Source organism: Pseudomonas sp. AC229 (assembly GCF_979254655.1).
This window is the reverse complement of record NZ_CEEDHK010000005.1, coordinates 173,015-230,685: the sequence shown is the minus strand read 5'-3', so window position 1 is coordinate 230,685 and position 57,671 is coordinate 173,015. Positions and strand designations below refer to the sequence as shown.

The window sequence follows — 57,671 nt, the reverse complement described above, 5'->3', positions numbered from 1 at the left end:
AATACTCTTTAGGAACTCGAAAATCATGAGTCAATCAATCAATCTGCCATTAGTTCTCTCTGGTGAACGTAGCCGTTTAGATCCTCTCGGGGTAACTCGCAGCGGCCCAGCACTGGTAATAACAGCGGCACTCAGCGGACTATGCTCGGTGGCCTCAGCGGACTCAGCGCCGTTGTGCACAGCGCCGACCTCAGGTGGCGTGATGTTCATTACGCCAGATTGCGTCGACCCCGAGTTTGATCGTCCGGTGATAGATAGCCGCGAGGCTCTGACCAGCCCTGTGCCGACACAACGGGTGTCCGGCCATTTCGCCGGTACAGAGGTTAAATTCAGCTTTTACTTCCCACCTAAGGCCCAGTGGCAGGGACGCTTTTTCCATAAGGTTTACCCGTTGGGAGATGGCAACGTTGCCGATGAGGTCATCAAATTTGATGCCGACAGCGGTGCCTATACGGTGGATACAGTTTCGTCCTCAGGCTATCGAGCCAACGCCGCTGCCGCCAAATTCTCCAAGGTCGTCGCTGGGCAATACTATGGCGTGTCCCCTGCCCAGATTCATGGCTATATCTATGGTGGCAGCGGTGGTTCCTACCTGACGATTGCCGCAGCGGAAAACTCTTCGGGGATATGGGATGGCGCTGTCCCCTTTGTCATAGGCGTGCCTACTTCTATTCCAACCAATTTTTTCGTGCGCGCTTTTGCGCGGCTGGTACTTGCAGATAAAGCCCCACAGATAGCCGACGCAATGCGACCAGGAGGCAGCGGCAAGCCCTTTGCCGGTCTTAACGCCACCGAGGCCCAGGTGCTGGCCGAGGTGGCGGCGATGGGAGTACCCATGCGTGGCTGGGCTAACTACGCCTACATCCTGGGGCTGGACGACCCGCAAGGCTTGCTGGGCTTCGCAAGTTCCGTGAAAGATATGGACCCCAGCTACGCGGATGACTTCTGGAGTAAGCCGGGCTATCTCGGCACGGAGAAGTCCACGCTGGGTGACCTGGTACGCAATGCAAAAGTTGATCGCGTGGTGACGGTTCAACGCATTGATCGAGACTCAACCGGCAAGCCAACACGGTTGCACCTGGCCGGTTTGGCGCAGGTAAAAAACAGCTCAGCAATGGACTTTGCCCTTGAAGGGAGCGGTGACTTTGCTACGCGAAAATTGCTCGGTTCCTTCGACAGTGAGCGAGGCGTTTTTACCCTCGATGCGCAAAAACCTGGGGTGACGCTTAACACCCTGCACGATGGCGCGCGGATTCATGTCGACAATCGCTGGGCAATTGCCTTGACCTCCTACCACCGCCATCAAGTTCCAAGCGTTGGCGCGTTTGCGGTGTGGGATCAATTTCGCCAGGCAGATGGCTCACCCCGTTACCCGCAGCGCGGCTTAGAGGTGGGGCCAACAATCAGTACCAATGTTAGCGGTGGGGGAAATCACAGCGGCAATATCCACAGCAAGATGATCGTGATCGCCAACGCACTGGACGTGGACGCCTACCCTTGGGATGCAGACTGGTACGACCAGCGCCTAAAGAAAAGCCTCGGTGAGCGCTACGACGCGAACGTACGGGTCTGGGTAAACGACAACGCAGATCACCTGGATGGCAGCGTTGTCGCATCGGGCGCCGTGGACAATCAATCGGTGCGCCTGATCGATTACAACGGCATCCTCCAGCAAGCCGTCAGGGATGTCAGCGCCTGGGTGGAAAACGACACCGCCCCGCCCCGCTCCACCCGCTATCAGCTCAGCAATGGTCAAGTGTCATTACCCGCCGACTCCTCTGCGCGGCAAGGGATTCAGCCTACGGTGAAGCTCACGTCACAGAGTGGCGAACTAATTAAGGCGCGCGTTGGAGAGCCCGTTACGCTTCTGGGCGACATTGCAGTACCACCCGCTGCCGGCAAAGTGGTGAAAGTGGAATGGAGCGAGACCGGAAGCGACGATTTCGTTGAATCGCCACTTGCTCATCAGCCTTCTGAAACCCTCGCGGTACATAAAACGCTGGGGTACTCCAAACTTGGTACCTACTACCCCGTACTACGCGTGTTTTCTCAGCGCGAGGGAGACGCCAAGACGGCGTTCGCGAGGGTGGGGAATCTGGCAAGAGTTCGCGTGGTAGTTGAGTAGCACGCTGGCAACGCATGTTGGTCGGCTTCGATCTTGAGCGTGAGCTTGCCAAGATGAGGACGTGAGAAATGAGCGTGCCGTCAACACGAAACACTAACCGAAGCAGCAGCTCCTACGAGGTGATCTACTCGCAGTACCTGCCTCCGTATTTGGGATATCTCCAAGGGCTGTCTCCAGCCTTTGGAGAGCAGGACAGTTGAGAGGAATGCCCTACCGCTGATCGATTTGAGCGGGCAAGGCAAAACACCTCAGTTTTGTCTATTAATCCCCAAATCCCTTCTGCCCACGCGGCGAATCGCCGCTGTGAGCAGTGCGATCTTGCACACAAGGCTGGGCTTTACTCACTACACGATTCCTGTGAGATAGAAGACAGCAATCACAAAAGCGACCGCCAGCGTTTTGATCAAGGTGATAGCGAATATGCCGCCATAAGCCTGCCGGTGCGAAAGGCCGGTGACCGCCAGCAGGGTTATCACGGCGCCGTTGTGGGGTAGCGTGTCCATCCCACCACTGGCCATAGATGCCACTCGATGTAGAACCTCAAGTGGAATGCCAGCAGCATTCGCCGCCGCAATGAAATGGTCTGCCATCGCAGCCAGTGCGATGCTCATCCCTCCCGATGCTGAGCCCGTGATACCCGCCAATAGAGTGACGCTGACGGCTTCGTTGACTAGCGGATTGGGGATGGATTGCAGCGCATGAGATAGCAGTATGAAACCAGGAAGAGCCGCGATAACCGCACCAAATCCATACTCAGAGGCTGTATTTAGCGAGGCCAGCATCGCACCGGATACGGCAGTCTTGCTGCCTTCGGCGAGTTTCTCTTTGATGGTGCGGTAACCGAAAACACCGACGAGAATAATGCCGGATAGGAGCGCGGCCTCGACCGCCCAAATGGCGGTGATCTTAGCCACGTCGGTTTGAATCGGTGCAGTCAACCCAGGCAATGTCAGGCTGTGGGTAGCGCCGTACCACTGGGGAATCCAGCGGGTAAAAAAGAAGTTCAATACACCGACCAATACCAGCGGCGAAAGCGCGATCAACGGGTGAACTAGCGAGATATCTTGCGCGGTGTCCGGCTCATTACGCAGGTCGGCTTCGGCACCGTAGCCTTCGCCAGCGCGTTGAGTCCGACGTCGCCAGAGTTCAAGAAAAGTCAGGCCAACAATGATCACAAAGATCGAACCTATCAAGCCTAGCCAAGGGGCGGCCCAGGCTGTGGTCTTGAAGAAGCTAGAGGGAATGATGTTTTGGATTTGTGGCGTGCCGGGCAATGCATCCATGGTGAACGAGAACGCGCCGAGGGCGATGGTCGCCGGCATTAGCCGTTTGGGAATTCCTATTTGGCGGAACATCTCGGCGGCGAACGGATAAACCGCGAACACCACTACGAATAGCGACACACCACCATAGGTAAGCAATGCACACGCGGCCACGATGACCGGAATCGCCTGTTTGCGCCCAAGCAGTCGGATTGCCGCAGCGACAATCGAGCGAGAAAAGCCGGACATTTCAATCAGCTTCCCGAACAAGGCGCCAAGCAAAAACACCGGAAAGTAGAGTTTGATAAAGCCGACCATCTTGTCCATGAACAGGCCGGTAAATGCCGGCGCTACAGCACTCGGATCAGTCAGCAAAACCGCGCCAAGCGCGGCGATGGGAGCAAAGAGAATAACGCTGTAGCCACGGTAAGCGGCGAGCATCAACAGTCCAAGCGCCGCGAGGGCTATCAGGATACTCATGCAATCTCCAGGAGCCGGCTCAGAGGCCAGCGATTGTTGTTGTTATGAATTCGGCCTTGTAGACCGTGGGTGTGACAAGCAGTACTGAATCGGTCGGCGTACATTGTTATGCCGTCATTCGGCGCTCAGTACTCGAAGGGTTTAGGGTTTGAGCGCATGGCGTAACTGGTGTCCGCGCCGGCTCAGCAAGCGCTCTTTGCGCGCATCGTCCCAACGGTAGAACCCCTCGCCGCTGCGCAGGCCAGTTTTGCCCTGAGCAACTTTTTCCTTGAGCAACTCAATCACATCGCTACCTTGTGCCAACTGCGGCATGAGGTGGGTGGAAATGTCGACAAAGGTATCCAGGCCGGCCATATCGGCTGCCTCCAGCGGACCTACCATTGCGTAGCGCCGCCCCAATGAGGCACGCATCACTCGGTCCACGGTCTCGGCATCGGCGATACCACTCTGGACAATGTGCAGGGCTTCTCTCAGCAGAGCGAACTGCAGGCGGTTGCCAATAAACCCGGGGGCCGCTTTCTCTAGCACGACGGCTTCCAGGTCCATGGCGTCGAACATCACACGCAGTGTTTCGACATGACGAGGGTCGGTGGCGGTTCCTGGCACCAGCTCCACCAATGGGATGAAGTGCGGCGGATTCCAAAAATGCGCAATAAACAGACGTTCAGGGTGCTGTAACCCCTCAGCCAGGCTGTCCGGTGGAAAGCCACTGGTGTTGCTGGCGAACACGCAGTCGGACCGGACGATACCCTCCAGTTCTCGGTAGAGGGACTGCTTCAGTGGCAGGCGCTCGGGTACCGCCTCAATCAGCAGATCAACATCGGCCAGTGCCGTAAGCGTACTGACCGGTATTAGGCGCGAAAGGATCTCGACCGTGTCGGTTTCGTCAAACTGGCCGGCAGCCGACAGTTCGCGAAGAATCGCACCGGCTACCGCCGGAATTTCCGCCAGCCGTTCTGGCTGAGGGTCGTAAAGCCGAACCTCGAGCCCATGACGAGCAAGGTGCAGTGCGATGCCAACGCCCATGAGGCCAGAACCCATAACTGCAGTCGATGCATAGAACGTAGTGAAGGCAGTGGTCATATTGTTTATTCCTTAGTCCCGCGCCAAAGTCAGCGCTACTCCCTGACCGCTGCCGATGCACAGCGAGGTCAGACCTTTCGTTCGAATCAGACAGATCATCTCGGGCTACTGGGTGTTCAGGCTCGGCAAGCGGATGCCATTCGCAATAGGGGCGTCGTCCAGTTCACGTCTACGCGGTTGCTTCCCAAATAGGGCGTTCTCGCTAAGGTAGAAGGCAATTCTTTGGTGAAACTACCGGTGTTCCAGCAATAGGCGAGCACCGAAGCCGTCGATGCCACCATTGTGAAAACCAACCGCATGGCTAAGGCAGCCACTGCGCTTAATCTAGGCAATGAGGTTTGGGGGGAAATGCAGAGGCTGAAGCTATTGGTGAGCAGATAGGTCCCGTGCTCACGCCTAGCCATCGCTTCTGCACAGGTGCTTACGTCCTTATCGGAACCGACCATTACCTATCCACGCTTTTGTATTTTTGAGGAGGCGGAATTTGTATTGCCGGAGTGTGGCGTTAAGACATTTATTTGTTAATTTTATTTTTTCAATAGATTCATTTGCTTAATCAATTAATTATTACCGCTAGCAATTGGGTATTTCCTGCCACCACCACGATGGATTTTTAAGCAGCTAAGGTCGCTCAACTTTCTGAGGCCATACTTTATGGGGAGGAGGAACAGGGGACGTCAAAGTTTGGTAACGCTAGCTTTAACCTGATGCGAGATTGACCGCATGAACACTTCATTGTTGTTTCGGGTAAGGCGTTACTCACACTGGTTTTCTATTCCAGTAACTCATACGACGCTAGCTCACATGAGTCAGACGATTTAGTACCCTCCCTCCCCGACGCTTCCTTGCCCGATGCGGTCGGGTTGGGAGGTATACGGCCATAGATAGCTCACATTTTGTTCTCACACCAGCTTGGGTCGATGGTTACCCTCAGCTTTCTGCTCGATAGAGAGCGTTCGTGGGTGGCGGCAATCGCCTCTATAGATTGCAATTCGGCATCTCTGGAATCCAGTTCGAGGCAGCCTGTATCCGCTAGTCGAGCGGCTAACGTTTTTCAAAAAAATATAAGTAGCAGACTGCTCACAAGCCAAACTATCATAAGCATGCTTATGTATTTTTTGGTGAGAGCAATGACGACCCAACCGACCCTAGGCTTTGTTCTGCATGACGTCGCACGCCTGATGCGCAAGCGCTTTGAACAGCGCACAAGACAGATCAATCTGACCCGCTCGCAGTGGCAGGTTCTGTCCAAACTGACAATGAATGAAGGCATCCACCAGAAAGGCCTGGCCGACCTGCTGGAAATCGAGTCGATCACCTTGGTACGCCTGCTCGACAAAATGCAGGAGCGCGGTTTGATTGAGCGGCGCCCGCATCCCACCGACCGACGCATGACCCTGCTTTACCTCACCCCACAGTCCCATCCCCTTTTGCAGGTTATGCGCCGTTTTGGTGAGCAAACTCGGGCGGAAGCGATGGCTTCTTTCTCCGAATCCGAAACCCAACTGCTCCAGCAATTTCTCGCGCGCATGCGTGAGAACCTTATCGATGCCTGTGGCCAGCCGGTGGATCAGGAGGAGCTAAGCGATGTCTGAAGCCCACGCAAAAATCCAGGCCGAGAGCGCACCGCAGATGCACCCGCAAACACACGGCGCCAACAGCCAACAACCACTCACCACAGAGCCCGTCAATGGCATACCGGAGCAAAGCGAGCCGCCAAAAGCGAAGCAGCGCCTGCGCCGTGGTTTGTTTCTCTTGCTGCCCCTAGCGTTGCTGGCCTGTGGCGCGCTGTATGTGTTGGGCGGCCAGGTGGTTTCCACCGACAACGCTTACATTCAGGCTGACCGCGTCGGCGTTTCCACCGATGTGGCGGGGATTGTCGAAGCGGTGGAAGTCACCGATAACCAGTTGGTAACCAAGGGCCAGGTACTGTTTCGTCTGCGCCCAGAGCCATTTCAAATCGCCCTGGATAGCGCCAAGGCGCAACTAGGTGAAGTGCGCAACCAAGTGATGAACCTCAAAGCCACCTACGCCCAGGCCCAGGCAGAGATCACCCAAGCGCAATCGGAAATCCCGTACTACGAAATCAATCTGGCGCGCCTCAACAAGCTGGTGAGCGTGTCCGCGGTATCTAAAACCCAGTACGACGATGCCCACCACAACCTGCAAACCACCCAGCAAAAAGTCGCAGTCGCTAAAGCCCAGGCGCAAGCCACCCTGGCGCAACTGGGCGGCAATATCGACCTGCCCGTAGAGCAGCAACCGACCTACATGCAGGCCCAAGCGCGCGTCGATGAAGCCGCACGCAACTTGAAGAACTCCGTGGTGGTGGCGCCCTTCGCTGGCATTGTTACCAATGTCGACTCGCTAGCTGCGGGTGCTTATCTGCAACCACCGCAGTCGGGCTTTAGCCTGATTTCCACAGAACATATGTGGGTAGCGGCCTCGCCCAAAGAAACCGAACTCACCCATATGCAAGCGGGCCAGCCGGTGGATATCAGCGTCGACACTTACCCTGGCGTCACCTGGCACGGCACCGTGGAAAGTATCAGCCCCGCATCGGGTTCCAGCTTCTCTCTGCTGCCGGCACAGAACACCACCGGTAACTGGGTAAAGGTGGTACAGCGCATTCCCGTGCGCATCCGCATCGACGACGCTGCGGGCAAACCGCCCTTGCGCCATGGTATGAGCGTGGAAGCTGATATCGACACCGGCCACGCCCGTGGTTTACCCGAACTGTTCAGCGGCGTATTCGCCAGCAAAGCCCAAGCCCATGAGTGACAGCAATTCGGTGATGCCACCGTCCACAGAGCGGCTCATGGTCACCGCTTGTGTGATCCTGGCGGTGGTCATGCAGGCGTTGGACACCACCATTGCCAACGTCGCCCTGCCCTATATGCAAGGCAGCGTGTCGGCCAGCGCCGACCAGATAAACTGGGTGTTGACCTCATACATTGTGGCCGCGGCCATCATGACCCCGCCCTCCGCCTTCCTGGCTAGGCGCTTTGGCCGCAAGACAGTTTTGCTCTGGGCCATAGTCGGCTTTGTACTGTCGTCGGTGCTGTGTGGTATTGCCCAGTCACTGGGCGAAATCATTGCTTTTCGCTTGATGCAGGGCTTGGCCGGCGCAGCACTGGTGCCGCTTTCACAGGGCATTCTGCTGGATATCTATTCGCTAAAAGAGCGCGGTTCGGCCATGGCCTGGTTTGGTGTTTCGGTAATGGTCGGCCCAGTGCTCGGCCCCATGCTGGGCGGTTGGCTGACGGAAAACTTCACTTGGCGCTGGGTGTTCTTTATTAACTTGCCCATCGGCCTTTTGGCGCTGCTGGGCATTATTCGTTATGTCGCGGAAACACCCGTGGACAAGAATTCACGCATGGACTGGATGGGTTTCGGCTCACTAAGCGTGGCGATCATGGCGCTGCAATTGTTCCTCGACCGGGGTGAGCAATTGGGTTGGTTTTCATCCCTGGAAATTATTCTCGAGGCCGTGGTGGCGGCGTCCGCTAGTTACATTTTCCTAGTGCACTCATTCACCGCAAAAAATCCGTTTATCAGCCTGAAGTTATTCAAAGACCGCAACTTCAGCCTGAGCGTGGTGTTTATCTTCATTATTGGCATCACCTACCTAGCCTCCCTGGCGCTAATGACCCCCTACCTGCAGAAGCTAATGGGCTACCCCGTGCTGCAAGCGGGGATGGCCATGGGGCCACGTGGCCTGGGCACCATGCTAACCATGTACCTAGCTGGCCATTTGATTGGCAAAGTCGATACCCGCTGGCTGCTGTTTTGGGGGCTGGCGCTGTCGGCCGGTTCCATGTGGTTAATGACCGGTTGGACGCCCGATGTATCGATGCAAACCATCGTAATGGTCGGCTTTATACAGGGCACCAGTCTCGGCCTATTGTTTGTGCCACTGACGACCGTCGCCTTCGCCACTCTGCCGACTTCACTGCGGGCGGACGGCACGGGGCTGTATAGCCTGTCGCGCAATGTCGGCTCTGCCGTAGGCATCTCTATCGTCACAACACTGTTGGTGCAAAACACCCAGGTTAACCATGCCGAAATTGGGGCCCATGTCACCGCCTTTAACCGCCTGTTTGATGCCTGGCCCGTGAGCAGCGTGCTCAACCCAATGACAGCCAGCGGCAGAGCGATGCTCGACGGCATGATCAGTACCCAAGCGAGCTGGATAGCCTATATCGACGATTTCAAATTGCTGATGCTGCTGTCACTGGCGGTGATGCCGTTGCTATTGGTGATTAAGCCTCCACAAACCATGCCCCAGAATGACCATGGTCCGATACTTGAGTAGCTAACCTCCACCCAAACGCGGCGAGGCACTTCTGCCAGCGGGACGGTGTGCAGAGACGGCTAGCGCCGCCCCGTAGCTTTCTCAATATCGCTCAAAAATCGCAGCGATCCCTTGCCCGCCGCCAATGCACATAGTGACTAAGGCGTAGCGTCCCTTAACGCGTTGTAGCTCGTGCAGCGCCTTCACCGTGATGATCGCCCCAGTCGCGCCGATGGGGTGTCCCATCGCAATACCCGAACCGTTAGGGTTGACCTTCTGCGGGTCTAACCCCAGCTCCTTGGTTACCGCGCAGGCCTGAGCTGCAAAGGCTTCGTTCGCCTCGATCACATCCATGTCGTCAATCTTCAATCCCGCACGCTGCAGTGCGATTCGAATCGCAGGTACCGGGCCGATGCCCATGAACAGCGGGTCAACGCCCGCGCGCCCATACGACACCAATCGCCCTAGCGGCTTGAGTTCACGCTGAGCAGCAGCATCGGCGCTCATCAGCAACAAGGCGGCAGCGCCATCATTAAGGCCAGAGGCATTTCCCGCCGTCACGCCGCCTTCTGGATCAAATGCGGGTCGAAGTTTTTGCAGGTCCGCGAGCTGCAAACCCGCCCGCACATGCTCATCTTCAAGAAACAAAACATCGCCAGATTTTCGCTTAAGCGGCACCGGCACGATTTGCTCATTAAAACGTCCCTCTGCAATGGCGTGTGCTGCGCGTCTATGAGACTCGAGTGCTAAGGCGTCCTGATCCTTGCGCTCGATCTCATAGAGCCCCGCCACCTTCTCGGCAGTAACGCCCATGTGCACAGAGTGGAAAGGATCAGTCAGTGCGCCAACCATCATATCCACCAGTGTGGTATCGCCCATTCGGGCTCCAAACCGTGTGCCCGCCGACGCATAAGGCGCGCGGCTCATGCTCTCTGCACCACCCGCAATTGCAACGTTGCAATCACCCAGCAAAATGGACTGCGCGGCGGTAATGATCGCCTCTAAACCTGAACCACAGAGCCGATTCAAGGTGAGTGCTGGCGCTTTTTGCGAAACACCGGCGTTTAACGCAGACACACGTGCTAGGTACATGTCTTTGGGCTCGGTATGAATCACATTGCCGAACACCACCTGGTCTACGTCCTCACCATTTACCGAGGCGCGCTTAAGAGCCTCGCGAATGACCAACGTGCCTAGCTCTGTTGGCGGAATATCTTTGAGCGAGCCGCCAAAGTCGCCAATGGCAGTTCGTACCGCGCTAACCACTACTACTTCACGCACGTGCTCTACTCCTTTCAAATAAATAATTAACGGCCGAATTCAACAGAGGAAGACGAGAGCGACTCGCTACCGCGGCCGTGCGAGTTCTCCTCGCGAGTCAGCGCGGGATATCGGCCCATGGCCAGGTAACACAGAGCAGCTGTCACAAAGCAGCCCGACGCCACCGCTAGGGCCACGTCGTAGTTACCGAAATGATCGTAAGCCTGACCAATTAGTGAGCCCGCTAGCGCTACGAGCGTGGCAATGAACAGCACGCTCAAGCCATATATCGAGGCGTAAGAGCGCATACCGAAGTAACGGGCAATCATGAAGGCCACCACATCAATCTCGGCGCCCTGGCCCAGCCCGAGAAGAATCAGTGAGACTGCCGCCATCGGCTTGGAGATATCAGGTTGCATTAGCAGCAAACAGCCAACTGCAGGACCCAAGGTGAATAAGCAGGCCACCAGTGGCGCCCAAATTCGGTCCACTAGCACTCCTGTTACTAACGCCCCCACTAGCGCGGACATTCCGACCAGCCCAATTGCGGCGGCAGCATCAGAAGCTGACAAGCCCTTACCAATCAACAACGGTTGAAACTGACTGAGCAAAGCAACAATCGGTGCATACGTAAGTGCGGCAGCTACGCAAATAATCACCACACGCGGGTTGCGTAACAGGCCCAACAGCGAGAGACCGCTCACGGCTTTTGCGCTACCTGCTTGGATTGGCTTAACGCTGTTACCGCGCACCCAAAACCAGGCAGCGGGTAGCGCCATAAGCAGAATTAGCGTACCTAACGCTAAGAAACCCATACGCCAACCGTATAGGGCAATTACAGCAAAGGTAAGCGAAGGCAACACAGCACCAGAGAGCGCTAAACCGCAGCGCGTTAGCGCCAACGCCACACCCCGGGAACCTTGAAATGTCCCGCTCACAATGCGGGTAAAACTGAGCCCAGTCGTGGTCACACCTGCCACGCTTAAAAATGTGTAGAGCAGGTAGTACACCCAGAGCGGGCCTTGCAGCAAAGCCAGCATAAAGTAGCTCAGCGCCGTCAATGCAGAACCCACCAGCAACACGGGGCGCACACCAATCCTGTCGATTAGTCGTCCGAGCACCGGGGACAGCAAAGCAGCAGCCAAACTAGCGTTCTGCGCCAAGGAAATGTCCCCACGGCTCCAGCCGAACGTTTCCTGCAAGGGCGAAACAAATAAACTGGACAGCGACGGCCAGACTGAAAACGAAACAGCAGTGCCGATTAATGCTGCTGCACCGACACGCCAGTTTTCCCGCCATTCGCTCATCATTACTTGGACCTGAGCAGGCCCGCCTGGTGAAGTCATGTGGTCGTCCCCTATTGTTGTTTTTCGCTGATTTGCAGACGTCAGCCCGTGGTCCGAGCCCAAAAGCTCTGCCAGGTCGGGAAGCTAACTGGTAATCGCGGTACCGGCGGAACGCATGCAGCACAAACTCAACGAGCTGAGTTAGTTGCTTCTGGACACGACCTCAGGGGCGCCAGGACAACTGCGCAACTGATAGGTTGTACGTGCCCTGCGTCTTAACTGTTAAGACGGCAATACACCTGCGCCATTCCTGGCCAATCAGGACACTCTGAATACGCCAATCACGTCTTTAAGCTGTGCTACCAAGACCGAAAGTTGCCGGCATGACTGCTCAGTATTTCCTGCGCCTGCGGCAGTACGCTCGCCCGCATTGGTGATTTCCAAGATATTGCGATCAATATCAAGTGCAACCACGTTCTGTTGTTCGGCGGCCGTAGCGATCTGCTGGTTCTGATCCAGAATCGTACGGGACGCATCAAGGATATTGGTCAGCGCTACCTTCACCTGTTCAGATTGCCCACGACACTGCTTAGCCATGCCATGCCCTACATTTATGGTCTTTACTGCAGCGGCCACACCACCCTGCAGGGTGCCAATCATCTGTTCAATTTCGGCCGTAGACTGCTGTGTACGCTTAGCCAGGGTACGAACCTCATCAGCCACCACAGCAAACCCCCTACCCTGCTCGCCAGCCCGCGCAGCTTCAATCGCAGCATTGAGGGCGAGAAGATTGGTTTGTTCAGCAATGGCCTTAATCACATCAATGACCTGGCCTATCTGCTGACTGTCTCGTGCTAACTGGTCGATAACCGAAGCCGACTTTTCCATTTCGCCTGCCAGTTCTTCGATTCCAGAAACCTGGTCATCAACCAAACCTTGCCCATTTTTGGTTTCTCTATCGACACGCTGCGCACTATCGACCGCCTCCGCGGCATTCCCTGCAACAGACTGGGAGGTGGCAGACATCTGGTTCATTGCCGTTGCCAACTGCTCAAGCTGGCTGCGTTGATCGGAGACAGCCTGAAAGCTATCTGCCGAGATGATCTCAACTTGGGCGGTGCGAGCGCCAACCTCTGCGGCTGTGGTGCTGACTCGCTGAATGAGGTGCCTGATTTTTTCAACACTTTGACTCAAAGTAACCCCAAGCTCACCCAGTTCATCCTGGCTTTTGGGGTTGTACTTGGCCGTCATGTTTCCGTTAGCCACTTGATCAAGCAAATCACCCAAACCTTGCAGTGATTGGCGGATGGAAATGTAGACGCCGCTGAACAGATAAAGAATCGACAGGAGCAACAGCGCCTCTACAACGGCCAACCCCGTCATGTAACTCAATTGGCTTTTTGATCGCTGGCTAAGGGAGTCGCTTATCCGGTCAACGATCAACGTGTTCAGATCATACGTACTCTGCATATCTCTACTGACCAACGAGTAGTAGTCCTGCCACGGCGTATCAAAACTCTCACTGACCAGCAGATTGTTTTGCACGCTATCCGACTGACCTTTCAGCGTTGCTAAACTCTCTGCCGCCGGAGCCGCTAGCGCAATTTGAGCAGAGGAGGAGCTATCGAGCAGGTCGGTCACCGCCTGTTGATATTCTTCCTGCAAACCATCAAGGGATAACAGATTTTGCTCCAAGCGCATTGATATCGAGGGGCCAAGATGACCATCCAACATGGCGATAGAACCGAGTGACCGATTGCTACCAATCAGTGCTGTCACGCGAGGGGTAGTGGCTGAAACAAATTCGGCGAGCTGGCGCACCGACCTGCTCGGGTCCTGAGAAAAGCCCGCCTCGGATAGAACGGCTTTAGTGAAGTTCAGTGATTTCGCTAACTGCTTGCGCCGCACGTCCAGCTTGGTAGACCAAAGCTCTTGTTGGCGCCCAGCTTCAAGCCCGGAGACCATGGCATCGCGCTTAGCCTCGAAAACGCCCGCTTTAGTTCGAAGCCCCTCCCAATTCATGCTCTTCAGTTTGTTTAAAGTCGAGGCCTCGATGACGTCAGCTTTGCCGATAGCATCACCGGCTCGCCCGGTAGTTCCATGTACAACCAACAACTCAGAAAGGTCGGTGAGTTCTTGTAACTGCTGACTGACGGCAAGACTGCTGCGCAATAGTTCGATGCCGCTAAGTTCGGTTCGCGTGATGACGATTTGCTCGTATGAGCCCTGAATCAAATAGTAGTTGGCAACCGCTAAAGGGATGAAGAACAGCAGGCCAATTAGCCCAAACTTCATCCGAAAACTCACCCGATTCATCAGCGTTACAGCCGGGCTTAGCATGAACTTCATGGTCACTCCCTCCACCGGCGTACCCGGTTTCTTATTGTCTGGCAGCAGCCCAAAATGCGTGGTGCAAGGAACAGGCGATCACCATGCGATGCGTCGCATGGTGATCGTCCGATAATTGAAAACAGCAGAATGGGGTTAAACCGCGGGCCGTGCCTTCGACCCGCTATTGCACAGGCAGGTCTACCTATGCCGTCCTTTCCACCTTAACCTGACGCTGATTAGCAGCCCGAGGCTCGAGAGGAGGAAGCTCATCAGAAACAGTTATCTGGACGTCTCGTCGCTGATCACGACTTTGCAGAAGGTAGTAAGAGAGCGCGGGGATCAAGATGAGCGCGCCAAGCATGTTCCAAATAAACATAAACGCGAGAAGGATGCCCATGTCAGCTTGGAACTTGATTGGCGACCAGGCCCAGGTAATAACGCCCGCGGCCATGGTCATACCGACGAGTGCAACCACACGGCCAGTGAACTGCAGCGACTCTCTATAAGCCTGCTGCAAACTACGGCCACGTCGTTGTTGGCCTAGCTGCACAGAGAGCAGATACAAGGCGTAGTCCACACCAATCCCAACACCCAGTGCAATAACCGGCAAGGTAGCGACCTTGACGCCAATGCCCAGCAAGACCATTAGTGCTTCGCAAAGCACTGAGGTAATCAACAGCGGAATCAGTGCCACAAGAACAGCACGCCAGCTTCGGAAAGTGATGAAGCACAGCAAAATCACGCCGAGGTATAACAGCGCATGCATTTTGTAGAAGGACTCTTTGACAACAATGTTGGTTACTGCCTCGATGCCGGCGCTACCAGCGGCTGGCAGGAACTTAACATCGTCACTGTCGTGTTCTTTCGCAAACGCTTCCGCCTGCTCCAGTACCTTTGTGAGCGTGCTGGCTTTATGGTCCGAGAGGTACGCCATTACGGGGAAAACGGAGCATTTAGGGTTCAATACATCGGGGTTGTTAACCAACACCTGAGAGGCTGCGTACCCGAGCGAGCGTGGATCGCGAATAATCGAGTTCCACTTGAAATAACCCTCGAACGTCCCGGCCACGCCTCGCTTAGTCAAGGTGGCGAACGACTCAGTGGCCTGAACTCCCTGCACATGGCTAAGCGCCCATCCCAATCGATCAGCTTCCACCAGATTTTCGTAGTGGTCACAGACGTTCGGTGGCGTCTTCACGATAATGGCGAACTGATCGTTGGACAGACCGTAATTGGCTGTCACATAGGCAACATCTTGGTTGTATCTAGAGTCCTGGCGCAACTCCGGTGCACCGGCACTTAAATCGCCGACCTGAAGGTCTTTTCGCACCACCAATGCTGCAATGCTCAGACAAATCGCAGCGACCACAGCTACTCGCGCCCAGCGGGCGGTGGTGAATTTGGTGAAGAACAACCAAACCGGACTCATCTGCTCATTATCGCCGCTTTCCTGGAGCGATCTCTGCGCGGCCGAATGACTGACGCCGGTGTAAGAGAACAACACAGGAATGAGGATCAGCTTGGTAAAGATCAACACCGACACACCAATACTGGTAGTCAGTGCCAGATCCCGAATTACCGGAATATCGACGATTACCAACACCGCAAAGCCGACCACATTCGCGAGCAATGCTGTTAGCCCCGCCATAAACAGACGCCGGAACGTGTAGCGCGCCGCGATGTACTTGTCGGTGCCTCGACCAATGTCCTGCATGATGCCGTTCATTTTCTGCGCGCCGTGAGACAGCCCTATGGCGAAGATCAGAAACGGCACCAGGATGGTGTAAGGGTCTAGCTCATAGCCCGCAAGGTGCATAAGCCCTAACAACCAGACCACACCAAGAATGGAAACAGCCACTAACATCAAGGTACTACGCAGGCAGCGCGTATAGCCGTAAACGAACACCGTCGCGACCAATGTTGAACCAGCAAAAAACATTAAAATCTTGTCCAAACCGTGAATCAAATCGCCAACCAATTTGGCGAATCCCACGATATGGATCCGAATGGTGTCGCTCTCTTTACTTCGAATATTTTCTTCGAGCGTCTGCGACAGTGCCTTGTAATCAATGGGCAAACCACTATCGGCATATCGATCCAGCAACGGGACAACAATCATGGTTGATTTATAGTCATTGGCGACAATGCGACCCAATGCTCCGGAGCGGGACAGATTTTCACGAAGCTCGTCCAGTTTGGCGGCGGACCCATCGAAATGGTCAGGCATAACGGGGCCACCCCGCATACCATCTTCCGTCACCTGGCTCCATCGCAGGCTTGGCGTCCACAACGACTTCATCCAAGGCCGATCAAAACCTGGAGTTAAGAACACGGTATCGTTTATATCGCGCAGGGTCTGCAGATAATCCGCATCAAAAATATCCCCCTTGGTTGTCTCAACAACGATGCGCAGACTATTACCTAGCCCTGGGAGCTCGCCGCGGTTGTCCAGGAAGTTCTTAATGTAGGGATGGGAGCTGGGAATCATTCGGTCGAAATTCGCATTTACAACCAAACGAGTTGCTTGCCAGGCGAGGAAGACGGAGGCCACAGCAATAATCGCAATGATCAAGAGCCGATGATTAAATATCAGCCGCTCAACGCGACCGCCAGTTTTCTCATCAAAGTCCTGACGATTCTTGATCACTGGATATCTGTTGTTGCTCGGGTCTATATGTGTAGCCATCGTAAAAGCTCCGATGGTAATAGCAGTAACTGACAGCCTGCTAAGGCGGCTAGCGTAAAAAGCCGGTTATTGCGGCGCAACCACATGCACGCCGTTAGGTCCGACAGTAATCAGATCAGTATCTGTACTCGTTAAACCGTAAACCGGCGCTCGCTGGATATCGGTTTTTTTGTCAATTCTGTCTCCAGTAGCGTTGCTGAATAGCAACTCCCCTCCCGCACTTCCTAGAACGAATCGGCCATCCGCAAGCGTGATGCCAGTATTTAGCGCATGACTGGTGCCCGTATCGAACTTCTCCCAGGTTGCGCCGTTATCACGGCTGCCCCATGCATTGCCACGCAAGCCAAACACCACTATCAGCCCCTGACGGCCAGTTACGCCGAATAGCGAGCCCGTGTAAGGGATATCCACTTTGGAAAAGCGCTGCTGCTCACGATCAAGGCGCAGTACCAAACCTAACTCACCGACGATATATATCTGATCGCCCACTTTACGAATGGCGTGCAAGGAGTAGTCGGTAGGGTTTTCCGTTCGGTCCAACCAGGGAACCCAGTGAGCACCACCGTCGGTGGTATGCAGAATCAGGTTGAATGCACCCACTGCCCAACCGCTTTTTTCGTCCTCAAAAAAGATGTCCAAAAGCGGCTTGGTGGGACCATCGTCCTGCAGAGCTTGAGCGTACTCACGAGCATGCGTGAGGCTTTCCGAATCTCCTGTGGTATCGGCGTAATACTGAACTGCAAGCTTGCCAAGCTGACGTCCGTCCAGCTGCCGCTCCCAGCTTTTCCCACCATCAGCGGTATGCACAATCACCGCGTCGTGACCGACAGCCCACCCTTGCGTGGCGCTGGCGAAATACACCGCCACCAAGTCACTACTAAGTGGAAGTTCGCTTTGCACAAAATGCTGGCCTTCATCGTCTGAGTGCAATATATGCCCCCGAGGACCAACCACAACAATGGGACGATTCCCGCTTCCAGCTACACCATAGAGTGGCGAACTAACGGCACGCTCAGACATCATTGGCGGTAAGTCTAATGGGTCAGTAAAAGCCAGTGCGTGCGGCATGCAAACTATTGCGCCCACCCACAGTGGCAATACTTTCAGTACAGCCCGCATCTTCGTCTCCTTGCACAGATGACCCAGTCAATTAGCTGAATTAAAAACAAATAATTACAGCTTGGCTGGCACCACTGTGTCCCTCAAAAGCTGAAACAGCAGCAGGTGTGTTTGACCTGCCGCTGCTCACGAATCAACTAATGTCGCTAGTTTTAACGTTGCGACGACCGCGCGAGAGACTCAGGAGTAAAGTACGATGCAGGTTGAAGTGTGTCGTACTGGATAATCCCCTTACCGGCACCAGTGATCGCGGAGTGGTAATAAACCCCAGTTGCAAAGTCGTACAGCCAGAACGTTGACGAATGAGGAATCTGTTTGTCGTACAACTGATAAGACGGGGTGTACATAGCTTTGGCTAACTTGCCAGAAGCATCCCATGCGTCCGACATACCAGCCCCTGGCATATCTTCGTCATAGTAAAGACGACGTTTAGGCTGAACATGGCGCATGCCTGGTTTCAAAGTACCTTCCACGACACGAACCCGATGTAACTCCCAACGTACAGTATCGGGGTTCGGATGGTTGGGGGTCAGCAACACGTCAGCCGGTGTCTTCATCCAGTCGTAGTTGTTATAAGGAATGATCATTTCCTTTACGCCCAGGTACTTGAAGTCGTACCGATCCTGCTTACCCGAAAACATATAGAGTTCGTCGTAAAGCATCGCACCACCCGATGTGGAAACCGGGAAGTCATACTCGGCGTCAGGCGATCGGCGCACACGGCGCTGGCCTGGGGAATAAGACCACGTAGCGTTGGGGTTAGTGATCGGGTTCACGTAAAACTTCTGCAGGTTACCCTCACCCACATTTCGCGCAGGTGCGTTGTAAATATTAAGCTGGGTAAGATACAGGCCAATGGAAGCAAACTTCTCTACATCCAAGTCTTTGTTGTAATACTGAACGTCACTGCGGTTATAGATGCCCGCAGTGAGCACCTTACTTCCTTTGGCGTCCACATACCAACCTTGGGCGGAGGTGAGGAAGGAACTACCTTTGTAGTTCAGTTGGGCGTTCCAAACAACCTCATTGCCGGTTTTCGGAATTGGGAAAGGAACACCGCCGAAGCACCCTTCTACCGCCACACCTTCCTCAATAGTTTTGCAACGCGTGGCGTTGGCAGTGCTGTTTTGATTAATCCAGTCTGGGTAGTTGGCAGTGCGGTGGCTTGGGTAAACCGTCACCTTATAGGTATCCGGAAAACGCTTGATCAGTGCCTTCGTTCCTTCAGAAAGCTGCTCCGCATATTGGTCAACGTTTTTCGCGTCGATAACAAATAGCGGTTTTTCATCTGCAAATGGGTTAGCCCAGAACCCAGAGTCAGCCTGGAAGCCTGCTGGGCGAAGTGTAGTGGGTAGGCCGCCGGTGTAGGCAGGAATAGTGCCCGCGGCGTTTCCGGCGATGGTTGCGCCCCACGGGGTAAGCGTTTTCCCCAAGCTTTCAGCTTCTTGCTGAGTCACGGCGGCTTGTGCCACTGCGGCTGAGAGGAGGAGTGTCGCTACTGCTGTAATGCGAAATTTCATGCTCAGTCTCCCGGTCAGAACGCGGTTTGATAGGTAAGGATCAGCGTGTCGCGGTCATGCATGTACGCGAGGCCACTGTATTGTTCAGCAACACCGATTTTTCCGGTGCGGCCGTCACGGTGGGTGTACGCGAGGTCAAATTGGTGTTTTGTGGCACCGGCGAAGTACTCCAAACGCGGGCCAATCTTGGCGAGGTAGGAGTCCTCAGGCGGAATACCCGCGTTCGCAGCAGCCGGATTGCCGTAGAGCCCGTAGGTAACAAAAACCGGGAAGGACACATCGATACTCGGCAAAACTTGCTGCCAGGTCGGAGTGAAAGCAACGCTGAATGACGCCGCGTTCTTGGTAGAACAGCCACGCAGCAATTCTTTGTCTGCGCAGCGCCCAGCGACTGAGCCACCTTCGCTCTCACTGCCGTTATAGAACTGCTCGTTATCCGTCACATCAACAAGGTGGGTGTAGTCCACCTGCGTAGCAATCGAGCCACTGTCGAAAAGAGGGTTTTTGTTGATGGTGACTGCACCACTGACCAGCGCATGCACTGTGTCGCCGCGAGCACCATCGAGGTCAGGTTCGGGCAGGCCGATAGCGACAAAGTTGGTGCCGGTCGAGTTCAACGGCATGTTTTTGCGGTAGTTGACTTCCGCTCCCAGACCGACGGACTTATAGACTCCGTTCCAAGTCAGACCGTATAGCTCGATGTCTTTCGCATATACCGCGCGTGCATAACGGTTGGTACCTGACGCTACGACCACCTGGTTGGACCAACTGGCGTTCTTGTCGTCGAACTTTCGGTACCAAACCCCAAAACTGCTATCTTCTGCCCACTCGGGTGACCAGCGCAGGCCCACTGCAACATCACCGTTATCCCCTTCAATGGGATCTTCACGGCGAACGCCCGGAGCGAGGAAATCTGGCCCACGAAGCGCACCATCGCTAACAGCAAAGTACGTACCCCCTTCAGAAATCCGGGACCGTTCGAACTCATAGGTGTATTGGAACATTACCGACAGTTCTGGCAGCAATTGCCAGGTCGTCGCTAATTGGCCAATGGGCAGCGAGGTTTCTTTTGCAGAAGCGCCAGGACTGAGATCGCTCAGCAAACCGTCGTTCGGCGACATGGCGTAGGAAATGCTGTTTGCGTTACCAAAGAGAAACTCGCCGGGCAACCAGGCAAAACTACCTACCTTGGCGTTCAGCTGAGTGGAGCCGATATCGAAGTTGCTCCACACGAAGTAATCACGGAACTCTGCCGACGGACCGGCGTAGTAGCGATCAACGACGCTTGAATAGTGATTATTTCGATAGTTGGCCTGCGCCTCCAGGCCTGGCGCACTCTCGCTCTCGTCAGGGAAGTTGTGGTCGTACCAAGCTGCGCCACTAACCCGCAAGCCAAATCTGTTCTGCCAGTTAAGGTCGAACTCACTGAACAGATCGAGACGGGAAAGGATGACCTCGCCGTTGTCGAAAAGTCGGTTCCCTTCGTCAAAGTTGACATTGTTAGCGATATCTTTGTCCCGACCCGAGACGCGCCAACCTTGGTTGTAGCGCACGGTAGTATCGAGACTCATCGATAGATCGCTGTTGCCGCTATCGATGCTAAATGCTTGCGCTTGGTTGACCGCTCCCATAGCGACGTAGAGCCCGGCGAGTATAAAAGGTGCTGCCACCGGCTTGTGAAATACGCCTTTTTTTCTGATATGCATGTTGCGCCCTCAGATCTTGTTTTTGTTTTCATTCGAAGTGCGTGTTGTTGTGTCAGGTACTGCGTGGTCTTCCTCCATCCGGGCTGCTGGTCGAACCACTGTCCCAGCAACCCATGCTTCTCAGTAGCCGGCGTGCACAACGTAGCCACACCGGCTGCAAGAACCTGCTTCTTACCCTTCTCCCTTGCTTCATCGCTTACCGAGGAGTGCGTCAGCTTCAAAACCGGCCGAAGCTTTAGAAGCTAGGTCGACTCGGCGTCTTTAACTGCACTCGTAGCAAGCCACCGCAGCTACATATTTTATGAATGTCGTGCACATAAACGAACGCCATTTATATTAAGAACGTCGAAGCAGCGCAAGCACCGAGTACGGCACTAAGCGGATAAATTCATACGGCCGTTTCAAAGATGGCAAAAAAGACGTCATTTTGACCGACCTGAAATTTGCTAAAAATAATATTAATCAGCATATTTTCAATGACTTAACGTCATTTTAAGATTTTGATTGGTGTAGCAACGACCGCGAAAGACTCGACGTCCAGAAAGGAATGGGGAATAGATTTTTGGGGGGAATGGCCTGGGGCTCAGCGAGGAGTTTTTCACTTCATGAACGATTCAAAATTCGGCAGACTGTTCATATATTCGTTTTACACCCGCATGCGAACCTCATCCTCCGTTCTTATCTTGGCTCCAACCGTGTTCTGCGCACCCTCGCCAAACCGACTACCGAAAGCGCGTAGGAATCCCATCGCTCATGCGAAATGCTGTGGCCTGGCATCCGCTTGGAGGGCTCTACTGTCGAAGCTGGCTCCCGGACATCACCTCACCTGAATCAGCTGCTACCCATTGCGCTTTTCAATCAAAAGCTGGGCTGTATGGCGATATGGCGAAGCTTTCCCGAGAAACTCTGCCCAACCACTCAGCTTTAAGTGATTGCCTATGATGGGTTTGACTTGGTCAGTCGGACGCATTCCCTAGGGCGCTTTCGTCCGACATCATTCAGGACGAAGCTCAACGCTTTCTTCCTCAATTAATGACCGGGCTTCAGATTGGGAACTTTGTCGCGCGAGGACACAGTGCTGGAGGGGCAATGGCAGCCATGTGCGTGGCGCTCTTCCCTGAGAAGCTCAGTGCCGTAGTTACAATCTCGGCACAGGCGTTTTTAGAAGTGCAGCGGGCTAGGGATCTCGGATCGCGGATGCACTTTCAGAACAGTGGGTTCAACTGGCGCAGTTGGAGAAGTACCTAAGGGATTAGGTTTCGAGGGGCCTCTGTGCCTGGACCCGCACGTGGCGGTCCCAAGTGCTCAGGACTGAACCATAGAGCGTAGGGTCGCAACGGAGATGATCCGCCGCTTGAGCGATATTAGCGGTGTTCACGCAGGCGGTAGGCACCACGATTGCCAACCTCGCCCTGACAAATGGAGGGTCATTGATATGAACAGTGCCCCTGGCAGCAATTCAGCTTATATGGCACACGTGACGCGAGACTTGGCGTATTCCCTTTCAATCGCTTCCAGATAAGCAGATAAGGCCCGCGGAGCCTCCTGCGAAAAGATATCCATAGAGCGATGGTCATTACCCGGAACATCCCATAACAGAAACCCCATAGGTATCCGGTATAGCGCTTGGGAGTAGGTTGAAATCTCAACTTCATCCAAAGCAGGCATGCGCAAGGAGAGGACTTTCTTATATAGCCCTACTATGCCGAAAACACTGCTTGAGCCACTTTTTGTATTGAACCTTGCTTCATTCCATAAAATTCGCACATCGGGGTTTTCGGAGACGTATTTAATATTGAGCAAATGAAGTTCCCGAATAACCATATGGGCGGGCCATTCAATCCACTGCTGCGCGGGTATTAAATTTAACTTCTCCAGAACATGCATGCTTCCTGCCACATGGCGTGCGACCTGTGCGTCGAGCACTGCCTGTTTATCGGAGAAGAAATGATAAAGTGAACCAATAGAGGTTTTCGCTTCTTCAGCGAGGCCATGCATGGTGAAGTTGGAGCTTGAGTTTTTTTCCAGCAAGCGCGCACAGGCGTCAAGAATCAAAGAAACACGTACTGTCCCTCGACTTTGCGCTGGAACCCGCCTTTTTGTTCGCAAGTTTGACATAGTCTAATTTTAAGCAAGTGAGTTGCAGATCATCGCGTCTGCTTATCGCGCATTTATATCAGCCTGGAACAGCCAACTCAAATTTTCCGACCCCAAACACAATCTGGCTTATTGTTATACATCACCACGAACTAACGGTAACCGCCCTAAATGGGTGGAAACAGCCCTGGCAAGCGTTTAGCCCATGGCATGGACGGCGCTCACCAGAGCGCTATTGGCTCCCGGCACTACTGCCAGTTACAAGCCGAGCGCCTCACGTACTGCCTGTGCAATAGGCAATAGTGGGTCTTGGTCCACTGAGGCTGGGTTGAACAGTTTGTTGTGGCAGATGGCGACGGCAAGGTTCAGGTCAGGGTCCGCCCAACCGATTGAGTTGCCCTGCCCCGGATGACAAATGGCTCGGGGATTTCGCACGCAGCTGACCGGTGGATATTCACCACCGAACCAGAAGCCACCCACGGTGATGGGGATGGGGAAGCCAAACATCACTGGATCCGGTTCCTCACTATTGGCCCGTGGCGTACTCAGCCCTGCCACGCGTTCGGCAGACAGCAAACGAACACCATCTAACTCTCCGCCGTTGGCAAGGAAGGCCCAGAAACGGGCTTCGGAGCGAGCATTGAAGATACCCCCCACTCCCGCGACTTCCGCTCGGCGCACATCTGCACGCTCAAACACTTCCGGCACCAGCGCTACCTGCTCAGGCATGGACGCCAGGAACAGCGGTGGCAAATATTCGGCGGGGATAGCGAGCATGGCGTTGACTTGCTTGGCCACACGCGACTCCACCCCATCGGGAATACCGATCCACAGGTCACTGATCCCCAGTGGCTCGGCGATCTCCTCGCGTACAAAGCGACCGAGCGAGCGGTGCTTAGGATCGGCACGACGCACCAGTTCGCCGACAATCCAGCCAAACGTCATGGACAAGTAGAGGGTCTTGCTACCGGGCTCCGCGAGTGGCTCCAGGTTGGCAATAGCGTTGGTCATCCAGTCCCAGTCGCACATGCGCTCTGGGGTGACATCCGCCGGCATCTGCGGCACACAAGCCCGATGGGTAAGAACGTGACGAACTGTCGTCGCGCCCTTGCCGTTGGCTGCGTACTCGGGCCAGTAACGGCTCACTGGGGCGTCATACTCGATGTGCCCCCGCTCCGCCAAAATGTGCAGTGCAGTGGCTGCCACCGCTTTGGTCACCGAGTAGACGTTAAACAGCGTGTCGCCATTTACCGCCTGCTGGGAGTCGGGGTTTGCTACGCCGCTCCAGGCGTCGATCACCAGCTTGCCATTGAGGTAGGCCGCCACTTGCACACCTACTTCACCGCCTACTGTCGTTGCATGGTCCAGGGCCTTTTGTACGATGGCCTGGGCGCGCGAATCCAAATTCTGCTGCATTGCGAAATCCTCTTTTGCTAGGGCAATGGGTCACTGGCTCTGCGCGATAATTGCCAAGCCTTCCAGGGCCAGGCCATAACCCAATTCATCGAGCAATCGACGCTTAAATGGCTGGGTAAACGCGACTCGCGTATAGCGAGCAGTGAGTGGCGGCTGACGCGCGATGTCCTGCGCCAACTCCCACGCTCGTGGCAGTAGTCGCTCCTGCGGCAGCACTTCGGCAACCACACCCAGCGTCTGTGCTTCAGCAGCAGTGAGGCGTTGGCCCGTGAGCAAAAAGTAACGCGCACGGTTTGGCCCCAGTAGCATCGGCCACACCACCTGCACGCCATCGCCAGGCACCACGCCGTAGATGAAGTGCGCCATATCGGCCAGCTCCGCGTTCTCGCTGGCGAGGACGATATCCGACAGCACCGCAATTTCCGCGTGGATGTAGGCAGGCCCATTGATGGCGCTAATCACTGGCACCTCAATGTCGAGCAGGTTCATCAGCAGGTCCTTGCCCTCACGCAGCAACCGATGCCAGCCTTGGGCCATGGGTTCCTTGGGGATCTCCTGCATATTCATCCCAGCGCAGAAGGAGTCGCCCGTCCCCGTAAGGATTAGCACCCGTACGCTGGCGTCCCTGGCGATGGCCCGGAAGCACTCGCACAACTGGGTATGGATGCTGCCATCCAGCGCGCCCCACTGCAGCGCGTTACCGTCGCTGTGCAAGCTCATCTGTACGATGCCGTCGCGCTGGATCAGTTCGATGTTGGCGAATTGATTGGCATAGGATTCAAAGCTGCTCATTGCGCGTCCTCCAGAATCAGTTCGGCGGCGCGCCAGGCCATCGCCATCATCGGGCCATTGGTGTTGCCAGAAATCATCGACGGAATCACCGACAGGTCCATTACCCGCAGGCCATTCACGCCTCTGACGCGAAGCTGGGGATCAAGTACGGCATCGCTTTCGGAACCCATCGCGCAGGTACCACAGGCGTGGTAACCCGACTGACCGCGACGGCGGAACTCTTCGATGATCTCGTCATCGGTTTGCACCTTAACGCCGGGATGGGTCTCTTCCATTACCAAGTGGCTCATGGGCGCACTGTGGATCACGTTACGCATATAGCGGAACGCGCCAATAGACACCTCGCGGTCGTACGGGTCGCTCAGGTAGTTAGTGACAATGCGCGCAGGTTGCGCAGCATCGGCCGACTCAATCGTCACGCTGCCCAAACTGCGCGGGCGTAGCGGATAGGCAAACAATTGCATGCCTGGAAAGGTCTCGAACTGATAAGTCGGCGAGGAAAAGTCCATTGAATAGGGCGCCATCATCAACTGCGCGTCCGGGCGATCCAGTCCGGCACGGGTGCGGAAAAAGCCCCCTACCTGATAAGAGCCGAGCGACATGACCCCGGTGCGGGTGAGCAGGTATTGCAGGGCGTTTTTGAATAGTCGCACGCCGGAAAAATCCCGGTTTTGGCTGTCGCGCCAATTGCGTAGCCGTACTTGCAGGAAATACAGCAAGTGCTCACGCATTTTCTGACCCACATTGGGGCTGTGGGCAACCACCGCAACACCGCACTTCTCCAGCAGTTCGCGATCGCCAACGCCGGAAAGTTGCAGAAGACGCGGCGATTCCAGCGCGCCAGCGCACAGAATAACTTCACGGTGCGCGCGGAAAGGGACGGCTTCGCCATTACCGGTACGTGCCATCACGCCGGTGGCTTGCGTACCCTCGAAAGTGATTCGCTGCACCTGGGTGTCCGTCAGCACCTCGAGGTTGTTGCGCCCGCGAGCTGGCTTGAGGAAAGCGCGCGCTGAGCTCTGCCGAACCCCACCTGAAATGGTGTAGGTCAGGTAGGCGACACCTTCGTGATCCAATTCGTTGATGTCTTCCTTGCGCTTTAGGCCCAGGCTTTCGCAGGCCTTTAAAACGGTTTCGCCAATGGCATTGCGCTGGGCATAGGGGGAAATCTTCAGCGGACCTTTGCCACCTCGGTTTTCGCTCTCCCCTAGCGCATGGTTTTCAATGCTACGGAAAGCTTTAGCCATCGTGTCCCACCCCCACCCGGTGGCGCCGTTAGCTTCCCACTCGTTGTAGTCGGCAGGATGACCACGCATGTAAACCATGCCGTTCACCGCACTGGAGCCACCCAGCAGCTTGCCACGCGCCCAGATTTCCTGGGTGCGGCCACTTTGCGGGTCGACCGTGACGGGAATGTGCCAAGCGTGTTTGGGGTCCATGAGCAATTTGCCAAAACCCTTGGGCATAGCCACTAGCGGGTTACGGTCTTCAGGGCCTGCTTCGATCAGCAAAACGCGGTGCTGACCGCTTTCCGAGAGCCGATTAGCCAGCACACAGCCAGCCGAACCCGCCCCGACGATGATGTAGTCGAATTCCTTCATATTTGCTTGTCTCGCTTACCCACCTGACACCCATGCGGTATCAGGCAGGTGGACTCCTGGGAGCGAAGTTCAGTCGAACTTCACATGGATCGAATGCGGTACCCGCATCATGCTGCCGCGTACCGCCGGTACGGGTTTATCCGGGTCCAGACGCAGGTTAGGCAGCTTGTCCAAGATCGCGGTGAGCGCACGGGTCATCTCCACCCGCGCCAAATGCTGGCCGATGCAAACATGGGGGCCGAAGGCAAACGCAAAGTGCCGATGCTGGGGCTTGCGGAAAATGTTGAAGCTGTCCGGGTCGGGAAACTTGCTTTCATCCCGATTGGCGGAGCCGGCAATCACATCAATAAACGCCCCTTGCGGGATGTCGACGCCGCCCAGGGTGGTGGCCTTGCTGGTGTAGCGCGACTGCATCAATACCGGCCCATCCCAACGCAACGCCTCTTCGATAGCCTGGGGAATCAGCGAGCGGTCCTGGCGAATCGCTTCCAGTTGCTCCGGGTGACGCAACAGGGCAGTCAGCAACACACTGGTCGCGCGAAAGGTGGTATCGCCAGCGGCGTTCACAAGCTGGCGTAGAAAGGAGATCAACACTTCTTCGGGCAGGTACTCACCATCCACTTCAGCCAGGGCCAAGGTGCTGATTAAGTCGGTACCCGGATTGGCTCGCCGCTCTATAACTAAGCGCTTGAAGTAGGTACCGAGTTTGCGTGATGCCTCGGTACCGTGCTCGATATCCACCGCCACAACCGTTTGGGCAATCGCCAGCTTATGAAAAACGCTGACGTCTTCCGGCGGTAATGCCAACTGCCGGTAGATGATATGGAAGGGGTAATGCAGGGTGAATTCCTGTACTAGATCGGCCTCACCGCGGTCGGCGAACTTGGCCATCAGGTCGTGCACCACCGGGTCAACCAATTCATCGCCCCAAGCCGCGACTGTTTGCGGCAGAAAGGCTTTTTGGAAAATACGGCGGTAGCTCGGGTGCTCGGGGGCGTCCATGGTGGAAATGCTGCGCCCGAAACTAATGCCCAGATTGTAGGTGTAGGCGTGGTTGGTATAGGTCTGCGGGTCACCCAATACCTGCGCCACTTCGTCATAGCCAAAGACGGCATAGTGCGGCGCTTTTTCGGGACAGGTGATGTCCGGGTAGAGCCCCATCATTACCCGGTACTCGCCTTCATGCACGGAGCCAGCACGCCGTAGTTCGGCAATTTTGGCGTAGGGGTCGAGGTGGTCGCCGAAAACTAAGGCATCCTCCATGAACGGATTGAAGGACGGATCATCAAAATCCTCGATAGCCTGCACTGCACCCATTTTATTATTCTCCGGCTTCAACAAGAGGTTGAACGCGCGCGGCGCTGACAGCAACGGCAGCAAGCTTATCCTGCAGGCACGCAAGTTCATTTATGCGAACGCCGTTCAACATATAGCAGGAAAAACGAGTTCGCAAGCCCTTGCTCGCTCCTCGTTGCGCAGACCTCTCTCGACGGATTAGCTGATTAGAAATCCCCCATCGACTGCCAACAACTGCCCTGTAATGTAGCGGGAAGCTGGGCTGGCGAGAAACAATGCGGCATTAGCAATATCCTCCACACCCCCCATTCCCCCTAGCGGCAAGCGCCCAGGACTGAGAATTGGCCCCTTCAGTTCGATGGCGGCCGACGCCGCGCGCGCGCCGGGTGTTGGGATGCCGCCAGGCAGTACGGCGTTCACCCGAATACCCTCAGGACCAAACTCCAGCGCGGTAGTCAGCGTCAAGCTGTTAACCCCGGCTTTGCTAGCGTTATAGGTGGCGTTGTGATGAACCACTGCCTGCATGGAGGAAACCGAGGAAATATTTACGATCGAACCACCGCCCAGCTCGCGCATGTGGCGAATGGCTTCGCGTAAGCAGAGGAAAGTGCCCCGCAGATTGATCGCTTGAAGACGGTCCCAAAACTCTGTATCCACCTCCAAAAATGGGCGCTTGGGGAAGATTGCGGCGTTATTCACCAGCACGTCGAGCCCGCCATAGGCTGCACGCGCCGCGTCGAACAGGGCGCACACTTGCGCCTCATTGGACACATCGACCTTAATGGCTTGCGCCTGCCCCCCGGCGGCTTCAATGGACTCAGCAACGGCGCGCGCGGCGTCTATATCGAGATCGGCGACGATGACACGCGCACCAACCCCCGCGAACGTCTCAGCGATGCAGCGACCAATCCCCGCAGCGGCCCCAGTGACCACAGCAGTCTTGCCGTCAAGGCGAAACATATTTTGCACACTCATGCTCAATTCCCAGGGAGTGAAAGGCTCAGCGACCACAAACCGGCGAGAGGTTATGCAGACAACCGATAATTGCGATGCAATCTATGCGACGAGCCACACATGGATAAACCCGAAAAAGCTGAAGGCATATTTCAATAATATTGAACAATCGACCTCGGATTTCAGCGCCAAAGACTTCCATCAGACTGAAACTCCCCACACCCAAGGGGTAGCCACCTACAATTGACAGCGCCCAAGACCGTCGTTCAGAATGCCAAACAGCGTTCTAAAAATAAAAAACTGCTTAGAGCAGACCGTCTAATGGGTGCCAAATGATCGAATCTGCTTCGCTCACTGCGATTATTGTCGGCGCGGGACATGCCGCTGGCGAGCTAGCGACCAGCCTGCGCGACAATGGTTGGCAAGGGCGCATTCTGCTTATTGGCGAAGAGCCGCACCTTCCCTACCATCGCCCTCCTCTGTCCAAAGCCTATTTGTCTGGCGCTGCTACAGCAGAAAGCTTGGTGATCAAGCCACGGGCGACTTACGACAAAGCTAACGTCGAAATCATCAGCGGCGTGCGGGTTAGCAAAATTGACCGACAAGCCTCACTGGTCCATTTAGCCGATGGCAGAACAGCCCACTACGACCGCCTAATTTTGGCCACTGGCGGCAGACCACGGCCCCTGCCTATCCCCCACATTCAACAAGCTGAAAGCGCGGGTAATTTCCATTACCTACGAACCCTTCAGGATGTCGACCGCATTCGCCAGCAATTCGAACCTGGCATGCGCTTGGTCATTGTCGGCGGCGGTTACGTTGGCCTGGAAGTGGCCGCCGTGGCGATCAAGCACGGTTTAACCGTCACCGTCCTCGAAGCCCTGCCACGGGTTTTGGCCCGCGTAACTGCCCCCGAGTTGTCAGCGTTTTACGAAGCACGTCACCGCGAGGCTGGCGTAAATATTCGTACCGACACGCAAGTAATGGATGTACAGCTGGCGCCCTCGGGCGATGCAGTGTCGGCAGTGCTTTGTGTCGATGGCAGTGTGGTGCCAGCTGACCTAGTGATCGTCGGCATTGGCCTACTGCCCAATGTAGAGCTGGCGCAGGAAGCGGGACTGGACACCGATAACGGCATCCTGGTTGATGAGTTCGGTCAAACCAACGACCCCAACATCTATGCCGCCGGCGACTGCAGTAACCACCCCAACTCGTTGCTGGGCCGACGCCTGCGTTTAGAGTCCGTACCTAACGCCCTAGAGCAGGCGCGCTGTGTTGCCGCGTCAATCTGCGACAAGCCCAAAGCCTATGCCTCGATTCCTTGGTTCTGGTCGGACCAGTACGAGCTCAAGTTGAAGATGGTCGGGCTTTCCCAAGGCTACGAACAACTGGTTATTCGCGGCGACATCGAAAGCAATTCGTTCTCGGCGTTTTACTTAAAGGACGGCTGCATGCTGGCCGCTGACACCGTAAACCGCCCACCTGAATTCATGCTGGCCAAGCGTTTTATCAGCGAAAAAATTCAAATCGACGCTGCCCGTTTGGCAGATGAAAGCCAATCCCTAAAAGACCTGTTAGCGAGCGCCTGACTCCTACTTCGCCAGGAAAAAAATCATGCCGACCATTATCTTCGTTCAACACGATGGCACCGAACAGCACGTACACGCGGACGTTGGCCAATCGATCATGCAAGCCGCCGTCAACAACCAAGTACCGGGCATTCTCGGCGACTGCGGCGGCAGCTGCAGTTGCGCGACCTGCCATGCATACGTGGAAAAGGACTGGGCCGAGCACATGCCGGCCGCCGAGTCTTACGAACACGACATGCTCACCTGCGCGATGGATGTCACCGATGCCAGTCGGCTGACCTGCCAGATCGTCATGACACCAGAGCTGGATGGCTTGGTAATCAAGCTGCCAGCCTCGCAGACCTAAATTCGTTGAGCGACTGAAATTCCAGCGGTGCTACGGCACGAAAACAACAATAAGCGCGAAGAGGAAAGACAGATGAGTGCAGTGGACTTCAAAGGCCGTGTGGCCATCGTTACTGGCGCCGGCGGTGGTCTTGGCCGCACCTATGCACTCGATCTCGCCGCCAGAGGCGCCTCGGTGGTGGTAAACGACCTTGGCGGCAGCTTCGACGGCAAAGGCGGCTCCCACAGCATGGCCGACCAGGTGGTGAATGAAATTCGTGCCGCCGGTGGCCAGGCTGTGGCGAACTACGATTCGGTCGGCACCCGCGCGGGCGGTGAAAGCATTGTGCGCACCGCGATGGACAGCTTTGGCCGCGTCGATGTGGTGATCAACAATGCCGGGCACCTACGCAATGCCCTGTTCGAGGACATCGATGACGAGATTCTCGACTCGATCATCAACGTCCATCTAAAAGGCGCCATCTACGTTACCCAGCCGGCCTACAAGGTAATGAAGCAGCAAGGCTATGGCCGCATAGTTTTCGCCTCATCGGCTGCTGGCGCGTTCGGCAATGCACAACAAGCTGCCTACGGCGCAGCCAAGGCAGGTTTGCTGGGGGTGATGAATGTGCTAGCACAGGAAGGCAAGGAACATGGCGTACTCTGTAATTCCCTGCTGCCCACCGCCAACAGTCGCATGGCAGCGGCAATGGACACCAAGCAACTGGAAGCCTTTGGCGCCCAATACGCGGCGTTTGGCGAAAAGCTCGGCAACGCCTACTTGCCTGAATTCGTTACGCCGCTGGTGGTCTTTCTCGCCAGCGAAGCCTGCACCAGCACCCGCGGCATTTACTCGGCCTCAGTAGGCCACTACGCCCGCGCATTTATCGGCGTAAACGAAGGCTGGACCGGGCCGCGAGATGTGCCTGCGACTGCCGATGAGCTGGCCAAGCACTTCCAGCAAATCGCCGAGATTGGCGACTTCAGCATCCCTGAATCGCTCGCCGATGAGTTCAACATCATCCATCGCACAATGAACAAAAGCCGCTAATCCGGCGTGACGACTACTCCTTATTGCCAGCCTTCAACGGCTGGCAATAAGGCCTCAGTAGTCGATAGCTTTAGCTGGCCGGATTGACCATTGCCAGCAAACCCTGCGCCTTCAACAACACTGGCAAATCAACCATGGCGCCATCCACCGAAACAGCCGCGCCGCCAGACTGCTCAGTCGCCGCAACCACTCTTGCAGCCCACTCCAATTCTTGGCTCGACGGGCTGAACGCCTGATTGACCACGGCCACCTGCCGCGGGTGAATGCACAGTTTTCCGGCAAACCCCAACGCCCGACTGCGGCGTGACTCCAGGGTGATTAGCGCCTCGTCATCCAACACCACCGAGACACCGTCAACAGGTGCCTGCAAGCCAGCCACCCGTGACGCCAGAACGATCTGTGAACGGGCATGCAGCAACGCCTCGTCACTGCCATCACAACCAACGTCCACCTGGTAGTCGATCGAGCCAAAGGCCAAGCGCTCTACATGCGGCGCCTTGGCAACCTCCAACACCTGCCAGAGCCCTAGGGCTGTTTCGATCAGCGCAATAATCGGCGCAGCGGTTACTGCGGCCAACTCAAGCATTGGCGCAGGGGTCTCAGCTTTGGGCAACATCACCCCTTTAACCGGCAGGCCGCGTAGCAATTGCAGGTCTTCAGCGAAGTCCGGGCTGCCGTAGGCATTAATCCGCAGCATCACCTGTGCACCAGCTTCAACAGCCAAGCGAACCTGCTCTCTGGCCAGCGCTTTATTCGATGGCGCTACGGCATCTTCCAAATCGAGGATGACCACGTCGGCGCCCGCCGCCAGCGCTTTGGAAAATCGCTCCGGGCGATCACCGGGAACAAACAGATAAGTACGCATTGCTACCTCAAACTCATAAATGCCAAGAACAGGATCAGCAGCCACAGCGAAACCCAGTTCACGTTGTTCCGCCACGACGCGCTCATGTGCATATCAAGCCAGCTCCGCACGGGCATCCATGCACAGAAAGCCATCAACGTCTTCTGCCCAGAGATGAATACTGCGGCCATCGGGCTCAGGTGCCGCACAGACCCGGAATGGATGGATGTCGAACAGAGGCCGAACGGCGCGGAAGGAGAAACCTTTCACCTGCGCCTGCGGGCACGTGTCCCGCAGCAGGTTCATTAACAAGGTAGCAATCAATGGCCCGTGCACTACAAGGCCGGCATAGCCCTCTTCGTGCATGGCATAGGGGCGGTCGTAATGAATACGGTGACCATTGAAGGTCAGTGCCGAATAGCGAAACAGCATCACCGGATCGGGCAGAATTTCTTTTGACCATTGCGCCCCTTGGGGTGCCGGCTGTGGCGCCGGCACTGGATCACCTGGGCGCGGCGGGTCGCGGTAGACAATATCTTGTTCCTCACGCACCAGTAGCTTGCCGGCCAGTGTCAACTCGTGGCACAGCTTGACGAACACCAAGTCGCCGCTGCGTCCGCTCTTATGCGACACATCAAGGATGGTGGACAGCCGCTCTACCTCGCCCTCCACCGGCAATGCGGCATGGAAACTCAAGCGTCCGCCCGCCCACATGCGTCGGGGCAAATCAACGGGGGGCAAAAATCCGCCACGCTGCGGGTGGCCGTCACTGCCTAGTAGGGACTGGCGGGCGGCAGGCTGAAAGTACAACCAGTGCCACAGCAGCGGTACCGCTGCATCTGCCGTATACGCCGGATCATCGCGATCAAGAGTGGCTGCCAATGCATTGAGCGGCGTCGCGTTCAAGCGGGCTTGTTGCCGCTCTTGCCGCCCCACCCATTGCTTCAGATGATTTTCGTCGATCTTCACGTAGCTTATTCCTTGTCGATCCCACCTATCTCGCCACGAGCACTGCAACTTGGCGGACTGGGCTGGCAAATCCAAAGGCGTAATTCAAGGCGTTCGCTGAGGTGACACGCCCGATCATTATTCATTATAGTGAACGCCGTTCAGTTTATTTCAGAAAATCGCCTACTGACAAGCGAAATCCAGCTCGCTCAAATGGCGGTCGTAATAAGCTGTCGAAATGCTGGAAAAAATTGAAAACTGCACAGTAAGATTGCAGTCCTGTTGACGAATAGGTGGTTAGAGGATGGACAAGCTACGCAGCATGGAAGTGTTCATGACCGTCGTCGACCGCGGTAGCTTAAGCGCCGCCGCGGCCGCGCTTAGCCTGTCACCGTCGATGGTTTCCACCCACCTGAGCAACCTTGAAGCCGAGCTGGGCGTACGCCTGCTCAATCGCACTACACGGCGTCTTAGCCTGACCGATGAAGGCGCGGTTTATTACGCGCACTGCCAACACGTACATGAGGAAATCGCCAGCGTCGAATCAATGCTCGCGGGTAATCATTTGCAGCCGCGCGGCCGCCTGCGTCTGGATATTCCCAGCACCATTGCGCAACTGCTGATCGTACCGTTGCTGCAAGAGTTTCGCCGCCGCTACCCCGATATCCAACTCGACTTCTGCGACTCGGAACAGATATCAGACACCGTCGAAAGCCAGCACGACGTGATGATCCGCCTCGGCCCACTCGGCGACTCCGGAATGATCGCTCGTCAGCTCGGCCACACGCCTTTGCTGACTGTGGCATCACCTGCTTACTTGGCAGCGCGCGGCACGCCGCAGACGCCCGATGACCTGGGGCAGCACGACTGCATCAGTTATATGTTTGAACGCACTGGCAGGATGTTGCCTTGGACGTTCGAGCGCCATGGCCAACGTAAGGTGCTGCAACTGCAAAGCAGCCTGTCCATCACCCAGGGCAATACCCGCGTTGAAGCCGCTCTCAGTGGTTTGGGAATTATCCAGGGGGTGGGTTTCCATCTGTACGAGCACTTGCGCAGCGGGGCGCTACAGCAGGTACTGGCCGACTGGACCACCCTCGCCCCAGCCATGGAAGTGCTCTACCCGCGTGGCCGCAGGGAGTCGCGCAAGGTGCACACCTTTGTCGACTTTATGCTCGAACATTATCCGGCGGGCAAAGAGATCATGAGCCCACCTCGCTACGCGGTCTCACCGGTGGCCAAGGTTTAAAAAGCCCTAGGGTGGCCACCGCAGCCTTGGGCAGCAACGCCAAGTCTACGGGGCGCGTTAGCGCGTAGCGTTAACCACTAGAGCAGCCCGCTTTCGCTCGCCGTCTTGGTACCACCGTCGAGGCCACGCTCGCGCAGTACCTCGATGGTCACGCCCAGGGCGCTCGATACGGCAGGAAAGCCTACATAGGGCAGCGTCTGAATAATGATCTCCTGCAGCTCGTCAGCCGTCAGACCGTTATTCAGGCCAAAACGTATGTGGTTGCGCAACTCTTCCGGCTGCCGAGAAGCGATAAGCGCGCCGATCACCACCGCACTGCGGTGTTTAAGTTCAAGACCTGGGCGCGACCAAACGGCACCAAAAGCGAACTCCACAGCCATGCGCCCAACGTCAGCGGCGAAACGCCCCGAGTTGGCATTTGCCTCCATAACCTTGGCAAACTCCGGCCCCATCATCTTTTCCATAAGGGCGTAGCCGTCATTCCAATAGGTTTGTTCGCTCATCGTTACAGCTCCGTCGAAAATAGGTGCTCGCGGGCGTAGTGCCAACTGCGAGCAGAAAACTCAGTTCTGCACCAAGTCATAGGCCGTTAGCGGCGCGACTTCGGTAACGCCGCCATCTACCGCTAAGCAGGTTGCGGTGATAAAGCGGGCTTCGTCGCTGGCCAAGAACAAGGTAGCCGCGGCCACATCCCACGCATCCCCCTCAACAGCCAAAGGGGCGATTTTGCGCCGCCGCGTGCGCATTTCATCACTCAACAAACCGTGCACCAACGGGGTATAGATATGCCCCGGCGCAACGGTGTTGGCCCGCAGTCCCTTACGCCCGTAGAGGGTCGCCAGGTCACGGGTGAACTGCACCATCGCCGCCTTTGACGGGCCATAAGGACCACTGCCCATGCCCTGCAAACCCGCGGTAGAGGCGATGTTGACCACCGCCGACTGGGGGTTTGCGGTCAGTTGCGGGAGCGCATGTCGACACATCAGAAACACACTGCCCAGGTTGATATCGATGATTCGCCGCCATTGCTCCAGCGGGTACTCCTCGTACGGCAGTGGTCGGCTGGCAACGCCAACGTTATTGACCAGAATGTGCAGGCCGCCATAGCGCTTGACGGTCTGCGCAACGAAACCCGCGCAGTCGTCGTCGCTGGTGACATCACCCGCGGCCACGAACGCCTCACCACCATCGGCGAGAATAAGCGCCAGGGTTTCTTCAGCACGCTCTGGGTGCTGATCCACCAGGCACACCTTGGCGCCCTCACGGGCAAACTGGTAGGCAATGGCCTTGCCGGTTCCGAAGCCATCGCCCTGCGAACCGGCGCCGGTAACGATGGCTACTTTTCCAGCCAGGCGCTGGAAGTACTGTGTAGGTTTTGGCATGTCAGACCCCTTAATGCTGCGGCCGAATCAACGTGGCGTGATCGCCTTCAAACGCAACAATCGCGGGGTCACCGGCTTTCATACGCAGCGGAATTTCGTCCAAGGGGACTTTCTTGCCATCAATGCCTCGGCAATAGGTAACCTCGTCCACGCGGAAGGTGCCGCTGCGGCCATCGTCGCCAAGCACACTGACCGACGCTGAGGTCAGCTCGGTAAGGTGGCCAATGATCGGGGTATGTCCGGATGCCGGCATGATGCGGATGTCCATCGACAGGCGGAAACGATCGGAGTAGTTGGCCAGGCCGCTATGGGGGGTATTGATGTGCATCAGCAGCACGTCACCCGGCCGGTAGGTGGTGCGACGCCAGGCATGGTCCGGCACCGAACCATTAGGTATTTGGAACAACGGCGGGTTGTTCGCATCGTGCAGATACGGCCCTTTGTGCATCCCCTCGGCAAGGGCCAGGCCGCCCACTTGCTCGTCGATGACCGACAACGGCATCCAGCAAATCAGGAACGGAATGCCTTTGTTGTAGAAGCCGTCCTGGTGCAGGTAATCCATGCGGCTGCGCTCACGGGTTTGCGCCGGCGGAGTGGCACGGTACTCAACGGTAGGAATCCAGAACGGATCATCCGCCAACACGCGCTGGAAGAACGCATGGATCGCCGGCTCTTTGACGAACTCGCGCCAAGGCTCACGGTCCACCAGCGGCTCCATACGGAAAGGAAACCCTTCCAGATTTTTACCGGTGTAGGCAGCAATCGGATCATCGCCACGCGCCACTTCGTATTCATCCAGCACGGCCATGTAAACGGCACGCAGGCGGGCAACCGCGTCGTGGTCCAGCACGTCGCGGAAGAACCAATAACCGTCGCGCTCCCAGGCAGCCTGCAGCGCTTCGCGGTCATCCAGCAGATGATTGGAGACATTCAGTTCGCGCATGCTAGGCAGCGCGTCTATCGGCAGTTGATTAGCCATGATCGTTCCTGTTGTTCTTGTTAGCAATTGAGCTGCCTTGCGTTAAGGCATGCATCGATAGTAACCAGCATGGGCGGCGGGAAAATCCGCCGAGGGTTCAAAACACCTTTCAGCCAGGGTGTTGAATCCACCTCAGCTTTTATTGCCATAGATGATTCATCCAGGGTCAGGTGAGCACTTTTAACGAGTCGTTGGAGAACAGCTCAAATGCCTCGCCCGTGCGCGCTTTGCGCGTCCAGTGCGGGTCGTGCAACAGGGAGCGCCCCACGCCGACTAAGTCGAACTCGCCACGGCTGAAACGCTCCATGAGCAAATCCAGGTTATTGCTGGCGCCTGCGCCACCCTGTTTGCTGCTGTCGTACATACCGGTTTCCAAGCCGACACCACCCACCGCCATCGACAGGCGCCCGGTCAGCTTCTTGGCCCAACCGGCCAGGTTAAGTACGCCATCAGTACCGCCGTGCTCAGGGAACTCGGCGCGGTTGAAATAACGTGCGCTGGCATCAAAGACATCGACGCCGGCATCGGCCAATGGCCGCAGAATTTCTTCTAGCTCTACCGGGGTCTGGGCCAGCTTGGCTTTAAAGTCCTGCTGCTTCCATTGCGAGAAGCGCAGAAGAATCGGCATGTCGGCGCCCACTTCACGGCGAATGGCGCGCACGACTTCAGCGGCAAAATGGCTGCGCTCGCTACGCCCCCCACCCCAGGCATCGGTGCGTTGGTTGGTCGCTTGCCAGAAGAAGGTGTCGATCAGGTAACCATGCCCACCGTGGATGGCAATACCGTCAAAACCACACGCACGCGCATATTTGGCGCTGCGCCCATAGGCATCGATCACGTCCTGCACGTCGCTGTCGGTCATTGGCGCGGTTGGCGGCAATTGCTGCTGTACGTACTCAGCAGAAGTTGCAGTGAGCCCGCCAGCAGGCCCCCACAGACCTGAAGGCCGCATAGAGGCAGACTCTGGATGCGGCCCAGTGCCCGGCACGCGCATGCCACCCTGGTGCCACAGCTGCGGAAAAATCACCCCACCTGCGGCATGCACCTGCTCAACCACCGCACGCCAACCTGCGAGTGCCGAGTCTCCGTACAGATGAGGTAAATCACTTTCGCCAGTGCCGGCTTCGCCCAGTGCCGCCGGATGGTCGATGCCCACAGCCTCGGTAATGATTAACCCGGTTTCACCTTCGGCGCGCCGACGGTAATAGCCCGCCACGTTGTCTCCCGGCACACCCTCAGGGCAAAAATTGCGCGTCATCGGCGCCATCGCGAAGCGGTTTTTTAATACTGTCGAACCGATCTGCAACGGCTCAAATAAAGGCGCGAGCAGTGAACTCATAAAATCTCTTCCTGTTGGGTACAAGGTTGGCGTGTAAGGCGGTTGCGCAACACCGATGAGGTGCCTGACCAGAAGTCATTCCAGCTCGCAAAGGCACCGGGCAGTTGCGGCTGGTAACGCTCGCTGGTGTATTTCCCTGGCCAGTTCTGCCAAGCAGGCTCGCCCGGGCGTTGCAGCCAATCGGTGGAGTACCAGTGGCGCTCGTCACGGCGCACGAAGTACCAGCATCCGTCGCGACGCTCGTACTGATCGAAGTAACAGATGGCCATGACCACCCAGTGCTCGCCGTCCTCATGCTCGGCGCGGCAATAGACCGTGCCAGTGGCGTGGTCGGCGTCTTGGAAGTCCAAGGTTTGCCCGCCTATCTGATGCACGCTGCGATAGAAGGCCTGCAGGATCGACTCGGAGCCATAGAATGCTTTAAGCGCTTCGCGCCCCTGGCCCCAGCGCCCACAGTCAACGTCGTCGACAAATAGTCCCACCAACGCCTGCAAATCCCGCGCATCGACTGCCAGGGCATAACGCGCGGGCAGTTGGCCAATGGCGAGTTGCGCCTCCACCCGCTCCAGGCGGGCTAACAACAGCTCATTCATTACTGCCACTCCTGTACGAGGTGACCCTGGCGAGGCGCGGCACAGCCGCACAATCGTTGAACGCGGATGGAACCGAGATCGGCGTGCCCTGCCCTGCGGCACTCAGTCGATGGCAACCACCAGCTTGCCGAAATGACGCCCATGCTTCAGGGTTTGGAACGCCTGGGCGACGTCGGTGAAGGCGAAGGTTTGCTCGATTACCGGGCGCAAGCCATGGGTTTCGATGGCGCGGCACATCTGCTCCAGCTGATCGCGGCTGCCAACGCGGATGGTGTGCAACGACAGCCCTCGATAGAAGAATGCTTCGCTGAGCACCGGCCCCCCACTGAGCAAGCCAACCAGGCTGATTCGCCCGCCTATACGGGTCGCTTGCACGGAGCGCTCGACAGTGGCGCCACCGCCCACTTCGACGGTCAGATCAACCCCTAACCCAGCCGTTTTCTCGTGCACGACTGCAGACCAATCTGGGTGAATTTGGTAGTCGATGGTTTCGTCCGCACCCAGCGCCCGAAGCCGCTCCAGGCGCTCGGAACTAGATGACAACGCCACCACCTTGGCGCCGAATAACTTGGCCAATTGCACAGCGAAAACCGACACCCCACCACCACCCTGGGTCAGCACACTCTGCCCCGGCAGCAGACTTCCACCCGCCGTGAGCGCCGACCACGCGGTCAGCGCAGCACAGGGCAGCGTTGCCGCTTCCTCAAAGCTCAGGTGCGCGGGAGCACGAACCAGCTCGTTCTCGCTCACACAGGTGTATTCGCACAGCGTGCCATCCACCGCCCCCCCGCGCCCCAGCACATCACGCCCAACAGGCATGTCGCCACTGAGCCAGTGGGGATGGAACGTCAGTATCACCCGCTCGCCAACCGCCACCCGCGTCACGCCCTCGCCCACTGCAACCACCTCCCCGGCACCATCGGAACAGGGAATGAGCTGCGGTTTGCACAGCTGGCTGTAACTACCGCCCAAAATCAGCAGCTCACGGAAGTTCAGCGCGGCAGCGCGCAGGCGCACCAGCACTTGGCCCGCCGCGGGTGGGCCGGGAGGCGGTAAATCACGCAGGGCTAGGCCGTCGGTATCGCCATAACGCTCGATCACATAAGCACGCATCGTCAGCTCCTACAGAGGCTAGGAATCAGGGACGGCGCGCTTTTAGCGGGCGCTGGTAGGAGACATCGTCAAGGTCACGGCTGCTGTGGGCGTTGCCCATCTGAATGTTGCGAAAGGCTTCTGGCAGTTCGGTGGCTTGAAGATGGTTGATCGACTCGGTGACGCACACCCGCTCGGCAATCGCCCAACGGCCTTCGCGCTTTTCGAAGCGGTCGATATAGCGGCCGACGGCCAAGGAGTCTGGCTTAACGCGATTTTCACCGAAGAATAACCAGTAAGTTTCGGCGTGTGCGGTATCACCGTCCAGCTCAACGCTGTGGTTGAAAATCATATGGTGGTGCGCGAGCTGATACTCACCGTGATAGGCCAGAGCCCAATCGATAAAGCCATCGCGCCCGCCCAAAAAGCTGCCGTGATCATCGATGGCATCGTCATGGTAAACACTGCGCAATAGCTCTTTATCGAAGCGGTCCACGGCGCGGCAGTAGCGCGTAACGCAGTCAAGAATGTCCTGACGGTCGAGCAATGCTTGGATGCGAGCCTGTGAAATATTGTTGTTATTGTCGTTCATAAGGTGCTCCTAAAAGGGGGCGCACCGCAGCGCGGTGCGCTTGCAAACTCAGTCCTTGGAGGCGAAGCGAGTGAGGTGGTAGTCGGTATCGCCGAACTGTTTTTCCAGCAGCGTCATCAGGCGGAAGTAGTGGCCCACTGGGTACTCTTCGGTCAGGCCGATGCCGCCGTGCAGCTGCACACCCTGCGCGCAGACAAAACGGCCGGCCTTGCTCGCCGCAGCCTTAGCCGCAGAGATTGCCTTGCGGCGCTCCGGCGCCGGTTTGTCCAGATACGCCATGCCGCGGTAAAGGATCGAACGGGCGTGCTGCACGTCGACGAACATCTCCGCCATGCGGTGCTGCAAGGCCTGAAACTTGCCGATGGGTTGGCCAAACTGGCTACGGGTTTTGATGTAATCGGCGGTCATATCGATTACGCCGCCCATTACCCCGAGCATCTGCGCAACTACTGCTAAAGCGGCTCGGTCGAAGGCCTCTTCCAGCACCTCGCGACTGCGTGATGGCTCTATGAGCAATGCCGCGCTGGTCAGTTCCACCTTGGAAAAACGGATGTCGGCAGCACGAGAGCCATCAACCAATGGGTACTCGTCAAGAGACACACCGGCGGCTTCACGGTCGACGATAAACACCGCCGGCTCGTTGTTGTCCTCAAAGCGGGCAGTGACCAAAAACTTGTCCGCCGACGGCCCATTGAACACCAATGTCTTCACGCCACTCAGTTGGTAGCCATCAGCAGTCTTACGGGCAATGGTGTCCTCTACACAACCGACAGAGAAACGCGAGCCGCCCTCGGCATCGGCTAAGGCCAGCAACAAACGGCCTTCGATTAGCGCGGGCAGCAGGTCGTTACGGTGGTAGTCAGAACCGCTGCGGTCGACGATACGGGCGCACAACACGGCGCTGCTGACGAAGGGTTCAAGCACCATGCCGCGGCCGAAGGATTCGAGCACCAAAGACGCTTCAACAAAGGAGCAGTCCAGGCCGCCAACATCTTCTGGCAGGTTCAAAGCCAGCCAGCCTAGATCAGCAAATTGCTGCCAGTGCGCGCGGCTAAAACCTTCGCCGCTGGTGACCTGGTGACGACGGGTTTCAAACGCGTAGTCATCACGGATATAGCGCTCGACGCCGTCACGCAGCATCAGTTGCTCTTCGGAAAGATTGAAATCCATAGGTCCTCCCTTAGAGTCCGAAAGCCAGTTTGGCGATGATGTTCTTCTGTACTTCTTTGGCGCCGCCATAAATGGTTGAAGCACGTTGGAAGAAATACATGTTGCAGCGCCCAGGCGCATAAGCTGGCCACAGATCGTCCCATTCACTGGCGTGGTGCTCTTGGGTATCTCGTCCTGGCCCATGGTCGTAGAAACGCAGGGACCTAGGCCCTAAGGCATCTACCTGAAGCTCTGTTACCCGTTGCTGCAGTTCGGAGCCACGCACCTTCAGCGTCGAGACCACCGCATCCAGGTTGTCGCGCAAGTCCTCCTTGGCAAGAATGCGCAGCACGGACCACTCCAGCGCCAAAATATCGGTCTCGATCTCGGCCACTCGGCGAGCGAATACTGGGTTTTTCAGCAACGGCACGCCGTCTTCGGTTTCGGCGCGAGCAATGGTCTTGGCCTTCTCTAGTTCGCGCTTGTTGAAGTAGATAAACGCACTGGAGGTACGCTCTTTCTCCAGCAAGAACTTGGCATAGGTCCAACCCATGCCCGGTTCGCCCACCAAATTCTCCTTGGGTACGCGAACGTTCTCCAGAAACACCTCTGCCAAACCGTCGCCGCCGTCGATCGAAACAATCGGGCGTACCGTAATGCCAGGGCTCTTCATGTCGATTAGCAGGAACGAGATGCCGCGTTGCGGCTTAACGGTGGAATCGGTACGCACCAAGAAAAATCCCCAGTCGGCGATTTTTGCATCACTGGTCCAGATCTTCTGGCCATTGACGATGTAGTGGTCACCCCCACCATCCAATTCAGCCCGAGTCTTCAGGCTGGCAAGGTCGGAGCCAGAGTTAGGTTCCGAGAAGCCCTGGCACCAGAACGTTTCGCCCGTTAGCAGGGGAGGCAGAAAGGTATCTTGCTGCCACTGGTTGCCAAACTGAATTACCACTGGCGCCATCATATGAGTGCCCTGCCAGCCATAATCCAAGCCGTCGGCGTTGACCAACTCCTCAAGGAAAATGTGCTTGCGAATTGGCGACCAGTCAGTGCCACCGAACTCCTTCGGCCAATGCGGAGCTCCCCAGCCACGCGCATGCAGGGTTCGTTGCCAGGTGCGCAGCATCTCGCGCGGGACGGGGTGCGCACCTTCAAAGCCATAACGAGCAATATCGGGCGTGACGCTGTCACGGAAGAACGTGCGGACCTCCTCACGGAAGGCCTCATCTTCCTGGCTAAACTCAAAATGCATGGTTCTACCTCCTCATCTCGCTTCAAGGGTGCCGACAGCTAGGCCCGCAACCCGAAAAATGTGTTTCCTAACGCGCTTAAGCGACTCGCTCGCGCTCACGCAAAGCAACCTTGTTGATCTTGCCGGTGGCCATACGTGGAAGCTCGGCAACGAACTCGATGACTTTCGGGCACTTATAGCTGGCTAGGACGGCCTTGCAATGAGCGATCAGATCGAGCTCTTCCAGGCTGGCACCGCAGGCCAATACCACCACCGCCTTTACTGATTCGCCCCACTTCGGATCGGCGATACCGATCACCGCTGACTCCACCACCAGTGGGTGCAGCTCAAGGGCAACCTCCACCTCACGGCTGTAGATGTTCTCGCCACCGGAAATGATCATGTCTTTCTTACGGTCGACCAGGTACAGGTACCCTTCGGCATCGCAGTAACCCATGTCGCCAGTGTGGTACCAGCCTTCGCGCAGCGCTTCCATGGTCGCTACCGAGTTGTTCCAGTAGCTGCTCAGCTGGGTATCCGATCGCAGTACGACCTCTCCGGGCTCCCCATCGGCACAGTCGTTGCCATGGTCGTCGACAATCCGCAACTCAATGCCGGGAAGGGGCACGCCTACTGACTCGAGGCGATGGATTTGCTCGGCTGTACCAAACGGGTTGACCTCGTGCCGCGGCAATACGCACGCGTTGCTCTCAGTCATGCCGTACTGCACAGAGAAGATCGGACCGAGCACGTCGAAAGCCCGTTTGAGCAGTGGTGCCGGAATCGGCGCGGCTGCAGTGACCACATGCACCAGGCTCTGCAGGCGGTACTCGCGCACGTTCGGCGTATCCAGCACCGCTTGCAGCATGGCGGCGACCATGAAGGTAAAGGTGACCTTTTCTTCTTGTATTGCCTGCAACGTTGCCTGCGGCTCGAAGCCCTGATGAATGACCGTCGAGCCCCCCAGCCACGCCGCCGAGTTGACGAAGCCGATTCCGCCGATATGGAACGCTGGAGTGGTCTGCAGTACCCGCGTGGCACCACTGAAGTCACTCATCAAGGCACAGGTTTCTGCGGTGCGGCACATCGCGTGATGAGTGCGTACTACGCCCTTCGGGCGGCCGGTAGTGCCGCTGGTGTACATCAGGTAGGCAAAGTCTTCAGGCTCAGAACGGATCGGCGGGCCAGCCGCGTCGCCCTCCGCCATCGCTTGCTCAAAAGGGGTTGCCCAAGCGGGGCAGGTGCCAATGCACAGGTAGTGCTCGATAGTCGGCAACTCAGCGCGCAATTGCTCGACTACAGCAGCATATTGGGCTTCGAAAACCAGCACTTTGGGTGCGGCATCCTGCAGGATGAAAAGCATCTCCCGCGGTGCCAAACGGAAATTCACCGTAGCGGCGATAAAACCTGCCCACTCACAGGAGCGGTAGGTTTCGTAGTACTCAACGCAGTTCATCGCCAGAATGGCAACGCGGTCCTGACGGCGCAAACCTTGTTCATACCAGTAGGCGGAAAGCCGACGCGAGCGCTCGGCCAATTCAGCGTTGCTGACGCGCCGCGAATTGGAGGTGAGCGCATTGCCAGAAGGAAAATAACGAGCGTTGCGCTCGATCACTTCACCGAGAGTCTTCATCTAAGTTCCGTCATTATTATCAAACTATTGTTTAAACGGATTGCGCAGTGATCCCCTGCGCAAACGATCTTCTGCGGCTATGCAAATAGCGCGTTAGCCTATCGAGTCGATGGTCCAACGGCAGTCGACTTGTGCGCTACATCCCGGCCGCGGCATACCGCAGTACGCCGCCCGAGCTTAGGCTTCCAGTAACTCAACGTTGGCCAACAGTTCGGCAAGCTTGGCCGTAAAGCGCGCCGCGTCTGCACCATTGATTACGCGGTGGTCGTAACTCAGTGACAGCGGCAACACTTGGCGCCAATCAATCTGGTCGTTACTGCCCCGGTAAGGTTTCTCCTGGGTACGCGTAACGCCCAAAATTGCCACCTCAGGCGCATTCACAATCGGGGTGAAACCGGTGCCGCCGAAGCTGCCCAGGGAGCTGATGGTGAAGCAGCCGCCAGACATCTCGGCCATAGAGAGACCCTTGTCGCGAGCCTTCAGCGAAATGGCCTGCAACTCCGCCGCGATCTGCGCAACCGTCTTTTGATCACAGTCACGCAACACCGGCACCAACAAACCAAAGCGCGTATCCACCGCAACACCGACGTTGAAGTACTTCTTCAACACCAGTTGTTTGCCCGAACCATCCAACGACGCATTGAACTGGGGGAAGGCCTTTAGCGCCTCTACCACCGCCTTGATCAAATACGGCAGCAAGGTCAGTTTGACCGCCTCACCCGCTGCATTGCGTGCCTTGCGGCGTACCTCAAGGGCAGTGATATCCGCGTCGTCATGGTGGGTTACGTGGGGAATCATCAGCCAGTTGCGCGACATAAATTGTGCAGTGAGCTTTTGCACCCGCGACAGCGGGCGTGACTCAATTTCGCCGAACTCGCTGAAGTCGACGTTCGGCCAAGCCGGAAGCTCGCTACCGAAAGCCACTGGCTCCTTGGCAGGCGCCGCAGGTTTGGGTGCAGCTACATTCACCGGAACATCAACATCAGCGCTCATGCGTATTTCCTCAACCACAGCGTACTTAGATAATTTCGGCCAACACAGTGCCGACGTCATAGGTCTCGCCAACTTCAGCGATGATTTTCAAGGTGCCACTGGCCGGCGATTCAATCTCTTGAATCGACTTTTCACTTTCCAGGGCATAGAGCAATTGCCCTACTTCCACCGTTGCGCCATCGGCAACAAGCCATTCAGTCAGGGTGCCTTCGTTCATCGAGAAGCCCAATTTGGGCATCAGTATTTGCGTGCTCATGACATTTTCCTTGAACGGTGTGAAGTCACTTAAGTGTGGTGCGGATAGCCGCTTCGATCTGCGCCATGCCCGGTACGTGGGCATCCTCCAATGGTTTGGAGAACGGCACAGGTGAGTAGTTAGAGCCGACGCGCTGCACGGGCGCTTTAAGCTGACCGTAGAGAGCCTCGTAGATTTGCGAAGCGATTTCGGCGCCAACACCGAATGGCTTTACCGCCTCGTGCACGATCACTGCGCGCCCGGTTTTGCCGACCGACGCGAGGATGCAGGCACTGTCGAGCGGCGAAATGGTGCGCAGGTCGATGACTTCAACAGACACGCCCTCGCCCGCCAGCTTCTCAGCCACCGCACTGCACTCCAGCACACGACGGCTGTAGGTGATGAGGGTGACGTCGGTGCCTTCGCGCAACACGTTGGCTTTGCCCAGAGGGATTTTCACCCCAGGTTCTGGAGCCGCACCTGGGTTCCAATAGGTGGGCATGTTCTCGATGAACAACACCGGGTCGTCATCTTCAATGGCAGACAACATCAGCCCATAGGCTTCGGCCGGACTGGACGGGGCAACCACCTTGATCCCAGCGGTATGCGCAAACCAGGCTTCCAGATAGTCAGCATGCTGGCCGCCAGTACCGAAACCCGCACCGGTCATGGTGCGAATCACCATCGGCACGTGGGTTTGGCCACCGGACATAAAGCGCAGCTTGGCGGCATGGTTGATGATCATGTCCATCGCCACGGTGGTGAAGTTCATCAGCATGATTTCCGCAACCGGGCGCATACCCACGATGGCAGCACCAATGGCGGCACCAATAATCGCCTGCTCGGAAATAGGCGTGGAGCGCACACGGGAGTCGCCGTATTTGCTCGACAGCCCGCGGGTAACCCCGACGATGCCGCCCTCTTCCTTATCACCCACGTCCTCGCCCAAGACGATAACGTTTGGGTCTGCCGCCATGGCGTCGTCGAGTGCCAGGTTGATCGCTTGAATACTGTTTAGTTTGGCTGCTTGGTTCATACGCTCACCTCATCCTTGAAGATGTCGCGCTGGAGTTCGGCGAGATCTGGGTAGGGGCTGTTTAAAGTGAATTCCAGGGCTTCGTCGATCTCAACTTCGATGCTGGCTTCCATATCCGCCAGCTCGCCTTCAGTGGCATTGCCAGTGGTAATTAGCCAGGCACGGAACAACGGCACAGGGTCTTTGGCGATCCAGGCGTCTTTCTCGCCTTTGTCCATGTAGGCATCGACATCGCCAAACACGTGGCCATGGAAGCGGAAGGTTTTTGCCTCGATCAACGTCGGGCCAGCGCCTGAGCGAGCACGCTCGATGGCTTCATGGGCGGTGTGGTACATGGCGATAGGATCGTTACCGTCCACCGTGATACCGGGCATCGAATAGGCGACCGCACGATCGGCAATATTGGCTACCGAAGTGCCGTAGGCATATTTGGTGTGTTCGGCGTAGCCATTGTTCTGGCACACAAACACCACCGGCAGTTTCCACACAGACGCCATGTTTAACGCCTCGTGGAAGGCGCCAATGTTCGACGCACCATCACCGAAATAAGCAATGGTGACGCGCTTTTCACCGCGAATTTGCGCCGCCAATGCCAAGCCGTTAGCGATGGGCATGGAGCTACCGACAATACCGGTGGTAACCATTACGCCAGTGGCCGGGTGAGTAACGTGCATCGGCCCGCCTTTACCCTTGCAGGTACCGGTGACGCGGCCACCGAACTCAGCCCACAAGTCTTTAAGCGGAATACCTTTGGCGATCATGTCGTGCACGCCGCGGTAGATCGTGCAGATGTAGTCCTCATCGGTGAGGCACGCTGACACCGCCGAAGGAATGACTTCCTGGCCCCGAGGCGAGTAATAAGGCATGGCTAATTTGCCGGACTTCAACACAGCGCGAAAACGTTCGTCGTTCTGTTTGATCCGAGTCATACGTCGGTAGATACCGACCAATATGTCGCGGTCTGGAATTGCGGCTGTCATCTTGTTTTTCTCCGTCTAAGCCAAAACTCAAAAATTGGGGTTGCCCTACCAAATCTTCTCTTGCCCTGCCGAATGCAGCGCCGCGATGTAGCCGAAAATGAACGATGCGGCGATGCTGGTACCCGCGCCTGGATAGCAACGGCCAGTAACGCCTGCGGTGGCATTACCGGTGGCATACAGCCCTGGAATACAGGTGCCGTCTTCGCGCAGTACACGGGCGAATTCATCAGTGACCAAACCGCCAGCGGTGCCGACATCACCGGGGTACATGCGCACGGCATAAAAAGGCCCCTGCTCGATGCTGCCCAGGTTGGGGTTAGGCGTAACCGTCGGGTCGCCGTGGCAACGGTCGAATGCACGGCCGCCGCGGGCGAAGTCTTCATCGACGCCGGTGACGCAAAAGCCATTGAAGCGCGCCACAGTCGCCAGCAAGCCGGCGCTATCGATGGCGCACTTGCGAGCCAGCTCTTCCAGCGAGTCCGCCTTAACCATGTAGCCGCTATCCAGCCACTGCTTAGGTACCTGACCTGGCATGGCCGTACCCCATGGATAGAACTTGCGCTGGCGGCTATCCATCACCACCCAGCCCGGAACTGCCTTACCGGTTTCAGCCTGACGCTGGTACATGCGTTGGCCGATTTCCATGTACGAGCCGGCCTCGTTGCAAAAGCGCTGGCCGTCCTGGTCGACCAACATCGAATAGGGCAACGACAGATCAAGGTGGTGCATAAACGGCAGCGGCTCGCCGCTAGCGGTGCGTGCGCCCTCTGGGAAGCTTTCGTTCGGCCCAAGCGATGTCACGACCCACCAGGACTCGTCCATGCAATCCACTGCAGCACCTAGCTGCATGGCGGCCTGGAGTACTTCACCAGTGTCGCCAAGATTGGCGTTGGTCCACTGCGCGGAGGAAGGCTGGGGTTGAAAGCGTTTACGCATTTCGGCGTTGCGGGAAAAACCACCGGTATTGATCAGCACCGCATCGCGAGCTTGCACACGCAGTTGCTGCCCGTTGCGGCGAACCACTACGCCCACCACCTTGCCGTCTTCGACCACTAACTCCTCGACGGGGGTCTCGACCCAGATCGGTAAGTCTGCGCGCAAAGCAATCTGCAACATGCGACCCTGAATGGCGGCGCCGCCACCGAGCACCTCCTGGCCCAACAGCTTTTGTTTCAGTAGGCGCAAGCCCAGCTGCAACGCTTTCTTCTTGCCGGCCCAGGTGCGCTTCATCAGGAACAGGGTGGGGAACTCGTGGGAGTTCGCCGGAATAGGCTGGCCGCGATAGCGCGACAGGCGCTGCGCCCAATCGCCCAACTCACGAATATTGAACAGCTTGGCCACCAGCGAGCGACCGCGCGGCTGACCGCCCGGACGATCGTCGTAGTAGTCAGACCAGCCATCGGCGTACTCGAAGGCCATGCCCGAACGTTCGAGAAAATCGACCATCAGAGGCCCGGTGCGCAAAAACGCTTCGCGCCTGATTGGGCTGGTCGAAGGACCGTCATAGGTAACCGTGCTGTGCAGGTACTGCTGGGCCTTTTCATAGGAGTCATCGACTCCGTGACGCTTCATTACCGAGTTATTGGGAACCCACCACACGCCACCGGAGTAGCCGGTGGAGCCACCAACTTTGTCGAGCTTTTCGATGATCAGAGCGCGCTTGCCTAACTCTTTCGCCTTCAGCGCGGCGCACATCGAGCCGCCCCCACTGCCGACGATTACCAGGTCAAAGCTTTCGTCCCACTGACTCATCGCTTGGACTCCGTACCGTGGATGTACTCACTGAGCTCACGGTGGAAGTTAGAGATGGCCTTTTCTTGCAGCGGGTTGGTTCTGGCGCCAGAGAAGCCACGGGACTTCATGCCCTGTTGCACCTGCCCCATGTTGTTGAAGTCTTGGCTAAGAATCAGACCAAAGATTTCCACACTGTTGGTTTTCCAGTCATCGACACCGTGATAGATCTCGCGATTCAGCTTGGGCTCTTTGCCCGGCGCGTAACGCTTCAGCGACCAGATATCGAAGATGCAGGAATCGGGGTTATCACCGTCCGGGCGTGCGCGATAGAACAGCGCGCCGTCCGGATAGAGCAAGAACACCAAGTTGGGGAAAACGTGCCAGTCAGTGCCGGCGCGACCCATCTGCTCAAAGCTGATCTCAGGCCAGCCGGCACCGTCTGCGATAGCCGCTTCACGCTGAAACTCCATGGCTTTACCAAACACCAAGAATTGGTCTTGGGTAGGCTCGACTTCCGTCAGTAGGCGCTTGGTAGCTTCATTGTCACGGTCGGTGAAGATGGCTTTAAGTTGGTCTTCCATGATCTGGTAAAACTTCACCAGGCCGGGACGGATATCGTCCGGAATTGGTTTGCCGGTACGCGGCGACGGAGTACCCGGCAGGCGTGTAGCAGTGGAGTAATCGAACATACCGTGCTTGCCAAAGGCGAAGCTGCGGGTGACATCGTCGCCCTGGGTATCGAGAATTTGCGGGTGAGTCGCCGCTACGTGGTAACCCTCGTTAAAGGCTTCCAGGGCTACTTTCCAGTTGCACGGTAGGCGCACCGACTTGTACCAGCGGTAGCGCATGTTCTCGAATTCGTAGCAGTCGGTAATTTCCGGAACCGGTGCCAGGTAGTTAGCCAGGGGCTCGGCTTTGGGGTCCATATTAATGAAGACAAAACCGCCCCAGGTTTCTACCAGCACTTCTTTGAGCGCCAGGTCTTCACGGCTCATGCTCGGGCATTCTGCCCAGTCCTGCTCGTCAAGAATACGCAGCACGCTGCCATCTAAGTTCCACTGCCAGCCATGGTAGTTGCAGTGGAATTTGGAGGCGTGGCCGCAGCCATTAGTGAGGCGTCGGCCACGATGCTGGCAGACGTTGTAGTAGGCCTTGATCTTGTCGCCAGTCAGGCGGGTGATGATGATGGATTCATCAATCACATCGAAGGTCACGTAGTCGCCTACGCCTTGGATTTCCTCAAGTCGGCAAGCGACTTGCCAGACCTTCGGCCACATGCGCTCTTTCTCAAGCTGCACATATTCCTTGGAAATATAGCCGTCGCGCGGTACAAAATCCGACCGTATTGCCTGCGGCGCTGATTCACGAGCAGTCATCTGGAACCTCCTGCATCGGCAGTCACGGGGATCTGCCTATTGCCTTATTATTTTTGTGTGAGGGGCAGCGAACCGCCCTGCAATATTCTGAACGCTGTTCAGCACTATAAACAGACAACAGCTTGACTGTCAACGCACTGAAAACACCTTGCAGGTAGGCTGAAAAGGCTATTTTTGAGCCTGTGAATGCTCGCTCCCGTAGAGCGTGCGCAGCTGAATTTTGTTGACTTTGCCACTCGGTAGGCGAGGCAGTTCGGCGACAAATTCGATGCTGGTGGGCCGCTTGTAACGAGCAATGCGCGTGGTGGAGAACTCGGCTAGCTCCTCAGCCAGCAACTGCGTGCCGCCCTTGAGCACGACGATCGCTTTAACCGTTTCGCCCCACTTCTGGTGCGGCACACCAATGACGGCAGCATCCTGTACATGCGGGTGGTGCATAAGCGCCTGCTCCACTTCCTGGCAGTACACATTCTCACCGCCGGTGATGATCATGTCTTTCTTGCGATCGACCAGAAACAGGAAGCCCTGATCATCACGCCAGGCCATATCGCCCGTGCGCAACCAGCCATCACGCAACGTCTCAATTGTGGCAACGCTGTTATTCCAGTAGTACGCCATGTTGGCCGGCGAGCGAATGCAGATCTCCCCGGCGGTGCCATCGGGGCAAACTTCGCCTTGTTCATCAACAATACGAATGTCGCAGAAGGTCATCGGCTGACCAATGGAGCCCAGACGGCGAACCTCCTCCTCACTGCCCTGCAGCTTGTGCAAGTGTTTGGGCAACACCGTACCGGTGGTCTCGGTCATGCCCCAGGAGTTGACGAAGATTGGCCCGAGCAACTTTACTCCGCGCTGCAACACCGCCACCGGCATCGGTGCGGCGGCGTAGAGAATGGTCTCCAAACTGGACAGGTCATAGTCGCTGATATTCGGCAGGTCCAGCACCTGCTGCACAATGGTTGGCGCCATATGTACCGTGAGGATGCGTTCGCGCTCGATGGTGCTCAGCACTTCCAGGGCTTCGAACTTGCGGTGCAACACCACACAGCCTGCATGCCAGAACTCGGACAGCATCATCGACAGCCCGCCCGCATGGAACATCGGCATCATCACCAGTACCCGGCCGTTGGTGCGCATGTCCATGGTCGCTGATTGGTTTTGCGCCAGGGCGAGATCGCCGCGCTGGCTACGCGCGGCACCTTTTGGGCGCCCCGTGGTACCGCTGGTATAGATAAGGTGAACAATGTCCTCGGGGATCGCCCGGAGCGGCGCCCCTGCTGCGTCGCCTGCCTGCAGCGCGGCGTCATAAGGCTCAGCCCAGGCCGGGCATTCACCAATGCACAGGTAGTGCTCAATCGACGGCAACTTGGCGCGCAGCGAATCGATGACTTCGCTGTACTGCGCTTCAAATACCAGAACCCGCGGCGCGCTGTCCTGGAGAATGAATTCAATCTCCGGGCCGGCCAGGCGGAAATTTACCGTGGCGCAGATAAAGCCAGAAAGATGGCAGGCGGCATATACGTCGAAATATTCATTGCAGTTCATCGCCAGAATCGCCACGCGATCCTGATGGCGCATGCCCCGCTGATGCAATGCCGAGGTCAACTGCCGAGCACGCTCAAGCAACTGGCGATAGGAAATGCGCCGATCTTCAAAAACTACGGCTTCCTGATCGGGAAATAGGCGCGCATTACGCTCCAGCAACTCACCGAGGGTCTTCATTGCAAGGGCTCTCCTGATTGTCTGGGAATGGGATTTATACGACAGGAATAGGCAGGCATAGCACTTCGGATACGCCGCCATCCACCATCAACGTATGCCCATTAACGTAGCTGCTGGCATCCGAGGCCAGGAAGATGGCTGCACCTTGCAGCTCCTCCGGCTGGCCCCAACGGCCTAGGGAAATATGACTGCGTACCGCCTCCCACAGTGCGGGGTTGGCGCTTACCTGCTCGGCCATGTCGGTTTGAAAATACCCTGGGCAAATGCAGTTACATCGAACACCTCGGGGGCCGAGCTCACCCGCCAGCGACTTGGTCAAACCAACCACGCCGTGCTTGCTGGCGACATACGCCTGCAATTTCTCACGCCCCAAGCGAGCCACGTACGAACCGATGTTAATAATTGAGCCGCTGCCCTGACGCAGCATCGGCCGCGCTGCTTCACGCGCCAACAAATAGTTCGCAGTGAGGTTAACTTCCAGAGTTTTGCGCCAATCATCCAGCCTGGATTCCAGCAAAGGCTGCCAGAGGCAGATACCGGCGTTGTTGAGCAGAATATCCAAGCGCCCATGACGACCAATAACCTCAGGAATCGCCGAGATCACCGCCGCCTCGTCGGTCAGGTCGAAAGCCAGAATGTCGGCCTTACCACCTTCCTTAGTAATCTGCGCGGCGACCTCAGCAAGGCGCTGCCGATCTCGCGCAGCCAGCACCACATGGGCACCCGCAGCCGCCAGACCCAGCGCCATTGCGCGCCCAAGCCCGCGCGAGGCGCCTGTTACTAACGCTACCTTGCCCTGTAAAGAAAACAGCCGCATGAGCGAAATTCCCTTGGTTATTTTTGTTGTTCAGGTTGTGCGGCAAAAGGGCTCCCCTAGGGAGAGCAGTAATGCAAAAGAAAAAAGGCGACTGCAACCTATAAAGGCTGCAGCGCCTAAAAGCGTTAAGCGAGGCTAGCGCTCAGCTGCGGCACAGCCTCAAACAAGTCGGCGACCAAACCGTAATCAGCCACCTGGAAAATCGGCGCCTCGGCATCTTTGTTGATCGCGACAATGACCTTGGAATCTTTCATGCCGGCCAAATGCTGAATCGCGCCGGAGATACCCACCGCCAAATAAAGCTCTGGCGCGACAATTTTGCCGGTCTGGCCAACCTGGTAATCGTTCGGCATATAGCCCGCGTCAACCGCCGCGCGGGAAGCCCCCACTGCCCCACCGAGCTGGTCGGCCAAGCCTTCCAACAAAGCAAAGTTTTCCCCACTGCCCATGCCCCGACCACCGGAAACCACGATACGCGCCGAAGTCAGCTCCGGCCGCGTGGAACGAGTTACTTCCTGGCCAACAAAGTTGACCGCAGCAGTGCCTTCCACCGCCGCCACGTCCACAACGCTGGCTTGGCCGCCATCGGCAACCGGGTCAAAGCCTGTGCTGCGGATGGTCACAACTTTGATCGCATCTGCGCTTTGCACAGTCGCCAAGGCGTTGCCGGCATAGATTGGGCGAACGAAGGTATCGGCGGATTCAACTGCCACCACATCGGAGATTTGCGCGCTATCGAGCAGCGCCGCAACGCGCGGCATGAAGCTTTTGCCGCTAGCAGTGGCGGGCGCCACGATATGGCTGTACTGCCCGGCGATGGCCAGTACTTGCGCAGCCAAATTCTCTGCCGAGGCATGCGCATGCACCGGCGCGTCGACCAGCAATACCTTGCTGACGCCAGTAAGCCCAGCGCCCTGCTGCGCGACTGCAGCACAGCTGCTGCCTGCCACCAGTAGATGAACGTCGCCGGCCATTTGCAGCGCCGCGCTTACTGCGTTGCGGGTCGCTGCTTTCAGCTCAGCGTTATCGTGTTCGGCAATTACCAATACAGCCATCTCAGATCACCTTCGCTTCGTTACGCAGTTTGTCTACCAGTGCCGCAACGTCGGGCACCATCACGCCAGCACTACGTTTGGGCGGCTCGATAACTTTGAGGGTTTTCAGACGCGGTGCCAGATCAACACCCAGATCGGCCGCCGTGAGAACTTCCAGGGGCTTTTTCTTGGCCTTCATGATGTTGGGCAACGAGGCGTAGCGCGGGGTATTCAGGCGCAGGTCGGTGGTCACCACCGCCGGCAAGGCGAGGTCCAGCGTCTCCAGGCCGCCGTCGATTTCACGGGTGACCTGCGCCCGTTGGCCATTGATCACCAGCTTGGAGGCAAAGGTCGCCTGCGGCCAGTTGAGCAGCGCCGCAACCATCTGGCCGGTTTGGCAGGCATCGTCATCAATGGCCTGCTTACCCAGAATCACCAAGGCCGGCTGCTCGCGCTGGCACAGCGCATTTAGCGCCTTAGCCACGGCGAGCGGCTGCACTTCAGCCTCCTCCTGCAGCAAGATGGCGCGATCGCCACCCAAGGCCAGCGCAGTGCGCAACACTTCCTGCGCAGCCGCTGGACCAATGGAAACCACCACGACTTCGCTGGCGATGCCCGCCTCTTTGAGACGCACCGCTTCTTCAATGGCGATCTCGTCGAAAGGGTTCATCGACATTTTTAGATTGGTCAGATCAATGCCACTGCCGTCAGGCTTGACTCGCGGCTTGGCGTTATAGTCGATGACTCGTTTAACAGCGACGAGGACTTTCATTGGAACTCCACAGTTATCTGAATGCCGTTCATAATGATGAATTGCGTTCAGATAGTTTGTCAACTCATAGGCTGGGTATTCGCCGCAGTTACTTTAGCGTTTCGCCACCCACCCCTCGGGCTTCCTGCCACTCAACTAGGGTCGGCGCGGCCATATCACCATCCATGCTGTGCACGATTTCGAAATAGTCCTGCTTGAGTGGGTCTTTCATCACCTCAGCCCGCGGTTTGACCTTAAGCACATACAACGCCTGCAGGTTCTGGTGGTCGAAGGCGCGCCATTGCTGCTCGCCTTTGAGCAAGCGATAGTCATGCCCTTCCATGGCGCTGATTAGCTTCTCTGGGTCAGTACTGGCGCTACGCCGCACCGCATCAGCCCACTGATAAAAGATGTCGTAGGTGGAGGCCGCAGCGCTGGAGGGGTAAGCCTGATAGAGCTGCACAAAGCCGTCGATAAACGCCTGACCACGCTTATTGTTTTCCAGAGTTGGGGCCTGAATAGCCCAAGTATCCGCACCAATTACTCCCTCCATCAGGCTGGGTCCGGTTTGCTCGACGATGTCTTGGTTGAGATACGGAACGACCACTTGCATACGCTGGCGCAAGCCGAGTTTGTTGACCAACGACATGGCCCGCACCAGATCATCGCCATAGAGCATCAGCACCAGCACTTTGGCGTCGCTGGTGGCAGCCAGCTGTAAGCCCTCCCGATAGCTTTGGCCGTTGGCTCGATCAGCCATGGAGGCGGCCTCAATGAATGCGCCGATATCCGCATTGGCGTAGGTGTAGCTAGCGGTGACGTAGAAAAACTTCTGATTGGGAAACTGCATGTCCAGGTATTCAATTAGCGCCCTGCCCGCCATCCACGCACTGCTACCTTGTTGAAATAGGCTGCGCCGGCCCTGGCGCCCAGTCACATCCGCGGAAGCCACTTGCGGCACTAGGTAAAGCATATTGCGCTTAGCCGCTGCCTCGCCGATGGCCAGCACCTCTTCGTTCGAGGCGCCGCCAACGACGGTGCGTACATTGGCATTTGCCAGCTTTTCCACTGAGCGCGCCGCTGTTTCCGGGCGGCCGTGGCTATCGATCGGCAGCAGGCGCAGCTGCCGACCTGAGATGCCCCCCTGGGCATTGATTTCGTCGACCGCCATCAGGGCGGCGCGCATCTGCGCCAACCCTTGTTGTTTGAAATTGCCGGTTGCGGGGTAGATCAGACCAACGTCTAGCGTCTCCTCCCCTGAGACGTGAACGCACACACAGCACAAACCCAGCAAGGCAACCGCTACAAGATTTCGCATAACCCTTTCCTTTTTATTATTGGGCGCACGAATCCACAAGCAGCGGCTAAGTGAGGGATAGATACCGCCCGTCGCATCATGCTGGCGGGCAAGATAGTGGATGCTATTTATATTTGTAAACACCGTTCAATTTTTATTGAAGGTGTGGCAAGATCCAAATCAGCGCTCAAACGGCCCTGCTACCGACCACGAACCGGTGAGGGGCCAGAGCGCCACAAACTCCAACAACAACACTGCTCAAAAGCAGGTACCCCGATGAAAAAAGCACTATGTCTGTCGCTTTTCGTTCTGTCGCTTGTGACTGTCATCGACCTAGTCCAAGAGGCTCGCCTAGTAGAGCAGCGTGCACGCCTGCTCGATTGCCGCACC

At 56.8% G+C, this 57,671-nt stretch carries 46 protein-coding genes and 2 pseudogenes; 9 read left to right on the top strand and 39 right to left on the bottom strand.

Annotated elements, in window-relative coordinates:
• Positions 1–202: 202 nt before the first annotated feature.
• On the top strand, positions 203–2,125 hold the full coding sequence (locus AC0IW7_RS09200) for a Tat pathway signal sequence domain protein (protein ID WP_471817326.1): 1,923 nt from the start codon (positions 203–205) through the stop codon (positions 2,123–2,125).
• 344 nt (positions 2,126–2,469) lie between these two features.
• On the opposite strand, the gene AC0IW7_RS09195 is transcribed toward AC0IW7_RS09200, so the two are convergent.
• Positions 2,470–3,867 (bottom strand): GntP family permease, encoded by a 1,398-nt coding sequence (locus AC0IW7_RS09195; RefSeq protein ID WP_471817324.1) that lies wholly within the window; start codon positions 3,865–3,867, stop codon positions 2,470–2,472.
• Between the two features lie 141 nt (positions 3,868–4,008).
• The gene (locus AC0IW7_RS09190) at positions 4,009–4,950 is read right to left on the bottom strand and encodes a 3-hydroxyacyl-CoA dehydrogenase family protein (protein WP_471817322.1); all 942 of its coding nucleotides are present in this window, start codon (positions 4,948–4,950) and stop codon (positions 4,009–4,011) included.
• A 1,109-nt stretch (positions 4,951–6,059) separates the two neighbouring features.
• Between AC0IW7_RS09190 and AC0IW7_RS09185 the strand changes: the two genes are divergently transcribed.
• The 3 genes from AC0IW7_RS09185 to AC0IW7_RS09175 are packed head-to-tail and all read left to right on the top strand — an operon-like array spanning position 6,060 to position 9,265.
• Positions 6,060–6,545, top strand: a complete 486-nt coding sequence (locus AC0IW7_RS09185; protein WP_471817320.1) for a MarR family winged helix-turn-helix transcriptional regulator — start codon at positions 6,060–6,062, stop codon at positions 6,543–6,545.
• Positions 6,538–7,731: an HlyD family secretion protein gene (locus tag AC0IW7_RS09180; protein WP_471817318.1), complete on the top strand. Its 1,194-nt coding sequence runs from the start codon at positions 6,538–6,540 to the stop codon at positions 7,729–7,731. The genes AC0IW7_RS09185 and AC0IW7_RS09180 overlap by 8 nt, the downstream gene beginning before the upstream one ends.
• A 13-nt stretch (positions 7,732–7,744) precedes the next feature.
• Positions 7,745–9,265 (top strand): DHA2 family efflux MFS transporter permease subunit, encoded by a 1,521-nt coding sequence (locus AC0IW7_RS09175; RefSeq protein WP_471817467.1) that lies wholly within the window; start codon positions 7,745–7,747, stop codon positions 9,263–9,265.
• 81 nt (positions 9,266–9,346) lie between these two features.
• Here AC0IW7_RS09175 and AC0IW7_RS09170 read toward each other — a convergent pair whose 3' ends face one another.
• From AC0IW7_RS09170 to AC0IW7_RS09135, 8 genes and pseudogenes are all read right to left on the bottom strand, one after another.
• A complete protein-coding gene (locus AC0IW7_RS09170) occupies positions 9,347–10,525 on the bottom strand; it encodes an acetyl-CoA C-acyltransferase family protein (RefSeq protein WP_471817317.1) in 1,179 nt (392 codons plus the stop codon).
• A 26-nt stretch (positions 10,526–10,551) separates the two neighbouring features.
• On the bottom strand, positions 10,552–11,814 hold the full coding sequence (locus AC0IW7_RS09165; RefSeq protein WP_471817315.1) for an MFS transporter: 1,263 nt from the start codon (positions 11,812–11,814) through the stop codon (positions 10,552–10,554).
• Positions 11,815–12,108: 294 nt separating this feature from the next.
• Entirely contained in the window at positions 12,109–12,825 is a 717-nt protein-coding gene (locus AC0IW7_RS09160) for a methyl-accepting chemotaxis protein (protein WP_471817465.1), read from the bottom strand.
• 144 nt (positions 12,826–12,969) lie between these two features.
• Positions 12,970–13,173: pseudogene (locus AC0IW7_RS09155) on the bottom strand (methyl-accepting chemotaxis protein); the annotation flags it as partial.
• Between the two features lie 1,150 nt (positions 13,174–14,323).
• Positions 14,324–16,807 (bottom strand): efflux RND transporter permease subunit, encoded by a 2,484-nt coding sequence (locus AC0IW7_RS09150; RefSeq protein WP_471817313.1) that lies wholly within the window; start codon positions 16,805–16,807, stop codon positions 14,324–14,326.
• Positions 16,808–16,873: 66 nt separating this feature from the next.
• The gene (locus AC0IW7_RS09145) at positions 16,874–17,926 is read right to left on the bottom strand and encodes a WD40/YVTN/BNR-like repeat-containing protein (protein ID WP_471817311.1); all 1,053 of its coding nucleotides are present in this window, start codon (positions 17,924–17,926) and stop codon (positions 16,874–16,876) included.
• A 152-nt stretch (positions 17,927–18,078) separates the two neighbouring features.
• Positions 18,079–19,446: a DUF1329 domain-containing protein gene (locus AC0IW7_RS09140; RefSeq protein WP_471817309.1), complete on the bottom strand. Its 1,368-nt coding sequence runs from the start codon at positions 19,444–19,446 to the stop codon at positions 18,079–18,081.
• Between the two features lie 14 nt (positions 19,447–19,460).
• Complete coding sequence (locus tag AC0IW7_RS09135; protein ID WP_471817307.1) at positions 19,461–21,152, bottom strand: DUF1302 domain-containing protein; 1,692 nt, start codon at positions 21,150–21,152, stop codon at positions 19,461–19,463.
• A gap of 975 nt (positions 21,153–22,127) precedes the next feature.
• Between AC0IW7_RS09135 and AC0IW7_RS09130 the strand changes: the two are divergent.
• Positions 22,128–22,400: pseudogene (locus tag AC0IW7_RS09130) on the top strand (alpha/beta fold hydrolase); the annotation flags it as partial.
• 216 nt (positions 22,401–22,616) lie between these two features.
• Here the strand turns inward: AC0IW7_RS09130 and AC0IW7_RS09125 are convergent.
• From AC0IW7_RS09125 to AC0IW7_RS09100, 6 genes are all read right to left on the bottom strand, one after another.
• Positions 22,617–23,207: a helix-turn-helix domain-containing protein gene (locus AC0IW7_RS09125; RefSeq protein WP_471817305.1), complete on the bottom strand. Its 591-nt coding sequence runs from the start codon at positions 23,205–23,207 to the stop codon at positions 22,617–22,619.
• A gap of 300 nt (positions 23,208–23,507) precedes the next feature.
• On the bottom strand, positions 23,508–24,665 hold the full coding sequence (locus tag AC0IW7_RS09120; protein ID WP_471817304.1) for a serine hydrolase domain-containing protein: 1,158 nt from the start codon (positions 24,663–24,665) through the stop codon (positions 23,508–23,510).
• 30 nt (positions 24,666–24,695) lie between these two features.
• Positions 24,696–25,457: an enoyl-CoA hydratase/isomerase family protein gene (locus tag AC0IW7_RS09115; RefSeq protein WP_471817302.1), complete on the bottom strand. Its 762-nt coding sequence runs from the start codon at positions 25,455–25,457 to the stop codon at positions 24,696–24,698.
• On the bottom strand, positions 25,454–27,058 hold the full coding sequence (locus AC0IW7_RS09110) for a GMC family oxidoreductase (protein ID WP_471817300.1): 1,605 nt from the start codon (positions 27,056–27,058) through the stop codon (positions 25,454–25,456). The genes AC0IW7_RS09115 and AC0IW7_RS09110 overlap by 4 nt, the downstream gene beginning before the upstream one ends.
• A 69-nt stretch (positions 27,059–27,127) precedes the next feature.
• Entirely contained in the window at positions 27,128–28,465 is a 1,338-nt protein-coding gene (locus AC0IW7_RS09105; protein ID WP_471817298.1) for a cytochrome P450, read from the bottom strand.
• 87 nt (positions 28,466–28,552) lie between these two features.
• Positions 28,553–29,329 carry an SDR family NAD(P)-dependent oxidoreductase gene (locus AC0IW7_RS09100; RefSeq protein WP_471817296.1) on the bottom strand — a complete coding sequence of 259 codons (777 nt, stop codon included), beginning with the start codon at positions 29,327–29,329 and terminating at the stop codon, positions 28,553–28,555.
• A gap of 311 nt (positions 29,330–29,640) precedes the next feature.
• Here AC0IW7_RS09100 and AC0IW7_RS09095 point away from each other — a divergent pair, with 311 nt between their 5' ends.
• The 3 genes from AC0IW7_RS09095 (at position 29,641) to AC0IW7_RS09085 (ending at position 32,272) form a co-directional block, all read left to right on the top strand.
• Positions 29,641–30,897: an NAD(P)/FAD-dependent oxidoreductase gene (locus AC0IW7_RS09095; RefSeq protein WP_471817294.1), complete on the top strand. Its 1,257-nt coding sequence runs from the start codon at positions 29,641–29,643 to the stop codon at positions 30,895–30,897.
• A gap of 25 nt (positions 30,898–30,922) precedes the next feature.
• Positions 30,923–31,243, top strand: a complete 321-nt coding sequence (locus AC0IW7_RS09090) for a 2Fe-2S iron-sulfur cluster-binding protein (RefSeq protein WP_471817292.1) — start codon at positions 30,923–30,925, stop codon at positions 31,241–31,243.
• Between the two features lie 72 nt (positions 31,244–31,315).
• Entirely contained in the window at positions 31,316–32,272 is a 957-nt protein-coding gene (locus tag AC0IW7_RS09085) for an SDR family NAD(P)-dependent oxidoreductase (RefSeq protein WP_471817290.1), read from the top strand.
• 70 nt (positions 32,273–32,342) lie between these two features.
• Here AC0IW7_RS09085 and AC0IW7_RS09080 read toward each other — a convergent pair whose 3' ends face one another.
• Together AC0IW7_RS09080 and AC0IW7_RS09075 are read right to left on the bottom strand one after the other, a co-directional pair.
• Positions 32,343–33,137: an HpcH/HpaI aldolase/citrate lyase family protein gene (locus AC0IW7_RS09080; protein ID WP_471817288.1), complete on the bottom strand. Its 795-nt coding sequence runs from the start codon at positions 33,135–33,137 to the stop codon at positions 32,343–32,345.
• Positions 33,138–33,230: 93 nt separating this feature from the next.
• Entirely contained in the window at positions 33,231–34,085 is an 855-nt protein-coding gene (locus tag AC0IW7_RS09075; RefSeq protein ID WP_471817287.1) for an HTD2 family dehydratase, read from the bottom strand.
• Positions 34,086–34,368: 283 nt separating this feature from the next.
• Between AC0IW7_RS09075 and AC0IW7_RS09070 the strand changes: the two genes are divergently transcribed.
• Positions 34,369–35,313 carry a LysR substrate-binding domain-containing protein gene (locus tag AC0IW7_RS09070; protein ID WP_471817285.1) on the top strand — a complete coding sequence of 315 codons (945 nt, stop codon included), beginning with the start codon at positions 34,369–34,371 and terminating at the stop codon, positions 35,311–35,313.
• 77 nt (positions 35,314–35,390) lie between these two features.
• On the opposite strand, the gene AC0IW7_RS09065 is transcribed toward AC0IW7_RS09070, so the two are convergent.
• From AC0IW7_RS09065 to AC0IW7_RS08965, 21 genes are all read right to left on the bottom strand, one after another.
• Entirely contained in the window at positions 35,391–35,816 is a 426-nt protein-coding gene (locus AC0IW7_RS09065) for a carboxymuconolactone decarboxylase family protein (protein ID WP_471817283.1), read from the bottom strand.
• 60 nt (positions 35,817–35,876) lie between these two features.
• Positions 35,877–36,695 carry an SDR family NAD(P)-dependent oxidoreductase gene (locus AC0IW7_RS09060; protein WP_471817281.1) on the bottom strand — a complete coding sequence of 273 codons (819 nt, stop codon included), beginning with the start codon at positions 36,693–36,695 and terminating at the stop codon, positions 35,877–35,879.
• Between the two features lie 10 nt (positions 36,696–36,705).
• Complete coding sequence (locus AC0IW7_RS09055) at positions 36,706–37,674, bottom strand: phytanoyl-CoA dioxygenase family protein (RefSeq protein ID WP_471817279.1); 969 nt, start codon at positions 37,672–37,674, stop codon at positions 36,706–36,708.
• 166 nt (positions 37,675–37,840) lie between these two features.
• Positions 37,841–39,013, bottom strand: coding sequence for an NADH:flavin oxidoreductase (locus AC0IW7_RS09050; protein WP_471817278.1), 1,173 nt, complete (start codon positions 39,011–39,013; stop codon positions 37,841–37,843).
• Entirely contained in the window at positions 39,010–39,606 is a 597-nt protein-coding gene (locus tag AC0IW7_RS09045) for a nuclear transport factor 2 family protein (RefSeq protein ID WP_471817276.1), read from the bottom strand. The genes AC0IW7_RS09050 and AC0IW7_RS09045 overlap by 4 nt, the downstream gene beginning before the upstream one ends.
• A gap of 102 nt (positions 39,607–39,708) precedes the next feature.
• Positions 39,709–40,719, bottom strand: a complete 1,011-nt coding sequence (locus tag AC0IW7_RS09040) for a zinc-dependent alcohol dehydrogenase family protein (RefSeq protein WP_471817274.1) — start codon at positions 40,717–40,719, stop codon at positions 39,709–39,711.
• Between the two features lie 25 nt (positions 40,720–40,744).
• Positions 40,745–41,290, bottom strand: coding sequence for a nuclear transport factor 2 family protein (locus AC0IW7_RS09035; protein ID WP_471817272.1), 546 nt, complete (start codon positions 41,288–41,290; stop codon positions 40,745–40,747).
• A gap of 48 nt (positions 41,291–41,338) precedes the next feature.
• Positions 41,339–42,460, bottom strand: a complete 1,122-nt coding sequence (locus AC0IW7_RS09030) for an acyl-CoA dehydrogenase family protein (protein ID WP_471817271.1) — start codon at positions 42,458–42,460, stop codon at positions 41,339–41,341.
• Between the two features lie 10 nt (positions 42,461–42,470).
• Positions 42,471–43,694 (bottom strand): acyl-CoA dehydrogenase family protein, encoded by a 1,224-nt coding sequence (locus AC0IW7_RS09025; RefSeq protein WP_471817269.1) that lies wholly within the window; start codon positions 43,692–43,694, stop codon positions 42,471–42,473.
• A 76-nt stretch (positions 43,695–43,770) separates the two neighbouring features.
• A complete protein-coding gene (locus tag AC0IW7_RS09020) occupies positions 43,771–45,306 on the bottom strand; it encodes a class I adenylate-forming enzyme family protein (protein ID WP_471817267.1) in 1,536 nt (511 codons plus the stop codon).
• 177 nt (positions 45,307–45,483) lie between these two features.
• Positions 45,484–46,299 carry a 2-oxo acid dehydrogenase subunit E2 gene (locus tag AC0IW7_RS09015; RefSeq protein WP_471817265.1) on the bottom strand — a complete coding sequence of 272 codons (816 nt, stop codon included), beginning with the start codon at positions 46,297–46,299 and terminating at the stop codon, positions 45,484–45,486.
• Between the two features lie 25 nt (positions 46,300–46,324).
• Positions 46,325–46,555: a biotin/lipoyl-containing protein gene (locus AC0IW7_RS09010; protein ID WP_471817263.1), complete on the bottom strand. Its 231-nt coding sequence runs from the start codon at positions 46,553–46,555 to the stop codon at positions 46,325–46,327.
• 25 nt (positions 46,556–46,580) lie between these two features.
• A complete protein-coding gene (locus tag AC0IW7_RS09005; protein ID WP_471817262.1) occupies positions 46,581–47,570 on the bottom strand; it encodes an alpha-ketoacid dehydrogenase subunit beta in 990 nt (329 codons plus the stop codon).
• Positions 47,567–48,550 (bottom strand): thiamine pyrophosphate-dependent dehydrogenase E1 component subunit alpha, encoded by a 984-nt coding sequence (locus tag AC0IW7_RS09000; RefSeq protein ID WP_471817260.1) that lies wholly within the window; start codon positions 48,548–48,550, stop codon positions 47,567–47,569. The genes AC0IW7_RS09005 and AC0IW7_RS09000 overlap by 4 nt, the downstream gene beginning before the upstream one ends.
• A gap of 45 nt (positions 48,551–48,595) precedes the next feature.
• Complete coding sequence (locus AC0IW7_RS08995) at positions 48,596–50,302, bottom strand: FAD-binding protein (protein WP_471817258.1); 1,707 nt, start codon at positions 50,300–50,302, stop codon at positions 48,596–48,598.
• A complete protein-coding gene (locus AC0IW7_RS08990) occupies positions 50,299–51,660 on the bottom strand; it encodes an aromatic ring-hydroxylating oxygenase subunit alpha (RefSeq protein ID WP_471817256.1) in 1,362 nt (453 codons plus the stop codon). The genes AC0IW7_RS08995 and AC0IW7_RS08990 overlap by 4 nt, the downstream gene beginning before the upstream one ends.
• Positions 51,661–51,828: 168 nt before the next feature.
• Entirely contained in the window at positions 51,829–53,382 is a 1,554-nt protein-coding gene (locus AC0IW7_RS08985) for a class I adenylate-forming enzyme family protein (RefSeq protein ID WP_471817255.1), read from the bottom strand.
• Positions 53,383–53,416: 34 nt separating this feature from the next.
• Complete coding sequence (locus AC0IW7_RS08980; protein WP_471817254.1) at positions 53,417–54,199, bottom strand: SDR family NAD(P)-dependent oxidoreductase; 783 nt, start codon at positions 54,197–54,199, stop codon at positions 53,417–53,419.
• Between the two features lie 125 nt (positions 54,200–54,324).
• Positions 54,325–55,254, bottom strand: a complete 930-nt coding sequence (locus tag AC0IW7_RS08975) for an electron transfer flavoprotein subunit alpha/FixB family protein (RefSeq protein WP_471817252.1) — start codon at positions 55,252–55,254, stop codon at positions 54,325–54,327.
• Position 55,255: 1 nt separating this feature from the next.
• Positions 55,256–56,005 carry an electron transfer flavoprotein subunit beta/FixA family protein gene (locus AC0IW7_RS08970; protein ID WP_471817250.1) on the bottom strand — a complete coding sequence of 250 codons (750 nt, stop codon included), beginning with the start codon at positions 56,003–56,005 and terminating at the stop codon, positions 55,256–55,258.
• An 88-nt stretch (positions 56,006–56,093) separates the two neighbouring features.
• Positions 56,094–57,302, bottom strand: a complete 1,209-nt coding sequence (locus AC0IW7_RS08965) for an ABC transporter substrate-binding protein (RefSeq protein WP_471817248.1) — start codon at positions 57,300–57,302, stop codon at positions 56,094–56,096.
• Positions 57,303–57,671 lie beyond the last annotated feature (369 nt).

Excerpts from the sequence above, each read along its gene's own strand:
- AC0IW7_RS09200 (WP_471817326.1), top strand. The coding sequence starts at position 203 with ATGTTCATTACGCCAGATTGCGTCGACCCCGAGTTTGATCGTCCGGTG.
- AC0IW7_RS09195 (WP_471817324.1), bottom strand. The coding sequence starts at position 3,867 with ATGAGTATCCTGATAGCCCTCGCGGCGCTTGGACTGTTGATGCTCGCC.
- AC0IW7_RS09190 (WP_471817322.1), bottom strand. The coding sequence starts at position 4,950 with ATGACCACTGCCTTCACTACGTTCTATGCATCGACTGCAGTTATGGGT.
- AC0IW7_RS09185 (WP_471817320.1), top strand. The coding sequence starts at position 6,060 with ATGTATTTTTTGGTGAGAGCAATGACGACCCAACCGACCCTAGGCTTT.
- AC0IW7_RS09180 (WP_471817318.1), top strand. The coding sequence starts at position 6,538 with ATGTCTGAAGCCCACGCAAAAATCCAGGCCGAGAGCGCACCGCAGATG.
- AC0IW7_RS09175 (WP_471817467.1), top strand. The coding sequence starts at position 7,745 with ATGCCACCGTCCACAGAGCGGCTCATGGTCACCGCTTGTGTGATCCTG.
- AC0IW7_RS09165 (WP_471817315.1), bottom strand. The coding sequence starts at position 11,814 with ATGATGAGCGAATGGCGGGAAAACTGGCGTGTCGGTGCAGCAGCATTA.
- AC0IW7_RS09160 (WP_471817465.1), bottom strand. The coding sequence starts at position 12,825 with ATGAACCAGATGTCTGCCACCTCCCAGTCTGTTGCAGGGAATGCCGCG.
- AC0IW7_RS09150 (WP_471817313.1), bottom strand. The coding sequence starts at position 16,807 with ATGGCTACACATATAGACCCGAGCAACAACAGATATCCAGTGATCAAG.
- AC0IW7_RS09145 (WP_471817311.1), bottom strand. The coding sequence starts at position 17,926 with ATGCGGGCTGTACTGAAAGTATTGCCACTGTGGGTGGGCGCAATAGTT.
- AC0IW7_RS09140 (WP_471817309.1), bottom strand. The coding sequence starts at position 19,446 with ATGAAATTTCGCATTACAGCAGTAGCGACACTCCTCCTCTCAGCCGCA.
- AC0IW7_RS09135 (WP_471817307.1), bottom strand. The coding sequence starts at position 21,152 with ATGCATATCAGAAAAAAAGGCGTATTTCACAAGCCGGTGGCAGCACCT.
- AC0IW7_RS09120 (WP_471817304.1), bottom strand. The coding sequence starts at position 24,665 with ATGCAGCAGAATTTGGATTCGCGCGCCCAGGCCATCGTACAAAAGGCC.
- AC0IW7_RS09115 (WP_471817302.1), bottom strand. The coding sequence starts at position 25,457 with ATGAGCAGCTTTGAATCCTATGCCAATCAATTCGCCAACATCGAACTG.
- AC0IW7_RS09110 (WP_471817300.1), bottom strand. The coding sequence starts at position 27,058 with ATGAAGGAATTCGACTACATCATCGTCGGGGCGGGTTCGGCTGGCTGT.
- AC0IW7_RS09105 (WP_471817298.1), bottom strand. The coding sequence starts at position 28,465 with ATGAACTTGCGTGCCTGCAGGATAAGCTTGCTGCCGTTGCTGTCAGCG.
- AC0IW7_RS09100 (WP_471817296.1), bottom strand. The coding sequence starts at position 29,329 with ATGAGTGTGCAAAATATGTTTCGCCTTGACGGCAAGACTGCTGTGGTC.
- AC0IW7_RS09095 (WP_471817294.1), top strand. The coding sequence starts at position 29,641 with ATGATCGAATCTGCTTCGCTCACTGCGATTATTGTCGGCGCGGGACAT.
- AC0IW7_RS09090 (WP_471817292.1), top strand. The coding sequence starts at position 30,923 with ATGCCGACCATTATCTTCGTTCAACACGATGGCACCGAACAGCACGTA.
- AC0IW7_RS09085 (WP_471817290.1), top strand. The coding sequence starts at position 31,316 with ATGAGTGCAGTGGACTTCAAAGGCCGTGTGGCCATCGTTACTGGCGCC.
- AC0IW7_RS09080 (WP_471817288.1), bottom strand. The coding sequence starts at position 33,137 with ATGCGTACTTATCTGTTTGTTCCCGGTGATCGCCCGGAGCGATTTTCC.
- AC0IW7_RS09070 (WP_471817285.1), top strand. The coding sequence starts at position 34,369 with ATGGACAAGCTACGCAGCATGGAAGTGTTCATGACCGTCGTCGACCGC.
- AC0IW7_RS09065 (WP_471817283.1), bottom strand. The coding sequence starts at position 35,816 with ATGAGCGAACAAACCTATTGGAATGACGGCTACGCCCTTATGGAAAAG.
- AC0IW7_RS09060 (WP_471817281.1), bottom strand. The coding sequence starts at position 36,695 with ATGCCAAAACCTACACAGTACTTCCAGCGCCTGGCTGGAAAAGTAGCC.
- AC0IW7_RS09055 (WP_471817279.1), bottom strand. The coding sequence starts at position 37,674 with ATGGCTAATCAACTGCCGATAGACGCGCTGCCTAGCATGCGCGAACTG.
- AC0IW7_RS09050 (WP_471817278.1), bottom strand. The coding sequence starts at position 39,013 with ATGAGTTCACTGCTCGCGCCTTTATTTGAGCCGTTGCAGATCGGTTCG.
- AC0IW7_RS09045 (WP_471817276.1), bottom strand. The coding sequence starts at position 39,606 with ATGAATGAGCTGTTGTTAGCCCGCCTGGAGCGGGTGGAGGCGCAACTC.
- AC0IW7_RS09040 (WP_471817274.1), bottom strand. The coding sequence starts at position 40,719 with ATGCGTGCTTATGTGATCGAGCGTTATGGCGATACCGACGGCCTAGCC.
- AC0IW7_RS09035 (WP_471817272.1), bottom strand. The coding sequence starts at position 41,290 with ATGAACGACAATAACAACAATATTTCACAGGCTCGCATCCAAGCATTG.
- AC0IW7_RS09030 (WP_471817271.1), bottom strand. The coding sequence starts at position 42,460 with ATGGATTTCAATCTTTCCGAAGAGCAACTGATGCTGCGTGACGGCGTC.
- AC0IW7_RS09025 (WP_471817269.1), bottom strand. The coding sequence starts at position 43,694 with ATGCATTTTGAGTTTAGCCAGGAAGATGAGGCCTTCCGTGAGGAGGTC.
- AC0IW7_RS09020 (WP_471817267.1), bottom strand. The coding sequence starts at position 45,306 with ATGAAGACTCTCGGTGAAGTGATCGAGCGCAACGCTCGTTATTTTCCT.
- AC0IW7_RS09015 (WP_471817265.1), bottom strand. The coding sequence starts at position 46,299 with ATGAGCGCTGATGTTGATGTTCCGGTGAATGTAGCTGCACCCAAACCT.
- AC0IW7_RS09010 (WP_471817263.1), bottom strand. The coding sequence starts at position 46,555 with ATGAGCACGCAAATACTGATGCCCAAATTGGGCTTCTCGATGAACGAA.
- AC0IW7_RS09005 (WP_471817262.1), bottom strand. The coding sequence starts at position 47,570 with ATGAACCAAGCAGCCAAACTAAACAGTATTCAAGCGATCAACCTGGCA.
- AC0IW7_RS09000 (WP_471817260.1), bottom strand. The coding sequence starts at position 48,550 with ATGACAGCCGCAATTCCAGACCGCGACATATTGGTCGGTATCTACCGA.
- AC0IW7_RS08995 (WP_471817258.1), bottom strand. The coding sequence starts at position 50,302 with ATGAGTCAGTGGGACGAAAGCTTTGACCTGGTAATCGTCGGCAGTGGG.
- AC0IW7_RS08990 (WP_471817256.1), bottom strand. The coding sequence starts at position 51,660 with ATGACTGCTCGTGAATCAGCGCCGCAGGCAATACGGTCGGATTTTGTA.
- AC0IW7_RS08985 (WP_471817255.1), bottom strand. The coding sequence starts at position 53,382 with ATGAAGACCCTCGGTGAGTTGCTGGAGCGTAATGCGCGCCTATTTCCC.
- AC0IW7_RS08980 (WP_471817254.1), bottom strand. The coding sequence starts at position 54,199 with ATGCGGCTGTTTTCTTTACAGGGCAAGGTAGCGTTAGTAACAGGCGCC.
- AC0IW7_RS08975 (WP_471817252.1), bottom strand. The coding sequence starts at position 55,254 with ATGGCTGTATTGGTAATTGCCGAACACGATAACGCTGAGCTGAAAGCA.
- AC0IW7_RS08970 (WP_471817250.1), bottom strand. The coding sequence starts at position 56,005 with ATGAAAGTCCTCGTCGCTGTTAAACGAGTCATCGACTATAACGCCAAG.
- AC0IW7_RS08965 (WP_471817248.1), bottom strand. The coding sequence starts at position 57,302 with ATGCGAAATCTTGTAGCGGTTGCCTTGCTGGGTTTGTGCTGTGTGTGC.